Raw genomic sequence first — 55,543 nt, 5'->3', positions numbered from 1 at the left:
ATTCTGCCTACCCAATGTTGTTGCTCGCTGGCGCGCTGATAGGCGCAGCGATGCCTGCCAGTGGCGCGTCCTTCGATTGTAAAAAGGCCTCCACCACGGTGGAAAAGGCCATTTGCGCCAGCCCTGAATTAAGCGAACTCGACACTACGCTGAGCGTTTACTACAGCCAGGCAATGGCCAAACTGGCACCCGACCAGCGCGACGAATTGCGCCGTGGCCAGCGCACGTGGTTGCAGACTCGCAACGCGTGTGCCGGTGCCCCGGAACAATTGCCCGGCTGCCTGCAATCCCAACTGAGCCAGAGAGTGGTCGAGGTGGGAACCATCACCCACAAAGACACCGCAGCCCTTGACGCAATCATTGCCAGTATTCCGTACCATCCGGCCCAGGCAGCTGAAGGGCTTCGGCGCTACCCGATGAACGATCTGGCCGCCTCCTGGCTGGTCTACCTGCAGCGTTTTGAACCTGACAGTGGCGTTACGGAGAATGAGGCCGAGGAGAATCGCAAGCAGGTTCTCATAGCACTCAAGGAAGACAGTTTTCCCTGGTCGATCTGGCAGGACCTGCAGAATGATCCTGCTGTCAGCCGTGACCGGGTGATGTTGACCTTGCTGCGCATGATGATCGAGCGCCAACAGTATGAGATGTACGCCGACCAACGCCCGTATGTGCACTGTTTCGTTTTCAGCCGGCAGGGTGAGGTCGCGTATGAGTCGTTCGGGTCGTTGTACGGCTCCACCCGCGACAGCTTTGCGCCGATTTGTGCCCCTCAGGGTGATCTGTTTGCACAGCCGGCGTGGAAGCGGTTGGACGATTCGTTTACCGAGCCTTTGTCCACTGCATCGCAGAACGAAGGCACCATCCGCTTTGCCAGCTACGCCGACTGGAACACGCTTTCCCTCAAGGCCACCGCGTCGCCTCGGCTGTTTCTCCAGCCAGGCACCGCAGCGCAGGCCCAGGACCCGGAATCAGCCCTGCACAACTGGGGCGCGGATAAACAGTGGCCTGCCAGGCAACGTCAGCAAGCGCTGGCCGCCATTGAGCCCGCACGGCAAGCGACGAGTGACTGGCTGCAACGCGAGCGCGGCTTCTCTGTTGCTGATGCCAGGCAAGCAGCCCGGGAAATCGTTCGGCAGTGGATGAACCTGCGCCTGGACTTTATCGGCGGCCCCAGCGAGAACTAATCGGTCAACTGCCCGATTCTGGCACGGCCTTTTTGCCGGTCTTGGTACCGGGATGCTGGGTCGAGGTGCCTTTATGGCGCGTGCTCTTCACGGTTTTAGACGGTGCAGGTGCTTTCGTTTCAGCGTCCTTGTTGCCACTGCTGTCAGCCCCGGACGGGCTGCTGGGATAGGTGCCGGGCGGCAGTGCCGAGCCAGGAGCGCTGTTGCCGCTCAGGGCGGACGCCTCGGGGGCGGTGTTGTCGCCGAAGGCTGCGTAGGCGGGGGCATACAGAACGAGCGCCAGGCTGGCGACAAGTACGATCCTTTGGGAAATGCTGGTCTTCATGACTCAATCCCTCTTGGCGATGGGGACCGAAGCCCGGAGCACATCCAGGCTTCGGCGACGCCTCAATCAAGACTTCCTGGAGCCTGGGGCGTGGCTATGAGCCCCGCCTTTTTTGCCCGCTTCAGAAGCCTTCTCGCGGTCATTGGCGAAGTTGCCGCCTGAACCCTGGCCGCCGCTTTTACGGTTTGTGTCTTTCTGGTCTTTGTGACCAGCACCTGGGGTAGTTTTTCCACTATTAGCCATTTTGAAAACCCTCAATGATGAGCGAATCAATGGTGTTGCCTAATTGGGAATCCTCCAGCCAATTCAAAGTTTGAAATAGTTTCCAGGCATGCGACGAATGGACATCAAGCCGCCATTGGCTTCGCGCCGGGTGCTTTCTTGTGCGCGGCTTTCATCGCTTCCATCTCCGCGCCCAGCTCTTCCAGCAAGGCCTTGCCCAACAGCTTCCTGGCCTGTGGGAACATCTCGCTTTCCTCTTCCTCGATATGGTGCTCCAACAGTTCCTTGACGACTTTCACCCGGCCGGAAAACTCGGTGGCGGAGGGCGAAGTCTGCTTCAGGTCCGGAAGGACGAGGGAGTCGACAGTGCGATGTTCTTCCTTGGCCTCGTGGTACATGATTTCCTGATCCTTGCCCCCAGCCTTGCGAAAAGCCGGATAGAGGATTTCTTCCTCAAGGCGGGTGTGAAGGCTGATTTCCATTTCCAGTTTCGCCAGTAGCTCGGTGCGCTTTTTGACGCCGCGTTCAGTAGACTCACTCAGCTGGTTCAGGATGGCTTTGACGCGTTCGTGGTCGGCCTTGAGAAGATCAATGGCATTCATGGGTGACACCTCACGGGTAGCGAAAGGGCGGGTCGAATTGCCCGCCTGTGCAGACCTCTACAGCATGAGTTGTACCAAGTTGAACAAAATATTTATCTGCTTATAAAACAATAGATTATGTGTGATAAAAAGCGACTCTGGTCGTGCAGGTTGCACGGTTGAGTGGTGGCTTGCATGCATTAAACCATGCCTAGCCGCCGCTGACTTTCCAGTGCTTGATGTCGTCGGCAAACACGATCTGCTCGACCTCATGGGCAATCCCGTAGGCCAGTGACTCGTGGGCGGCGATGACTTTTTCCTCGGCCGAGAGGCACTTGAAAATATCCAGGTGGGTTTCGGCGCTGGCGGTTTCCAGTTCGTAGATTTTCACGTAGCGCGCCAGGTCGTTGTCCAGGCTCGACAGGTATTCCCGCAGGCGCTGGTGGTCTACCGAGTTCTGGTTGAAGTACCAGTTCATCGGATGGATCAGGAAGCGCGAGTGTGGCGTGGTGATCCGGCGGTTTGCCGCCAGGAACATGATGATGCCCATGGACTCGATGTTGCCTGCATTGATCGCACACAGCGGCACCGGCAGGGACTTGAGGAAGGTGTAGAGGGTAAAGCCGAAATTGGTGCTGCCACCGGTGGTCGACAGGTTCAACAGCAACGAACTGGCGCCTTGCTCGATGGCGTCCAGGCAGCAATCCCGAAAGCGCTCGGTGGTGCCCTGATCGATCTGGCAGTGAAAGTGGATGATGTGCTCGGTCATCCCGGGCCTCCGAGGGGGAAAAGGTAGTGTCCATTTGAGTCTAGAAGGTTACGGCCCGTGTGCCGCAACCGTTGGGCGAGAGCCATCCGTTGCAATTTTAATGAACCCTCGGGCGCGTTGCTTGACCTAACGCATACGACCTCAGGAGGATGAATCATGCAAATCGAATATGTCTGGATTGGCTTGGCGGTGATTCTGGTGCTGCTGGAACTGTGGGCGATCAACAGCGTTCTGCGCAGTGGCAGTGGCTGGGAGACCAAGGGGTTATGGCTGGTGGTACTGATCTTCATGCCGCTGTTGGGGCTGATCCTCTGGGCGCTGTTTGGACCCAAGGGTGTGAACCGGGCGACACATGCCACTGAGCATGGCAAAGGCTAAGACAGAATCGAATAAAAACAGGCGCCCGAGGGCGCCTGTTTGCATTGGCGGGCGTCAAGCCGCCAGTGTCTTGGCAATGGCCTCATTGAACGCCGGCAAGTCGTCGGGCGTGCGCGAGGTAATCAGAGTCCAGCCATTGGCCGGGCATTCCTTCACCTGCGTATCCACCCAGTTTGCTGCGCCGGCATTGACCAGGTCAGTGCGCACGCTTTTGTAGGAGGTGAGGGTCTTGCCGCCGATCACGCCGGCATCAATCAGGGCCCAAGGGCCATGGCAGATGGCGGCTACGGTTTTCCCGGCCTTGACGAAGTCATTGATCAGCCGCAGTGCATCGGCGTCCTGGCGCAGGGTGTCGGCATTGACGGTGCCCCCGGGGATGACCAGTGCATCGAAATCACTGCCGTGCAGGTCCGAGAGCTTGGCGTCGGACTCTACCGTCCTGTCTTTCTCGGTGTCCTTGAGAAAGGTCTGGGTGCTGCCACCTTTGCTGGAACCGTGGGTCACCGTGGCGCCGAAACCACGCAGGGCTTCCAGCGGCTTGAGCAACTCGTCGCGCTCGATACCGGTGTTGGAGGTGATGATCAGAATCTTCTTGCCGTGCAGTTGCGAACTCATGGTCGAGTGTCTCCTGAGTGGGTCAATGATTAATTGGCGTGCTGGGACTGCAACTCCTTGGCCATCTTCAGATGGGTTTCGAGAGTCGGCAGGGTCTTCTCGGCAAAAGCCTTCAGTTCGGCGTTATCCGAGGAGGCGGCTTCTTTTTTGAACAGGGCCACGGTGTCTTCGTGGGCCTTTACCTGGTTGTCGGCGTAAGCCTTGTCAAAGGACTCTTCACGGATTTCCAGGATCATTTTCTTGGCCTTGTCGGTGAGGCTGGCATCGTCGGGCACCTTGATGTCGAGCTTCGTCGCCAAGACCGTCAGCTCCTGGTTGGCCTTGGTGTGGTCGGTGATCATGTGCTGGGCAAACGCCTTGATATCAGCGGCACCGCTCTTTTCCAGCGCCAGTTTGCCGGCTTCTACTTCGGTGATGCCGCCCTGGGCTGCGGCGTCAACGAAGTCATTGGAAGTGGCGGCCATGGCCACACCCATCGAGCCCGCGGCCAGCGCGAAGGTCAGTCCCATTTGTTTCATCAGCAAGTGCTTCATGATGCTTCTCCTGAAGAGTGGCGCGATGCCGTTACCTGACTGTTGAGGGGGGGCAGCGCAAAAGGTTTAAATTAATTTGCCCCATTTTTCGGCGCGTACACCCGAGGCAATTTCCTTGAACTATCGAAAAGCCTTGGGCTCTGCTGCATAACGGCTCCGCGCTGGAGCCTGACCTTTGAACCGCAGGAGAATCTCCATGGGCACTGAAAAAACCGCCGACAAAACCCCTGATGCGATCAGCTCTGAACAGGCGCAGAAAGGTCGCCAGGCTGCCGACCAGGACAGCTCTTTACAGCGTCCCAATCCCAAGACAGAAACCATCGATAAGGTGATCACGCCGACGTCCATCAAGGACACACAACGGCAAACCGAGCAGATCAACGAGCAAGCCGCCAAGGCCGAGCGCAAGCTGGGTCAGTGAAGAACGGAGGCAGTCATGGGTCGATCCATCAGCGCCGGGGAACTGGGTATTGAGCTCAAGCCCGGTGATGACAACGCACTGTTCAAGTGGTTTGTCGCCAGCTTCCTGATGGGCAAGCGCATTCAGGCGCAGATCGCGGCGCAGGCCTATCAGGTGATTGTGGTGAAGCATGGCCGGGACACTCCGCGCAAACTGCAACACTGCACCTCTCGCGAACTGGTGGCCATGCTCGGTGAGGCGCATTACGTGCGTTACGACGAAAGCACCGCGCAACGCCTGCTCGACCTCAGCAGCAAGTTGAATGCGGAGTACGCGGGCAGGATCAGCCATATCCACGATGCCAGTGCCGACCGTGGGGAGTTTGAAAAACGCTTGAATGCGTTCGAGGGCGTCGGGCCGAAGACGGTGGAGATTTTCATGAGGGATGCGGCGTCGGTGTTGTTCTGATGCCGATTTTTCTCGGTTGTGCAGGTTGGAGCCTGCCTCGTGAGCAATGGCCACGGTTTCCCCGGCAGGGCACTCATCTGCGACGTTATGCCGCGTGCTTGAATGCGGTTGAAATCAACAGCTCCTTCTACCGCCCCCATCGCCCGCAGACCTACGCACGATGGGCGCAGTCAGTGCCGTCGGGCTTTGGTTTTTCGGTCAAGGTGCCACGGCACATCACCCATGAATTACGTCTGCGTGACTGCGATACGGCATTGGATGAGTTCCTTGCACAGTGCCTGCAATTGGGCGACCGCCTGGGCTGCCTGCTGGTGCAATTACCGCCTTCTTTAAGCTACGACCCGATCATTGCCGGCGGCTTTTTCACAGCCTTGCGTCAACGCTTCCCTGGCCCTGTGGTGCTGGAGCCGCGACACGCCAGTTGGGCGCAGGCCGGCGGGCTTTTGCAGGATTACCAGATAGGACGGGTCGCCGCCGACCCGCCGGTGATCGCTGATGGGGATGTACCGAAAGGTTGGCAAGGCGTGCGTTATTGGCGCCTGCATGGTTCGCCGCGTATCTATCACAGCGCTTACGAAACCGAGCGTTTGTGCGCGCTGGCCGAGGTATTGAGAGCCTCCCTGGAGGAGGGCATTCCGACCTGGTGTATTTTCGATAATACGGCCAGCGGTCATGCGCTGGTCGATGCGCTTGCCCTTCAAGCGATGCTTGCCCCTCAGGCATCCACTTGCATCACCTCCAGCCCCAGGCATTCATAAGCCTCGACGCTGCCCGGCGGCACGTGCCACTCGGTAATCAGGGTATGAATGCGGCTGCACGGTGCCACTACGAATGGCTCCACGGCGCCCAGTTTGTCGGCCAGGGTGACGGCCACCACGTGGGAGGCGCTGTCGAGCATAGCCTGTTTTACCGCCACTTCCTCGAAGTGCAACGAGCTGATGCCGACCTGTGGATGCAGTGCGCACACACCCGTGAACAGCAGGTCGGCCTTGATGCCCTGGATCAGCCGCAATGCTTCATGCCCGCTGGCGGCCATGGTCACCGGGTTGAGTTGGCCACCGGCAAGGATCACCGTCACATTGGGATGTTCGGACAACGCGATGGCAATCATCGGTGAGTGCGTGACGGCGGTCAGCTTGATGGAATGCGGTAGTGACTGGGCGATTTGCAGGGTGGTGGTACCGGAGTCGAACAGCACGATCTGGCCGTCCTCCACGCGATCGGCGGCGAGTTGCGCCAGGTGGCGTTTGGTCGCGGTGGTTTCGCCAAACCGGGTGAAGAAATCCTTGCCGGTGTCCTTGGGCCGTGGCAGCGCACCTCCATGCACGCGTTGCAGCAGACCGGCGGAGGCGAGTTCGCCAAGGTCGCGGCGAATGGTGTCCTGGGAAACGGCGAAATGCTCCACCAACTCCGAGGCAGTGACTTTACCGTCGCGCTCCAGCAGCAACAGGATTTTCTGTTTGCGCAGGGAGGGCAGGTCGATGGCAGCATGGGTGTTATGCATGTTTTTGCTCGTTGATGCGTGTTTATGCGAGATTAATCAGCATTAGGCGCAAACGCAATGGGTTGGGCTGTCGGTGATGCCCTGCCGAGTGAGCTGAGCACCATGGAAAAACCACACCCGGTCCGGTACCGAACCCCATGTTTCGATTCGCGAGGTGATGCAGGAGATTTTGCTGCCGCGAAGCTTTCCAACAGGGCATTACTGAGCAAAAAAATCGTAAAAAAGTAAAAAGAGTTGTCCACGAAAACCGTGGGTATCTCTGTGGATAACTTCGCTTGAGCCCGGCGGGTATGGCGATTTAACCTGCGGTTAATATTTGATCAGTCACTGTTTATGGCCAGTATGGGCAGGCTTTGCGCCTTGACAGGCACCGGCGAAACCGGTGCCGAAATGCAGATTTACGAGTCGTTTGGGCGCCCGGTGGAGGGCCCGGCAACCTGAGTGGCGCGCTTCGATTGCATCAGGCTGTCCAACGCCTGGCGATAACTGCTGCCGGCCAGTCGCATGCTGTCGTTATGAGTGGCACCGGGTACCAGCAACAGGTGTTTCGGCTGTTGGGCGGCGTCAAACAGTTGCTGGCTGAAGCGCGGTGGCACGAAGGCATCGGCGAGCCCGTGAACCACCAGCAGCGGCATGTGGATATCAGCGATCTTGTCAATGGAATCGAACTTCTGCGACAGCAGCCAGCGCACCGGCAATGACGTATTGGCTACTGCTGTGGCCACATCTGCCAGGGAGGTAAAGGTGGACTCGATGACCAGTCCGCGCACTGGCGGCGGCACCTGATTGTTCGCTGCCTGCTTGCCCAGTTCCACCGCGAGGTCGATGGCCACCGCGCCACCCAGGGAGTGCCCGTAGATGAGGCGCTTGGCAGGATCGGGTTGCAGCACCTGGAAGCGTTCCCAGGCAATGCGCGCGTCTTCGTACACGCTGGTTTCCGACGGCAGGTCGCCTCGACTCTGGCCGAAGCCGCGGTAGTCGATGGCCAGTACGGAAAAGCCCAGGGCCCGCAGCTGTTCGATGCGAAACAGTTGGCCAGTGAGGTTCCAGCGCACGCCGTGCAGGTAGAGAATTGCCGGCGCGTCCTTCTGTGCCGCTGGCCACCACCAGCCATGAATATTCTGCCCTGCCTTGAAACTCGCGGGTTTCAGGTCGAATTCCTGCACATCACGCGGCAACCCGCTGTACCAGCTGGCAGTGCCTGGCTCCACGCGAAACAGCAACTCGCGTTCCTTGTGTTGCAGCACGGCGCAACCCACGGGCAGGCCGATGATCAGGGCGGCCATGCACAGCAGGGGAAACCAGCGCAGGCCGAGACGGGACAGAAAACGTGAAGACATGAAGGTTCCAGGACACAGGCGAAGCACGGGTTTTAACAGATGCCCTGGCCGCGCAGGAAATATTCAGACGGTCGTCACCGGACATTGCTTGCAAAGTATTGCATCGCCTCATCCAGCACAGAAAAGAAGTGACCGGCCAAGGGGGAAGAATTGCTGGTGTTCCAGTTGAGGTAGAGCCCGATGCTGGAGGACGCGGCGGTGAGGGGCACAAACGCCACCTTGTCACGGGGCATCGAACGGGCAATGGACTGCGGCACCAGCGCCACACCAAACCCGCACGCCACCAGGCCAATCAGGGTGGGTAATTGATCGGCTTCCTGGACCACCCTTGGAGAGAAGCCCGCAGCCTCGCATAAAGCGATCAACTGGTGGTGATAGCCACTGCCCAATGCCTGGGGCGTGAACACAAAATCGGCGCCGGCAAAGTCCTTCAGCTCGATAGCGGCGTCATCCGCATTCGGATGGTCTGCGGGCAGCGCCAGCAGGATCGGTTCATCCAGCAGCAGCCGGGATTCGATGTTATCTGCCTGGCCTGGCAGGTAGCGCAAAAAAGCGATATCGGTATCACCACTCAACAAGGCCTTGGCCTGGTTGGCAGAGGGCATGTCCTTGATCACCAACTGAACCCTGGGGAACGCCAGGCGAAACTGCCTGAGGGTATCCAGCAACCACGGATAGCCGGTGATCGACACCGAGGTGATGGTGAGCGTGCCGGCGGTTCCCTGGGACACCTGCCGGGCTTGCTCAATGCCTTGCTGCAATTGCCCGAGGACGGTGTAGGCCGTCTGAAGAAACGCCGCCCCGGCTGGCAGCAGCTTCACGCCACGACGGTCACGCTGCAGCAGGGCAAACCCCAACTTTGCCTCCAGGCGATTGATCGCCTGGCTCAACGCTGGCTGCGCCATATGCAGGCGCTCTGCGGCCTGGTGAAAGTGCAGCGCTTCGGCAACGGCAACGAACTGGCGCAACAGGCGGGTTTCGATCATCTGGGCTGTTCCTTCAGGTAGATGGCGGTGTGGGGCTTGATACGGCGCAGGTATCAATATCGCTGTTTTTCAGTATTAAACAGGACGGCCACGGGTTGTTAGGGTGGAGTGCCTATCAGGAGAACGCGACGATGGACTTTACAGGTAAAACCGCAATCGTGACCGGTGCCGCCCGTGGCTTGGGGTTCAGCTATGCGCGCGAGTTGGCGCGACTCGGCGCGCAGGTGGTAATCAGTGATATCGGTGCCGACACCCTCGGCGATGGGGCTGATCCCCAGGTGGTACAGGCGGCCGCGCTGGCGCTGCAGGGTGAAGGCCTGCGGGTGGTTGGCCACGCGGGTGACCTGTCCGGCGAAGCGGGGTGTCGAGCGCTGATCGAGTGCGCCATCACGCATTTCGGGCAGCTCGATATCCTGATCCACAATGCTGGCTGGGTCGGCTATCAGCCCATCGAGGCCGCCGACGAGGCTTTCATCCGGCGGGCCATGGACGTCAATGTCTATGCACCGATCTGGCTGTGCAAACACGCGTGGCAGCACCTCACGCGATCTGCCGCACCCCGCATTGTGCTGACCACCTCCGACCGTGCGATGTATACGCGCTACGTCCAGCCGGGCCTGGCGGCCTACAGCGCGGGGAAGATGGCGCAACTGGGGATCATGAATGCCTTGAGCGGGGAAGGGGCGGAGGCCGGGATCCTGGTCAATGCCATCTCACCCGTGGCCAAGACCCGCATGTGGGGCGTGACCGGCGAGCCGCACAACCTCAAGCCGGAATGGGTCACGCCTGGGGTGATCTTCCTGGCTTCGGCAGCGTGCCAGGACAGCGGCTATATCCTGCGTGCCAGCAACGGCCAGTTCACCGCCACGCGGTTCGCGGAAAATCCGGGGGTCGAGTATCCGGTTGACCTGGCGCGGGTCAACGCCTCGGACGCTGCGCAAGTCGCCGCGTCATGGCAATCCATCAAGGACTGTTGACGGTCACGCCAGGTAAAGCGTCAGGCCCTGAGCTTCGTAGGGTTGCAGCAGGGCACGCGGCGTACTGGCCAATGCGACGATCGCGCTGACGTGTGTCAGCTCCACCACTTGGTAGGGCGACGCGGTGTTGAGCTTTTCCGAGGTGGCCAGCACGATGGTTTCTGCGGCCGCGTGACACAACGCGCGCTTGACCACTGCCTCTTCATAATCGCCGGTAGACAGGCCGGCATTCGGGTGCACGCTGCACACCCCCATGAAATACAGGTCGGCATTGACCCGGCCGATGGCCTCCAGCGTGGCCGCCCCCACCCCCACCAGTGAGTGGCGAAACAGCCGCCCGCCGAGCATGATCACTTCAATCTGCGGATGATCCACCAGGGCCATGGCAATCGACGGGCTGTGGGTGACCACGGTGGCATTCAGTTCCGCCGGCAAGTGATGGGCCAGTTGCAGGCACGTGGTACCGCCATCGATAAACACCACCTGGCCGGGCTGCACAAGTTGCGCAGCCGTCCGGCCAATGGCGATTTTTTCCTCGGGTACCAAGTGTTCCCGTACCGAAAAATCAGCCATGGCGGGGGATGCCGGCAAGGCGCCGCCGTGCACCCGCAGCAGCAAACCTTCCTTGGCCATTTCCCGCAGGTCACGCCGTATCGTGTCCTCGGAAACCTCCAGTGCCTGGCTCAACTCCTTGGCAATCAGCCGGCCGTCGCGGTGCAGCGTATCCAGCAGGTGTTGTTTACGTTGTTGGGTCAGCATCGGAAGCTTCCTGCACGTTTTTTCTTGACTGTGCACGATTTTGCACGACATGCTGAATAACACAAGACAAAAAGGTCCTGCCATGGAAAACAGTCCCGTCCGCATCCACGCCGAAGAACTGCTCTCGGATAATTGGTATGTGCTGAAAAAGTACACCTTTGACCTGCGCCGCCGCGACGGCAGTTGGCAGTCCCAGACCCGCGAGATCTATGACCGGGGCAATGGCGCGACGATCCTGCTGTACAACCGCGAGCGGCGCACGGTGTTGCTGATTCGCCAGTTCCGCATGCCTACCTACGTTAACGGCTACCACGGTTACCTGATCGAGTCTGCCGCCGGCCTGCTGGACAACGCCAGCCCCGAGGAACGCATTCGCCTGGAGGCGGAAGAAGAGACGGGCTACCGTGTGGGTCATGTAGAAAAGATCTATTCGGCCTTCATGAGCCCGGGCTCGGTGACCGAGCGCATTCACTTTTTCATCGGCGAATATCAGCCTGGCGACCGGGTCAGTGATGGCGGCGGGCTGGAGGATGAAGGTGAGGATATCGAAGTGCTGGAGTTGGGATTCGAGGAGGCCCTGGCCATGGTGGACAGTGCCGAGATCGTCGACGGCAAGACCATCATGTTGTTGCAGTACCTTGAATTGCGGATGTTGAAAGAGGGCTGGTGATGTCGCGTCGGTTATCGCTTGCGCTGGCGGTGTTGCTGGCGGGATACAGTGGTGTGAGCGCTGCGCAAACACCCGTCGGTGATGGTGGTGTTCCCGCGTTCTATACCTGGGCGGACAAGGTGCCCGCGTCACCCGGGCGGATGCTGCGCAGCGAGCCGTTGACCGAAAAGCAAAGCCTGGCCGAGGCGGGGCAGAATATTCGCATCCTGTACACGTCCACCGACGGTCTCGATACCCATAAACGGATTGTCGTTTCCGGTGCGCTGTTCCTGCCCAAGGGCACACCGCCGCCGGGTGGCTGGCCGCTGATGGCGTGGGCCCACGGCACGGTGGGGAGTGCCGATATCTGCGCGCCGTCGTTCGCCGGTCGCAGCCCTCGGGATACGCGCTATCTCAATTATTGGCTGGCTCAGGGCTACGCGATTGTCGCTACCGATTACCAGGGGCTTGGGACGCCTGGCCTGCATCCGTATGGGCTGACCAGCCCGCTGGCCTATGGGGTGCTCGACAGCATTCGCGCGGTAGGGGCGGGTGGTTTCGAACTCTCCAAACGTGTGGTGGTGTTCGGGCAGTCACAGGGTGGCCGTGCTGCGTTTGCCACGGCGGTCTATGCGAAAGACTATGCGCCCGAGTTGGATATCGTGGGGGTGGTGGCGACCGGTACGCCTTACGCGGCCACCCATAAAACGGGAGACAGTGCCGAGTTGGAAAAGGCCCGCAGTTCGGTGGTGCCGACCTTTGCCTATAACTTGCTGCGGCTGAGTACTGTCACGTTGTTTGATCCTGGGTTTGTGGCTGCGGATTACTTGAGCGAGCGTGCATTGCCTGCGTTTGAGAGCAGCCGGCGGGATTGTTTGCATGCCATTGAGCAGCGGGTGATGGCTGATGGGCTCAGCTTCAATGACAGTTTCAAGCGGTCGCCGAAAGAGGCGCTCGACAAGGTTTATCGTGAGTCGGCGTATCCGACGTTGAAGACGGATATTCCGGTTTTTGTCGGTACGGGGGGGCGGGATCAGGATGTGTTTGTGCCTGGGCAAAAGGCGCTGGTCAGGGATGCGTGCAAGGTCGGGGACCGGATTGAATGGCATTTTTATCCTGAGCTGGATCACTCCGCTACGGTCAATGGTTCGCTCGTGGACTCGACGCCGTTTGTGCGTAAGGCGTTTGCGGGGGAGGTGATTGGTGGGAATTGTGGGGGGTAGTTTTTTGGGGGGGTATATCCGTTATTCAGGTAACGGCGACTTATGGTTTCGCTCTTACAGCGAGTCACTTTGCAAAAGCCGGAATGCCGGCCCAGCCCAAAGTAAGTAAAGGGAGCTGCCTCCGCCGCTTTATGTGAGAGCGGGCTTGCTCGCGAAAAACCTGAGAGCGCCACGTTGAATCAGGATACCCAGGTCATCGTTAACGACCTTCGCGAGCAAGCCCGCTCCCACATTTGGACCGTGTCCGCCTTTGATTTTGCGGTTGCTTCACCCCACTCAAGTCGGCTGGTAGGCCGCTGTGAGAGCGCAACCCGATAGCGGCCATAACCGCAGCAACGGATATGCCCCCAACCCCATCACCCCAATTTCACATTCATGATAATCCGCGCGGTAAACACCAATTTCCCCTCCGCATCCAGCATCTCCACCGGCACCACCTTGTCACCCGCCGTTTGCCAGTCGATACCTTCGCCATTGGCCGTCGCCGTCACGCTGCTCTTGGCCTTGGCCAGATACTCCACCGTCATCCCCTTGGGAATCCACCGCGCACCCGCCGGCACGGAAACGTCCGTCATGGTACCCGCCGCCAACTCCGCAGCGTTGCACATGGCAATGGCGTGCACCGTTCCCAGGTGGTTGGTGATGGCCTTGCTGAACGGCACTTCCACCGAGGCAAACCCCGGACGCAACTGGGTCATCAACGGATTGATGGTGCTGAAGTAGGGCGCCATCTGGCACGCCAGTTTGCTGAACGCTTCGGGGCCAACGCTGTTGAACATGCTCAGGGCCTGACTCATGGTGCTGCCTCGCTGATTAAATGAATTTTACGGAATATTGTTCCGTTACAGAATAATGTTCTGTAGCGGAACAGTATTCTGCCCATGGGAAATCTGTCAAGCTGCCCGGGCTTGTTCTTCTTCACTGACTGAGTTCCTGTTCAGCATGCAAACCCCGGATCTGCTTCAGCGTTGCTTCCCTGGCCGAAGGGCCGAATTGAAGCGCGATATCTTCAAGGCAGCCCTGGACCTGTTCAACGAGCAGGGCCTTGAAGCCACCACCATCGAGATGATCCGCGCGCGCTGCGATACCAGCGTCGGCGCCATTTATCATCACTTCGGCAACAAGGAAGGCCTGGTCGCCGCGCTGTTTTTTACCGCGCTGGAGGATCAGGCCGAATTGCGTGGGCGCTATCTTGAATCGGCCAAAACGGCGAAGGAGGGGGTGTACGCACTGGTCCACAGCTATGTCGATTGGGTGGACAGCGAACCGCAGTGGGCGCGCTTCCAGTACCACGCGCATTTCGCGGTGACCAAGGGCCCGTTCGCCGCTGAACTGGAAAGCCGCAACCAGGCGCGCAACGCGTTGCTGAAGGAATGGATGGTGCTGCCTGGACGGGGTGATCAGCTCAGCCAGGTGCCCGCCGAACTCTTGCCATCACTGATCATCGGCCAGGCCGACAGCTACTGCCGTGCCTGGCTGGCCGGGCGCTCGGCCAGCAGCCCTCGGGTGTACCGGGAAACCCTGGCCGAGGCAGCGTGGCGCTCGGTAGGCGGCGCTTAGGGCGTCGCGTGCATCACGCACAGGGTGCGGGCGTTATCGCCACCCGATAGCGCTCGTCAAAATCATCCGCCAACTGTGCCAGCGTCACCTCTCCCAAACGCTGCAGCAGCAACGCCTGGGCATCGTCAAACGCCTGGTTCAGCGCCGCATTGACGGCCTGTTCCACCAGGCATTGCGGATGATCGGTGGACAGGCCGACGGCAAAGATCGACGACGTGCCAAGGGCATTGTGGATGTCCAGCAGGGTGATTTCACTCAGCGGCTTGCCCAGCATCCAGCCGCCCTGATGGCCTTTTTCCGAACGCACATAACCTTTCTCCTTGAGCAGGCCCAGGGTGCGGCGTACCACCACCGCGTTGGTACCAAGCATCTGCGCGATGGTCTCCGAGGTGGCGCGTTCCTCGTGGCGGCCCATGTGGATCAGCACATGGAGCATGCGCGAAAGCCGGGTGTCGTTTCTCATCTGCAAGCCTCTGGAGTTCCTGCCCGAAAGTATCGTTCGTAACGATTGGAGTTGCGAGACGCTTGACGAGGTATTTTTATGTAACTTATGGTGTGTCGTGAGTGCCCGGCAACCGATGCAAGGGCCACCAGAGAGGTCATCTTCATGGTTTACGACGTGATTATCGTGGGCGGCAGCTACGCCGGAATGTCTGCCGGGCTGCAACTGGCGCGGGCTCGGCGCAAGGTGCTGGTGATTGACGCCGGGCAGCGGCGCAACCGGTTTGCGGCCACGTCCCACGGTTTCCTCAGCCAGGATGGCCAGCCGCCGGAGCTGATCGCTGCCGAAGGGCGAGGGCAGTTGATGGAATATCCGACGGTGACCTGGGTGCAGGACACCGCCGTTGAAGCGATTCGAAACCAGGATGGCTTCGTGGTGCAAACCCGTTGCAAGGGTGAGTTCAACGCTAAACGCTTGATTCTCGCTACCGGCGTGGTGGATGAGTTACCCGAGGTCGAGGGGTTGAAGGAGCGCTGGGGCAAGCATGTGTTCCATTGCCCGTATTGCCACGGCTATGAACTGGATCAAGGCCGCATCGGCGTGCTGGCGACGTCGCCACTGGCCATGCATCACGCGATGCTGCTGCCGGACTGGGGCACCACCACGCTCTTTACCAACGGCGCATTTGTGCCGGATGCCGAGCAGCAGGCGCAACTGGATCGGCGCGGGGTCAGCGTCGAAAGCTCGGCGGTGCGGCGGATTGTCGGTGAGCGGGCGGATGTGGAATTGGCAGACGGGCGGATGATCGCGCTGGACGGTATTTTCACCCTGTCCCGTACGCGCATGGCCAGCCCATTGGCCGAGCAGTTGGGCTGTGAGTTTGTCGAAGGGCCGACCGGGCCCTACCTGCTGACCAACGAGACGCGCCAGACCACCGTGCCCGGTGTGTTTGCCTGCGGCGATGCCAACCTGGCCGGCGGCTCGGTGGCGCTGGCGGTCGGCGAGGGTGTGCGCGCCGGGGTGGGCGCGCACTTTTCGATGATCTTCAACTGAGGTCAGCGCACCAGGCACGGCCGCTTGTTATCGAACGTCCAGCCCGGAATCATGAACTGCATCGCCACGCTGTCATTGCGCGCACCCAGGCCCATGCCTTTGTACAGTTCATGGGCGTGGGCCACGGCGTCCATGTCGATGTCCACGCCCAGGCCCGGTTTGGCCGGCACCTTGATGTGGCCGTCGACAATCTTCAGTGGAGCCTTGGTCAACCGCTGGCCGTCCTGCCAGATCCAGTGGGTGTCGATGGCCGTGATTTCCCCCGGCGCGGCGGCGGCCACCTGGGTGAACATCGCCAGGGAAATGTCGAAGTGATTATTGGAGTGCGAGCCCCAGGTCAGGCCCCATTCGTGGCACATCTGCGCCACGCGCACTGAGCCCTGCATGGTCCAGAAGTGCGGGTCGGCCAGGGGAATATCCACGGACTGCAACTGGATCGCATGCCCCATTTCCCGCCAGTCGGTGGCGATCATGTTGGTGGCGGTGGGCAGCCCGGTGGCACGGCGGAATTCGGCCATGACTTCGCGCCCGGAGTAACCGTTTTCCGCGCCGCAAGGGTCTTCGGCATAGGCCAGCACATGATGCTGGTCGCGGCACAGGGCGATGGCTTCTTTCAGTGACCAGGCGCCGTTGGGGTCCAGGGTAATGCGCGCATCGAGGAAGCGTTCGGCCAGTGCAGTCACCGCCTCGATTTCGTCGCCGCCGCGCAGTACGCCGCCTTTGAGCTTGAAGTCATTGAAGCCGTATTGCGCCTTGGCCGCCTCTGCCAGACGCACGATGGCTTCGGGCGTCATGGCCTGTTCATGACGCAGGCGGAACCAGTCTTCGGCATCGTCTTCACTGCGATAGGCCAGGTCGGTTTGCTGGCGATCACCGATGTAGAACAGGTAGCCGAGCATCTTCACCGCGTCGCGCTGCTGGCCTTCGCCGAGAAGGGCCGCCACCGGGACTTCGAGAAATTGGCCGAGCAAATCCAGGAGTGCCGCTTCCATCGCCGTGACGGCATGGATGGTGATGCGCAGGTCAAACGTCTGCAAACCCCGGCCCGCCGAATCCCGCGCGGCGAAGGTCTGGCGCATGGCATTGAGGATGCTCTGGTACTGGCCGATGGGCTTACCGATCACCAGGCTGCGGGCGTCTTCCAGGGTCTCGCGGATGCGTTCGCCGCCGGGTACCTCACCGACGCCGGTACGGCCGGCGCTGTCGGTAAGGATCACGATGTTGCGCGTGAAAAACGGCCCGTGGGCACCGCTGAGGTTGAGCAGCATGCTGTCGTGACCGGCCACCGGGATGACTTGCAGGCCGGTCACGACCGGGGCGCTGTTGGCGTGGTGCTGGTGTTCTGTGTTCATCGTGTAGTCCTTATTTGCTCAAGACGGGTGCGGGTTGCAGCACGCTGCTGGTGGTCGGGCCGGGCAGTGTCCTGGCGAAAAACACCAGGATGGCCGCAAGGATCGAAGTGCCCGCCAGGCCATACAAACCGCCCTGGATCGAGCCGGTGGTCTGTTCCAGGAAACCAAAGGTGGTGGGCGCGACAAACCCGCCGAGGTTGCCGATGGAGTTGATCAATGCGATCACCGCTGCGGCGATGCGTGCATCCAGGTAACCCTGGGGAATCGGCCAGAACAGCGAGGACGCCGACTTGAAGCCGATCGCCGCGAAGCAGATGGCGATAAAGGCAAAGATCGGCCCGCCGGTAGTGGAGAGGAACATGCCCACGGCGGCGATCAACAGTGCCGCAGCGACCCAGGCTTGCTGGAACTTGAATTTGCCCGCCAGTGCCGCGAAGGCGTACATCGCGATGATCGAGATCAACCACGGGATGGAGTTGTAGAAACCCACCTGGATGTCGCTCAGGTCGCCCATCTTTTTAATGATGCTCGGCAACCAGAAAGTGGCGGCATAGATCGTCAGTTGGATGCAGAAATACAGGGCGCAGAACAGCATGATCTGACGGTCCTTGAGCAGCTTGCCCAGGGTCGGCTTGACCGTGGTCGCGGCGTCACGCTCGCGCTGTTCGCGGTCGATCTCGCCCACCAGCGCATCCTTTTCTTCAAGGCTGAGCCACTTGGCGTCGTGGGGCTTGGAGTCCAGCCAGAACCACACGAAAAAGCACAGCAGCACCGACGCCATGCCTTCGATGATGTACATCCACTGCCAGCCATGCAGGCCCAGCCCGGTGATTTGCAGCAGCACGCCGGACAAGGGGCCGGAGATCAGCGAGGCGAGGGCCGAGCCGCTGAGGAAGATTGCAATCGCCTTGCCGCGTTCGACGCCGGGCAACCAGCGAGTGAAGTAGTAGATCACCCCGGGAAAGAAGCCCGCTTCGGCCACGCCCAGCAGAAAGCGCAGGATGTAGAAGTGGGTTTCGTTCTGGATGAAGGCCATCAATGTGGCGGTGATGCCCCAGGTGAACATGATGCGAGTCAGCCAGATGCGCGCGCCGACTTTTTGCAGGAGCATGTTGGACGGCACTTCGAACAGCGCGTAGCCGATGAAAAACAACCCGGCACCGAAGCCGTAGGCGGCCGCACCAATGCCCAGGTCGTGCTCCATATGGGTACGCACAAAGCCGATGTTGACGCGGTCGATGTAGTTGACGATGAACATGATCACGAACAGTGGGAGCACATGGCTCTTCACCTTCTTGATCGCGCGGGCCAGGACCGGGTCGGTGGCAGGCGCAGCTGTCGCAGGGCTGGAAGGGGTCACGGGTCAAACTCCCACTGATTATTGTTGTGCGGGGACGTATTTGGGTTGTCAGAGATGTCTGACAACTTGATAGACATCATACAACTGCATTTTCAGAGATGGCAACCCTTTGTAGGAGCGAGCTTGCTCGCGAAAATCGTCAACGATTACGAGGTTTTGTGCAATGTTTGCGCTGCGACGGGTTTTTCCGCGAGCAGGCTCGCTCCTACAGGAATTTGTTTGTTGTCATACAAGTAAGGGCTTGCAAGAATGCTAGTATTGCCAGGCGCCCCTGAACGGAATTCCTGATGCAAAACCCCAGCTCGGCACCTCATCGCAAGCGCTCCCCGGGCCTTGCCCACGACATCGTCACCGCGTTGACCCAGCAGATTCTCCTGGGACAGATGGCGCCGGGTGAGAAGCTGCCATCCGAGTCCGCTATCGTGGGCGAGTACGGCGTCAGTCGCACGGTGGTGCGCGAAGCGCTTTCCAAATTGCAGGCCGCCGGGCTGGTGGAAACCCGCCACGGTGTCGGCACCTTTGTGCTGGAGCGCGACGAGCGCCACGGCCTGCACCTGACCCACGACACCGCCGCCAGCGTGCGCGGCATTCTTGAACTGCGCATGGGCCTGGAAACCCAGGCAGCCGCCCTGGCAGCCTTGCGCCGTACCGATGAACAACTGCAGCAGATGCGCCAGGCACTGGATGATTACCAGGACTCGCTGGCCAACAACGACAGTGCCGTTGAGCCTGACGTGCGCTTCCATCGCCTGATCGCCCAGGCCACTGGCAATACCTATTTCACCGACGTGATTTATCACCTGGGCCACTCGGTAATCCCACGCACCCGGATCAATGCCGAGGAACGCGGCGACGCGGACCTGATGGAGCTGGGGCGCCTGGCGAACCTTGAGCACGAGGCGATCCTGAAAGCCATCCGCCGCCAGGACCCGGACGCGGCCCGGGCCGCCATGCTGTTGCACTTGAGCAACAGCCTGGAGCGGATGACAGGAGAGTAGGCGGGGCTATTTGCTGTCCAGGAAGTCCAGCAGCGCGGCATTGAACAGCGTCGGGTCCTGCAGGAATGCGAAGTGGCTGGTGTTCGGCAGAATCAGCAGGCCCGCTCCCGGAATGGTCGCCGCGATGTATTCGGTGTGTTCTCGCTTGATCGCCTCATCGTGGTCGCCGTCGACAATCAGGATCGGAGTCTTGATGGACGCCAGTTGCGCGTCGGTCCAGTTGGGTTGGCTGGCCCACATATGGCTGATCTGCTCGACGAAGGCGTCGTACTCTTTTGGCGTCGGCGAGTGCCTGGCGTACTCCTTGCCGGCGCGCTCGATGAAGGCGGCGAAGGTCGGGTTTTTCTCTACGCCATCCTTGACCCCGGAGGTCTGGGTGTTGGCGGCAAAGGCAAACACCTTGCCGATACGGTCGGGATGGCGCAGGGCAAGATCGATACCGATGATTGCGCCGTCGCTCCAGCCGACGATATCGGCGCGGGGGATTTTCAGGCTGTCGAGTACGGCGACCACATCATCGGCCATCAAGTCGTAACCGAAGGGGTTCTCGTCCCGGGAACTGCGCCCGTGGCCACGGCTGTCGAGGCTGATGACCGTGTGTTTGGCGGCCAGCGCCTTGACCTGGTTGCCCCAGTAATCGGAATTGGACAGGCCACCGTGCAGCAGGATGACCGGCGAACCATGCCCGGTCTTGGTGTAGTAGACCTTGATGCCATTGACGGCGGCATAGCCGGTCTTGGCCCCCGCAATCGGCGCCGGGGTGGGCGGAAGGGTTTCCCAGCGTTCCGCGGCCTGAACCCCGGAGAGGGACAGCAACAGGCAGGCAGCTGCCAATAAGCGACGTGACATGGCGATTCCTTTTTTGTGAGCAGGTTGAGGTCATCCGGCCAGATGTGCGCTCGACTCTAGCACCGTGCCTACCTTGGGAAACACGCATTTTTTCCTATCAAAAACGCCCTTTGGAAAGAGAAAAATACAGTTATATCAATGGAATAAATTTGTCTTTTGCAGCGGGTGGGCTAAGGGTTTCAACTGATGGTTTTTTCGGTCATTCCCGGCAGGGGCATTTTCTTCAATACCGTGATCCGTCTTCCCCTTAAGGTTCAGTCCGTACCCGCACAACAAAAAGGAACTGCAATGAGCTTGATCATTTCCATGGCCGCCTTCGCCCTGGCCACGTCCATCACCCCGGGACCGGTGAATGTGGTGGCCCTCAGTTCAGGCGCGCGCTTTGGGTTTGCCGCCAGCCAGAAGCATGTGGCCGGGGCCGCGCTGGGGTTCACCTTGCTGCTGGTGCTGATTGGCCTGGGGCTGCATGAGGTGCTGGTGCGCTGGCCGCTGCTGACGCAGTTGATTCAATGGGGCGGGGTGGCCTTCCTGTTGTACATGGCCTGGAAACTGGCCGTGGACAATGGGCGCCTGGACGCTGAAGGCACGGCCACGGCGCCCTCGATGCTCTACGGCGCGATCATGCAGTGGCTCAACCCCAAGGCCTGGTTGGCGTGTGTGGCGGGCATGGGATTGTTCGTGGCCGACGGCGATGCGCAGCAAGTCTGGCTGTTCGCGGTGCTCTATCTGGTGATTTGCTACCTGTCGGTGGCGTGCTGGGCCTATGCCGGCACATTTTTGCGGCGCTACCTGAATAATCCGCAGGGCGTGCGTCTGTTCAATCGCTCGATGGCGGCGTTGCTGGTGGCCAGCGTGGGATATTTACTGTTCGCCTGAATCAGCCGCGATATTGCCCGGGCGTTGCCGCCAGGTGCTGTTTGAACGTGCGCTGGAAATGCGCCTGATCAGAAAAGCCGGCCGCCAGTGCGACGTCGGCGATCAACTGGCCGCTGCGCAACTGGGTGCGGGCAAACTGAATACGGCGATTGACCAGGAATGCGTGGGGCGTCATGCCGTAATACTGCTTGAACGCACGAATCAGGTACGACGGCGACAGTTCAGCCGCCTGGCAAATGTCTTCGAGCTTCAGGGCCTCGGTGCAATGTTCGCGGATATAGTCGGCGGCCCGCTCCAGCTTGTGATTGACCTCGCGCACCGGGGTCTCCGACGGGTTGAGGCGTTGTTGCACCTCGGTGAAAAAACTCACCACCGCACTCTGCTTGTGCAGGTGTTCGGCGTGGTTGTCCACCAGCACCTCATACAGCTCGTTCAGCCCGCGGTACAGCGCGACATCCGTGGTGTGGGTGGCGGTGAACGGACGAAAGTCCTGGTCCTTGCTGAAACCCAGCTGATGCTGCAGGTCGGTCAGCCAGGCCGTATCGATATACAGCATGTGATAGGACCAGGGCAGATCATCAATGGGGTTGCAGGCGTGGACATCCCCGGGATTCATCAAGACCACGGTGCCGGTGCTGATCTTGAAGGTCGATGCCCCATGGATGTACAGGCTCTGCCCGGCCGTGATCGCGCCGATGGAAAAGTGCTCGTGGGCGTGGCGGGTGTAGCAGACCTTCCGCCCGTCGGCGATGGTGCGAGCCTCAATGAACGGCAGGCGTTCGTCGCGCCAGAAGGACGGGGCAGTCGGTTCGAGGGGCGATCGCATCACTACAAGTCTCACCGGGAAACAATGCAGTGAATGATTACACAGAAATAGGCCTGCAACGTTTCATTTCATGGTTTCGGGTTCCATTCTGCGCAGGAAACCGATCCGCGGATCTACGCCGTTGATGGCGTCTGCCAGGGAAAGGGGTTGCTTCGCCGCCGCTCGCGCCTCATCGGCGCCTACCAGCAAGTGCTGGTCAATCACGATGCTGGCAATGGCCAGGCTGCGTGGCGAGGTGAAGGTGTTGGGTACCACAGGGCCCGGCCCATAGACGGCAGGCAGCTCGGCAAAACGTTGGGCAATGACCGTCGCGTGTTGCTGCCCGTTGGGAATGGTGCCGCGCGCGTACGCTGACCAATCGATCGGCAGCGGGCTGCCTTGGGTATTGCCGGTGCGCAGGGCCTGTTCGAATATTTGCAGGGTCAGGCCCGGTAATGGGGCAACCTTCAGTTGCTTTGGGAGAAATTCGTAGAAGCGCTTGTCGCCGGCGTACCTGCACAACACCAGCACCCCGAATCTCCCGATGCCCGATGTCTGCCCGCCAGCACTGGTGCGTGACGTTTGCAGGCGATGGAATTCCAGGCTGCCATATTCCATGCCTTTACGGCTAAGCAGGGGCAGTTGTGACATCCAATACACGATCGACTGTAGCAGCGCGGCGCGCACCGCCGTGTAGCGCTTCTCGAACTCGGCCGCGAAAGTGGAATGGATTGACCCCAACTCATCGAACCGTGACGCCATGCTGGCGAAATCAACGTCCTTGAGGGGCGAGCGCCATTGCGTTGTGCCTTTGGTCAGCTTGCCTGCCATGTGCAACTGAACCAGGGAAACGGCGGTATTGGCGGCGATATCCGGCTCCGAGCGGTTACCAGTCCTGGCCTGCCATTGTATGACCATTCGCTCCAGATCGGTGCTACCGGCAAACACCCGCTGAAGATCCTGCAAGGCTATCTCATACAGGCTGGTATGCCCGTTCTTCTTCAACTCGGAACTGATCTGCAACTGGTTGAGCTGCTCGTTCAACGCGGCAATGGCGCGATTCTTCTGCGTGGTACTGTGCCCATCAACGTTTTTGGCCAGTACTCCGTTGGCCACGGCCCAGTCGACGATCGGCAGACTGCCTCGGCGAACCCGGCGGGAGGGCATGATGAAGTAGATCACCGCCATGAAGTCGGTGAAGCGCATGGCCCGTGATGCACCCGGTGTTTCAGCTTCGATCAGGTCCACGTATTGCTTGAAATGTACCCAGGTATGGGAACTCATGTACGACACCTCATCAGGGATGTCCCGCACCAGGAATTCCGGGGCGATGCCCGCCAGCAACAGGTGCGCGGCCATGGGTACGGCGCTGGTGCGCAGGACCTTGAACTGGACCATGGCTTCTACGGCGTTACGGACTTCATGGAAGGTCAGGCCCCAGTTGTAGGAATCGGTCAGGTCATAGCCGGCGACAGTGGCCCGCTGCTTACCAGCATTCGCGTCCAGGCTGAGAATCAGTGCGGCAAACAACAGTGCGTTTCTGCTGGCACGGGTGTTTGCAGCGCTGGCGTGTTCACCGTACCAGCCCACGGTTTCCGATAGCCGCGCGGCCAGTGCCTGGGCCGGGGGCGATGCCAATAGTTGGTGCAGCAGCAGATCAGCCTCGGCGCGCACCTGGTCACGGTTTTTTTCGCCGACGATTGTTTCGCTCAGGTAGTCGAACAGTTTTACGTCCTGGTTGGGCAGGAAGGCGGCGACGGTCTGCAGCACCTGTTTGCGTTGCGCCGCCAGCAGTGGCATCACCTGCAATGCCCGCCAGTAGTTGCCGTGGCGTGGCTGTTTGGTTGTCGGGATGCGCAGGATGCGTGCCGTGGCATGGGCTTCGTCACGGGTAGCCGGTAGCGCCATCTGGTAGAGGTTGAGTAACTGGCGCAAGCTGACCTGGCCATTGGTGCTGATGCGCCCGCCGGATTGGCGGGCCAGTTCCAACAGGGGTTCGGCCATCGAGGTCAGGCTTGAAAGCGGTGTGTCCGCACGGGTGAGTACCTTGGGCGCATCGTCCAGCGCGTAACCACTGAGTTCGCCGTCCGCGTTCAGTACATACACCCGGGCAAGGTTAAATTGGCGGGTGGCGCTCACGCGTTGAAAGGCCGATTCCTGGCGCAAACCTGCGAGCAGTTGCGCCCCTTTGTCCACCAGCATGGCAAAGGGCGAGTCAGCCGCCAGGTTGAACGTCATGTCCAGGGTGCTAGTGAGCTGCGTATCGAGGGTGATCGACTTGAGTGCTGCTTGCATGGTGTAACGGTCATTGAGGACCGCGATATGGCGCATGTGTTTGCTGACGGCCACCAACGAGTGGGCGGCCGAGCTGACATAGGGAAACGTCGCTGCGCTGGTGGCGCGCAGTTGTTCCACCAGGACCTGAACGTCCCCTGCACTGGCAGGACGGGGTAGCCGATACGCCGTCATCAGCGCGGCCAGGCTGAGGCTGGCGTCCGGCAATATGTCGGTATGGGCGAGATTGGCCAGGCGCTCCAGCTCATCCCATTGCTGATTCAGCGCTGAGTTGTTGGAGCGATCCAGAGGTGAGGTATTGGCCTCGCGGCCGTCGGTCACGGCGATCACTACTTTTTGGTCGACGGAATAGCGGTAAGTGGAGGCAGCGCCTTGACTGGCAGGGTTGAGGCTCGCGAACTCTTCGCCCTGCGTCACGGCGTAAAGCAGCTGTGCCGCGTACTTTAAGGTGCTCGACAACATTGAGTCCGAGTCCAGCGTGCATCGTTGCAGGTAGAGCTGCAGCCAATCGAAAGGCGGGCTGCCGTTTGTACTTTGTTCCAGGAGCGTCTGCAGCGCATCGGCCAGTTGTTGGTAATCCCGCTGCTCTTCGGTCAAGCGCTTGCGCAGGGTGGATTTGAGCCGCCCGCTTTCATCGACACCGGGCAGCGTGTCGAGGGTATGGATCTCTTCGAGAATCACCTGAGCCTGCAAATGATTGGTCGGTAACGGGTAGCCATAGAAGGGCAATACCAGGTTCAGAGGCAGTGTCCTCGAATGAGGTTCGACGAGGTTTTCCATGAATGGCAAGCCGGCGTTGACCGTATCGATAATCTGCACCACCTCCAGGATCGGATTCGCGACGCGCCACCAATCAGAGTCTTTGTCCAGGGTGAAGGTGTACGGTGTTTTGACCGTGCCTTCCAGGATCGTGGCCTGCAGATCGCCGCCCCGAAACACCAGGCTCGCCAGTTCCAGGTCATGGCGTGAGGCCCACTCACGGAAGGCCGGGCGGCCGATGGCGTCACAGAAGAGCCGCACCCAGCGACCGAGCATGGTATTTTCCGGCACGCTGATCAAGATGGGTTCGGTTGCCGGGGTGGTGCCTTGGGCAACCAGTCTGATCAAACCGGCGATCAGTTCGGCGATCAGCACTTGATCGTCCTTGAGGCGCAATGCCTGGTGCTTGATCAGGTCCAGGGCGGAGGGAGAAATATTCTTCAACAGGTGGGACAGAAAGGGTAAGTCATCCATGGCGTTCAGGCTCTGTGCAAGGTCGCCCACGTGCTATGGGCGACCGGAGCCTGCATCGTCGGATGGGCCGGGCCAGAACAAAAGACGTACCTTCCTGATGGGATGTAGCCCGAGTCGACTGCCGTTGCAAGCGCTACGGCAGTCTGGCGTTTGGGCTCAAAAATCCCAGCGGGTCGCCAATTGCAGGCTGCGCGGCTCACCGTAGAAACCGGTACCGAAGTTGCCCAGGCCGGTGTAGTACTTTTTGTCGAACAGATTCTTCACGTTCAACGTGGTGCTCAGGTGCTCGTTGAAGCGGTAGCGCGCCATGACGTCCACCAGGAAGTAGCTGTCCTGGGTAATGCGTGAGTTGTGTCCGAAATTCACCGGGTCGTTGGGATCGGGCTGGAACACATTGCCGAAGAACTCGCTCTGCCAATTCACGCCGCCACCCACGGTCAGGTTCTCCAGGGCGCCGGGCAGGCGATAGGTGTTGAACAACCGCACCACTTGCTGGGGCGTGGTGGTTTGCAGCACGGAGCCGTAGACGTAATCGCCGTTGGCGTCACGGCTGTGCTGGTAGGTGTAGCCCGCCGAGACGTTCCAGCCGTCCAGCACTTCACCGGCCAGTTCGACTTCAAAGCCCTTGGTGGTGGCGCCGGCAATCGGGCGATACACCGAGTCGGTCTCAAACCCGGAAACGTACTGCGCAACGTTGTCCTGTTCGATGCGGAATGCGGCGAAGCTGGCGTTCAGGCGGCCGTCGAAGAAAGCGGCCTTGAGCCCGGCTTCGTAGGTGTCGCCTTCAATCGGATCGAGCAACTGGCGGTCGGCGTCCTTGCTGTTTTGCGGTTTGTAGATCTTGGTGTAGCTGGTGTACACCGACCAGATGTCATTCAGGTCGTAGACGATACCGGCATAGGGCGTGACGACGCCGGTCTGGCGGTAGGTGAAACGGTTGTCGGCCTTGGTCGGGTCGTAGAAGTCGGTGTTGTCGGTGCCGCTGAAGTTGCTGACGCGGGTGCCAAGGATCACCGACAGGTCATCGGTGGGTCTCAAGCGCGTGGCCAGGTACGCGCCGGTCTGGCGTTGCACGATGTCGTTCTGGCCGCTGCGGGGAATGTCAGGCTTCGGGTATTCGCCGCGCCAGTCGTAAATGCTGCCGCCCACGGGCGGGTAGATCGAGCCGTACACCGGCACGTCCTGTTTCGAGCGGGTAGCCATGAAGCCCATGATCAACTCATGCTCGCGCCCGAACAGGCTGAAGGGGCCATTGAGGTTGATGTCCAGGGTGTTTTGCACCTGGTCACCCTTGTATTTGCCCATGAACATGTACATCCCGTTGCCCGTGACCGGGTCCGGGTTGCCGCCGCTGGCGGAGGCGAGCAGGGTGTCGTGTTGGCTGCGCTTGCGGTCGAGGCTGACTTTCAGCGACCAGTCGTTGGCCAGCTTTTGTTGCACCGAGGCAAACAGGGTCTGGTTCTGGAAGTCGCGGCGGCTCCAGTCGGCGGCCGGGTTGAAGGACCGCGAGAAGTCGGTGCGTGAACCGTTGCTGAAGTACATCGGGAAACCGGTCCAGCTGGCCCCACGGGAGCGGGTGTCCTGCTGGTCGATGCCGAAGGTCAGCAGGGTGTCCGGCGTCAGGTCCGCTTCGAGGATGCCGTAGGCGATATCCTTGGTGTTCTGGTAGTGGTCCAGGTACGACTGACGATCCTGATACACGCCGACGAAGCGCCCGCGCACGTTGCCGGAGTCGGTCAAAGGCCCGGAAATATCGCCTTCGGTGCGGTAGTTGTCCCACGAGCCGAAGGTCTGCGTGACCGAGGCCTTGAAATCCCGGGTGGGCTTTTTGCGAATCAGGTTGACCGTGGCCGAAGGATCGCCGGAGCCGGACATCAGGCCGGCTGAGCCCTTGATGATTTCCAGGCGGTCATACACCGCCATGTCGGTGCTGGTGGTGCCGTAGTCATACACGCCGTCGTAGGTGGAGTTGACCCCGTCGTACTGGAAGTTGGTGATCGGCAGGCCGCGGCTGGAAAACTCCCAGCGTTCGCTGTCGTAGTTCTGCACGCTCACACCGGGCGCACGGCGCAGGGTGTCGGCGATGCTGGTGGAGCCCTGGTCGTCCATTTGTTGGCGGGTGATCACTGTTACCGACTGCGGCGTCTCGCGCATCGACAGCGCCAGGCCGGTGGCCGAAGCCATGGCGCCGGTGGTGTAGGAGTGCGTATCTTCGGTGGTGGCGCCCAGGCCTTCGCCGGAGATGGTGGTGGCGCCCAGTTCCAGGGCGCCGGTGTTGGCCGGGACCAACTCCAGCACGTAGCCGTTGTTGCCCTGGGGCACGGCCTGCAAGCCGCTGCCTTGCAACAGCCGTTGCAAACCGCTGGCCGGGGTGTAGCTGCCGTTGAGGCCCGGGCTGGTTTTGCCGCTGGCCAGGCTGTTGTGGCCGGCGAAAAAGATCCCGGACTGCTCGGCGAAGCTGTTCAGCACGTTGACCAACGAACCCGCGGCGATGGTGTAGTGGCGGGCCGTTTCCTGAGTCGACGGTGACTCGGCGGCTTGCGCGTCGAGCGCGCCCAGGCACAACAAGGTAGCAGTAACGGCCAGCGCCAGCGGGCGCAAAGTGAAGCGAACGGGTTGCGACATGAACATTCCCTTTGGATCAAATCGATCGGCGAATTGAAAGCATCTGCAGGGTTTACCGAACGAGTTTTGGAAAAGGGAACTGACGGCTGAAAGTTTTTATGCGCCTGGGTGTTTGGGCCTGACCGTGACCCACCACGGCATGAGCGTGTCGACCTGAATCGGCAGCGCGGCCTGTAGCAGGCGCAGTGCGTGGTCGCTGTCTTTGAGGGGGAACGAACCCATTACCGGCAATTGCGCCACGGCTGGATCACAACCCAGGTGGCCGGGGCGAAAACGATTGAGTTCGGCGACCAGTTGGCCAAGCGGCAGGTTGTCGGCCAGCAGTACGCCACGGCTCCAGGCCTCACGGGTGGCGGATGCGGGTGAATGGAGATTGAACCCATCGCGGGTGAAGGCCACTTGTTGCCCGGCCTCGATGATTCGTTGTTGCCGGCTGGCGGCGGTGCGCACTTCAACCCTGCCTTCAAACACATTGAGCAAAGTGCTGTCGCCGTCCTGCAACACGCTGAAGCGGGTGCCGAGTGCCCGCAGGCGACCCTGCTCAGTCTCCACCAGAAACGGGCGGTTCGGGTCCTTTGCGGTCTCGATCAGCACTTCGCCGAAACGCAGGTGCAGCAAGCGCTGGACCCGGTCAAAACGTACATCCAGGGCGCTCAAGGCGTTCAGCCACAGGCGGCTGCCATCGTCCAGCAGCGCTTCGCGGGTTTCACCGCCGGCGGTTGCGTAATCCGCACTCCAGCCTCCCACCAACCGGGGCAGGGCGGTGTTGCGCCAGGTGCCCCAGGCCAGCGTTGAACCGGCACACAGCACCAGCAGGGTCTTGAGCGTCTGGCGCCGAGAGCTGCGCAACGCACGGCTGGCGCTGTGGGATTGCTCGGCCAACGGCGCAAAGCGTTGGCTGACCCGTTCTACATAGCCCCAGGCGGCCTGGTGTTCCGGACTTTGCCCGAGCCATGCCTGCCAGTGCTGGGCAGCCTCTGGCTGATCCTGCAGGCGTACGTACCATTGGGCCGCTTGCTCAAGGCTGGCATGGCTGAGCTTTCCGGGGCTGTTCACTCCACGAGCATCCCGTCCAGTTCGGCTTCCAGCACCGCACAATGCAGCAGCGCCTGGGCCAGGTATTTTTTCACCATCCGTTCGCCTACCCCGAGCTGTTCGCCGATCTGCTTGTAGGGCGTACCGTGCAACTGCGCCAGCAGGAATGCCTCGCGGACTTTGTGGGGCAGCCGCGCGAGCATGGCGTCCACTTCGTACAGGGTTTCGACAATGATTGCCCGCTGCTCCGGCGACGGTTGCAGGGCTTGGGGCCGGTCCGCGAGGCTTTGCAGCCACGCTTGTTCCAGTTGGCGCCGGCGCCAGTGATCAATGCACAACCTCCGGGCGATGGTGGCCAGGTAGGAGCGCTCCCGCGTCTCATCGGCGTCGGCCGGCGGGCGCTTGAGTACCCGGATGAAGGTGTCATGGGCCAGGTCCGCCGCATCCCAGCGATTGCTCAGGCGCCGGCGCAGCAGCCCCAGCAGCCAGGAATGGTGATTGCCGTAGAGGTCGCTGAACGAGGTGGACGGGGTCGACACAGTATCCATGTGGCGCAGAAGCCTTGGCGTAAATAAGAATTGGTCGCGATTAAACCAAAGGGCCGGGCACTGCGCAAATGATATTGGTTTGCTTTTGCGGCGTTATCAGAGCCCACGCTTTTCGGCAATCCATGCGGTGGCCAGGTCGATAAAGGCCCGCAGTTTCGGTTGGCTCTGGGTTCGGGCGGGGAAATACAGGTACAGCCCGCTGCTTGGCGGTACGAAAGATTGCAACACGGGCTCCAGTGCGCCTGAAGCCAGGTCCTCCATGACCTCGAAATCACTCACGTACGCCAGGCCCTGGCCGGCCCGCGCGGCGGCGATCATCAGGTTGCGGTCATTGACGATCAACCCGCCTTGAACGCCGACCGTAAATTCCCGGCCCGCCCGCTCGAATTCCCAGCGGTGTGCCATGCCCGAGGTCAGGAAGCGATAACCGATGGTTTGATGGGCCGTGAGCGCTTCCGGTGTTGTCGGCTTGCCGGCCTTGGCAAAGTAGGCGGGAGAGCCCACCACCGACCAGTTCAGGTCCGGGGTCAGGCGCACGGCAACCATGTCTTTGTCGATGGATTCCCCCAGGCGAATACCGGCGTCGAAGCCCTCGGTCACCAGGTCCACCGTGGCATCGTCGAGGGAAATATCCAGCACCACATCGGGGAAGGCCTCGCGAAAACGCGGGATCAACGGCTCGATCAGCAACTTGCCCGACAACCTTGGCACCGTCAGCCGCAGGGTGCCCATGGGCCGGTCGCGGTAGCCACTGAGGGCCGCCAGCGCTTCGTCAATCTCCCCGGCGGCGGGGCGCAGGCGGCTGTAAAGCGTCATGCCGGCCTCGGTCAGCGCCACCCGGCGCGTGGTGCGCTGGAACAGCACCACACCCGTGCGCTTCTCCAGGGTCTTCACCGCATGGCTGACCGCCGTCGGTGTTACGCCGAGGCGCGCAGCGGCCTGGGTGAAGCTCTTCAGTTCGGCCACGGCGAGAAATTCGGTCAAGCCATTGAAGGGATCAAGGTTCATCGGTCAGCCATTATGAAATTCTGTTTCAGAGTGCTTGTAGCACGAGACGGTTTTTCAGGCTAATGCCTCAGCGTACCTTGGCTTCACATTCACTCCATCAGGTACGGATCATGACAACGGCACATTCCTTCAAGCGTGTTTGGCTGGTAACCGGGGCTTCCCGGGGCATCGGCGCGAAAATCGTCGCGGCAGCACTGGCCCACGGTGATGCGGTGGTGGCGACGGCCCGCAACGCCCATACCGTCACCGAACGCTTCGGCGAGCAACCCGGGCTGCTGGCGGTGCAGCTGGACGTGACCGACGAATCCCAGGCTGCCGACGTTGCCCGTGCCGCCATTGAGCACTTCGGGCGCATTGATGTGTTGGTCAATAATGCCGGTTTTGGCCTGCTGGGCGCGGTGGAGGAGGCGTCTGCCGATGAGGTTCGCCGCTTGTATGAAACCAACGTGTTCGGGCTGCTCAATGTCACTCGCGGTGTATTGCCGTTCATGCGCCAGGCGCGCAGCGGGCACGTGATCAATATTTCGTCGGTGGGCGGCTTCCGGTCCGGGCCAGGGTTTGGCACGTACTGCTCGACCAAGTTTGCCGTTGAAGGGTTGAGCGAGGCGCTGCACGCAGAGCTGGCACCCTTGGGCGTCAAGGTGACGGTGGTGGAGCCGGGTTATTTCCGTACCGACTTCCTGGATGGCAACTCCCTGGTGGAGTCGCCCCTGATCATCGACGACTACGCCGCCACGTCCGGCGAGGTGCGCAAGCTGGCCAAGGTCTACAACCAGCAGCAACCGGGTAACCCGGAGCTGCTGGCAGTGGCCATGATCAAGCTGGTGGACGCGCCGCATCCGCCGATGCGCCTGGCCCTGGGCACCGACACGTTGCAGGCGATCGAGGACAAGCTGGCCTACGTCAAGGAAGAGACCGCCGCCTGGCGTGAACTGTCGGCCTCTACCGATTTCTGACACCCAATGGCGTAGCAGCTGTCGAGCCGCAGCCTCGCTGGGGCTCGACAGCTGCTACGGTGGTTCTACTGCTAGGGGCCGGGCACCAAAAACGCCGCCTCCAGCAGTTGCCGGGTGTAGGCATGCTGGGGGTTGGCGAAGATCGCGGGTGCATCTCCCTGTTCAACCGCCTGCCCGTGTTTTACTACCATCAGTTGGTGACTCAAGGCCTTGACCACCGCCAGGTCGTGGCTGATGAACAGGTAGGTCAGGTTGTACTTGGCCTGCAGGTTGCGCAGCAGATCCACCACCTGGCGCTGCACGGTACGGTCGAGGGCCGAGGTCGGCTCGTCCAGCAGAATCAGCCGGGGCTTGAGCACCAGGGCGCGGGCAATAGCGATGCGCTGGCGTTGGCCGCCGGAAAATTCGTGGGGGTAGCGATTGCGGGTTTCCGGGTCCAGGCCCACTTCCTTCAGCGCGGCGATAATCGCCGCTTCCTGCTCGGCGGCAGTGCCCATCTTGTGGATACGCAGGCCTTCGCCGACGATCTCGCTCACGCACATGCGCGGGCTCAGGCTGCCGAACGGGTCCTGGAACACCACCTGCATTTCCCGGCGCAGTGGGCGCACCTGTTGCTGGCTGAGCTTGTCCATCTGATGGCCTTCGAAGCGAATGCCACCCTTGCTCGCAATCAGCCGCAAAATTGCCAGGCCCAGGGTGGATTTGCCCGAGCCGCTTTCACCGACGATGCCCAGCGTCTGGCCCTGGGGCAGGCTGAAGTTGATGCCATCCACCGCCTTGACGTAATCGACGGTATTGCGCAGGAAGCCTTTCTTGATCGGGAACCAGACCTTCAGGTCATCGACTTCCAGCAACGGTGGGCCGACTTCATTGGTGGCGGGGCCGCCGCTGGGTTCCGCTGCCAGCAGCTCCTGGGTGTAAGGGTGCTGCGGCGCCTGGAACAGGCTTTCGCATTCGGCCTGCTCGACGATGCAGCCTTTTTGCATCACGCATACCCGGTGGGCAATGCGCCTTACCAGGTTCAAGTCGTGGCTGATCAACAGCAAGGCCATGCCCAGGCGCGCCTGCAATTCCTTGAGCAGATCCAGGATCTTCAGCTGCACGGTGACGTCGAGTGCCGTGGTCGGTTCGTCGGCGATCAGCAGTTCCGGCTCATTGGCCAGGGCCATGGCGATCATCACCCGCTGGCGTTGGCCGCCGGACAGCTCGTGGGGCAGGGCCTTGAGGCGTTTATGGGGCTCGGGGATGCCCACCAGTTCCAGCAACTCCAGGGTGCGTTTGGTGGCCACCTTGCCGGTAAGCCCCTTGTGCAGGCCGAGCACTTCGTTGATCTGCTTCTCGATGGAGTGCAGCGGGTTCAACGAGGTCATCGGCTCCTGGAAAATCATCGCAATCCGGTTGCCGCGGATATGCCGGATGGTCTTTTCCTTCAGGGTCAGCAAATCGTGGTTGGCGTACTGGATCGTGCCCGACGGGTGACGTGCCAGCGGGTAGGGCAGCAGGCGCAATATCGAGTGCGCCGTGACCGACTTGCCCGAGCCGCTTTCGCCCACCAGTGCCAGGGTTTCGCCGCGCTTGATATCGAAGCTGACGTTGTTCACCACCCGCTGGTGGCTGTTGCCTACGACGAACTCGACGGAGAGGTCGCGGACTTCGATCAGATTGTCCTGATTCATCTCATTTCCTCGGGTCGAAGGCATCGCGAGCGGACTCGCCGATAAACACCAGCAGACTCAACATGATCGCCAGCACGGCAAACGCACTCATGCCCAGCCACGGCGCCTGCAGGTTGGATTTGCCCTGGGCCACCAGTTCACCCAGGGACGGCGAGCCGGCCGGCAGGCCGAAACCCAGGAAGTCCAGCGCGGTGAGGGTGCCGATCGCGCCGGTCAGGATGAACGGCATGAAGGTCATGGTGGAGACCATGGCGTTGGGCAGGATATGGCGGAACATGATCGCGCCGTTCTGCATCCCCAGCGCCCGCGCCGCCCGCACATATTCCAGGTTACGCCCGCGCAGGAACTCGGCGCGCACCACGTCCACCAGGCTCATCCAGGAAAACAGCAGCATGATCCCCAGCAGCCACCAGAAGTTGGGTTGCACGAAGCTGGCGAGGATGATCAGCAGATACAGCACCGGCAAGCCCGACCAGATCTCCAGGAAGCGCTGCCCGGCCAGGTCGACCCAACCGCCGTAGAAACCCTGCAAGGCCCCGGCGATCACGCCGATGATCGAACTGAGTACGGTCAGCGTCAGGGCAAACAGCACGGAAATCCTGAAGCCGTAGATCACCCGCGCCAGCACATCGCGGCCCTGGTCATCGGTGCCCAGCAGGTTGTCCCGTGACGGCGGGGCGGGGGCCGGAACTTTCAGGTCGTAGTTGATGCTCTGGTAGCTGTACGGAATCGGCGCCCACAACGTCCACGCGTCCTTGGCCTTGAGCAGCTCCTGGATATACGGGCTCTTGTAGTTGGCTTCCAGCGGGAATTCGCCGCCGAAGGTGGTCTCGGGGTAGCGCTTGAGCGCCGGGAAGTACCAGTCGCCGTCGTAGTGCACCGCCAGCGGCTTGTCGTTGGCGATCAACTCGGCGCCCAGGCTCAGGCCGAACAGGATCAAAAACAGCCACAGCGACCACCAGCCACGCTTGTTGGCCTTGAAACGCTCGAACCGGCGACGATTGAGGGGGGATAGATTCATCTCAATGCTCCCGGCTGGCGAAGTCGATGCGCGGATCGACCAGGGTGTAGGTGAGGTCGCCGATCAGCTTCACCACCAATCCCAGCAGGGTGAAGATAAACAGGGTGCCGAACACCACCGGGTAGTCGCGGTTGATCGCCGCTTCAAAGCTCATCAGGCCCAGGCCGTCGAGGGAGAAGATCACTTCCACCAGCAACGAGCCGGTGAAGAAGATGCCGATAAAGGCCGACGGGAAGCCGGCAATCACCAGCAGCATCGCGTTGCGAAACACATGGCCGTACAGCACGCGGTGGTTGGTCAGGCCCTTGGCCTTGGCGGTGACCACGTACTGCTTGTTGATCTCGTCGAGGAAGCTGTTTTTGGTCAGCAGCGTCATGGTGGCGAAGTTGCCGATCACCAGGGCGGTCACCGGCAGGGCAAGGTGCCAGAAGTAATCGAGGACCTTGCCGCCCCAGCTCAACTCATCAAAGTTGTTGGATGTGAGCCCGCGTAACGGAAACCAGTCGAAGTAACTGCCGCCGGCGAACACCACGATCAGCAGGATCGCAAACAGGAACGCCGGGATCGCGTAGCCGACGATGATCGCCGAGCTGGTCCACACGTCGAAGTGGCTGCCGTGCCGCGTAGCCTTGGCGATCCCCAGGGGGATCGACACCAGGTACATGATCAGGGTGCTCCATAATCCGAGGGAGATGGACACCGGCATCTTTTCCTTGATCAGGTCGATGACCTTCGCATCGCGAAAGAAGCTGTCGCCAAAATCCAGCCGGGCGTAGTTCTTGACCATGATCCACAAGCGTTCCGGCGCCGACTTGTCGAAGCCGTACATCTTCTCGATTTCCTTCACCAGCGCCGGGTCCAGGCCCTGGGCGCCGCGGTAGCTGGAACCGGCCACCGAGACTTCGGCACCGCCCCCGGCAATCCGGCTGGTGGCGCCTTCAAAGCCTTCGAGCTTGGCGATCATCTGCTCCACCGGGCCACCCGGGGCGGCCTGGATGATCACAAAGTTGATCAGCAAAATGCCGAACAGGGTCGGGATGATCAGCAGCAGTCGACGAACAATATAGGCCAGCATCTCAGTCGCCCCCGCTCGCCGGATCGGCGCTCTGGTTGGTGTCCACGGTTATCGCAGGTTTCACGTCGGGTTTGCTCCACCAGGTGGCGGTGCCGACGTCATACCGTGGCGAGACCTTCGGATGGCCGAGGTGGTCCCAATACGCCACGCGGAAGGTCTTGATGTGCCAGTTGGGGATCACGTAGTAGCCGAACTGCAGCACGCGGTCCAGGGCCTTGGCGTGGGCCACCAGGCTCTTGCGCGAGTCGGAGTCGATGAGTTCTTCCACCAACTGGTCGATGGCCGGATCTTTCAGGCCGATGTAGTTGCGGCTGCCGGGCTTGTCGGCGCTGGATGACTTCCAGTACTCGCGCTGCTCGTTACCGGGCGATGAGGATTGCGGGAAGCTGCCCACCACCATGTCGAAGTCCCGGGAACGGATGCGGTTGATGTACTGCGAGATGTCGACCCGGCGAATCACCAGGTCGATCCCCAGGTCTGCCAGGTTACGCTTGAACGGCAACAGGATGCGTTCGAACTCGGTCTGTGCCAGCAGGAACTCGATGGTCACTGGCTTGCCGGTGGTGTCGACCATCTTGTCGTCGACGATCTTCCAGCCGGCCTCTTGCAGCAGTTGATAGGCCTCGCGCTGCTGGGTGCGGATCATGCCGCTGGCATCGGTCTTCGACGGCTCGAAGGCTTCGGTAAACACCTGGGGCGGGATCTTGTCCCGCAGCGGTTCAAGAATCGCCAGCTCATCCGGGCCGGGCAGGCCGGTGGCGGCCATCTCGGAGTTTTCGAAATAGCTGCGGCTGCGGGTGTAGGCGCCGTTGAACAGTTGCTTGTTGCTCCATTCAAAGTCCAGCAACAGGCTGATGGCCTTGCGCACTCGCACGTCCTGGAACATCGGCTTGCGGGTGTTGAACACGAAGCCCTGCATGCCGGTGGGGTTGCCGTTGGGAATTTCTTCCTTGATCAGGCGGCCCTGGGTGACGGCGGGGGTGTTGTAGGCATTGGCCCAGTTTTTCGCGCTGATTTCCAGCCAGTAATCGAACTGCCCGGCCTTGAGGGCTTCGAGGGCCACGGTGTTGTCGCGGTAGTAATCGGTGACCCGGTTATCGAAGTTGTAGAAGCCCTTGTTGATCGGCAGGTCCTTGGCCCAGTAGTCCTTGACCCGCTCGTAGCGGATCGAACGCCCGGCCTTGACCTCGGCCACCTTGTACGGGCCGCTGCCCAGCGGAATCTCCAGGTTGCCCTTGGAGAAGTCGCGGCCCTCCCAGTAATGCTTGGGCAACACTGTCAGTTGCCCAAGGATCAGCGGCAGTTCGCGGTTGTTGGTGCGCTTGAACTTGAACAGCACCCGCAGCGGGTCTTCGGCGATCACTTCGTCGACATCGGCGTAGTAGGTCTTGAAGATCGGCGAGCCGTCCTTCATCAGTGTCTGGAAGCTGAACACCACGTCTTCGGCACGGATCGGGTGGCCGTCGTGGAAGCGCGCTTCGGGGCGGATGTAGAAGCGCACCCAGCTGTTGTCCGGGGCCTTTTCGATCTTGCCGGCTACCAGGCCGTATTCGGTGATGGGTTCGTCCAGGCTTTGCTGGGCGAGGGTGTCGTAGATCAGGCCGATATCATCTGCCGGCACGCCCTTGCTGATGAATGGGTTGAGGCTGTCGAAGCTGCCCATGCTGGATACGCGGAAGGTACCACCCTTGGGGGCATCCGGATTTACGTAGTCGACGTGTTTGAAATCGGCGGGGTACTTGGGCGGTTCGTTGTAGAGGGTCAGGGCATGTTGCGGGGCCGCATTGGCCGCGGCGCAAAACAGCAGGCTGCCAAGGATCGCAGTACGCAAAGGTATCATTGGGCTTTCTCCGAAGCTTTCAGCCACCATGCGCTCAGGCCCAGGCTGTAGGGCGGCGTGGTGACGAAGGCGAACCGGTTGCGGTACGCCAGGCGATGATAGTTGAGGTACCAGTTGGGAATACTGTAGTGCTGCCACAGCAGGACGCGGTCCAGCGCCCGGCCTGCGGCCAACTGTTCTTCACGGGTTTGCGCCGCCAGCAGTTGGTCCAGCAGGTGGTCGACCACCGGGTTGGCGATGCCTGCGTAATTCTTGCTGCCCTTGATCCCCGCCTGGCTGGAGTGGAAATACTGCCACTGCTCAAGGCCGGGGCTGAGGGTCTGGTTGAGGGTCATCAGAATCATGTCGAAGTCGAACTGATCGAGGCGTTGTTTGTACTGTGCGCGGTCTACCGTGCGCAAGCGGGCATCGACGCCGATGCTTGTCAGATTCTCGACATAGGGCTGCAGGATGCGCTCCAGGTTCGGGTTCACCAGCAGAATCTCCAGCCTCAGCGGCTGCCCGTCACTGTTGAGCAAGCGTTGCCCGGACAGCTTCCAGCCGGCGTCCGCCAACAATGCGAGGGCGCGGCGCATCGTGTCGCGAGGAATGCCACGACCGTCGGTCTGGGGCAGGCTGAAGGGCTGGGTAAACAGGTTGGCCGGCAGTTGGTCGCGATAGGGCGACAGCATCAGCCACTCATGGCCGGTCGGCACGCCGGTGGCGGAGAACTCGCTGTTGGGGTAATAGCTGAGGCTGCGTTTATAGGCGCCGCTGAACAGGGTGCGGTTGGTCCACTCGAAATCGAACATCAGCCCCAACGCTTCGCGGACCTTGGCCTGGCTGAAGGCCGGGCGCCGGCTGTTCATGAACAGGCCCTGGCTCTGGGTCGGTATCTGGTGGGCGATCTGTGCCTTGATCACATCACCCCGGTTGACCGCCGGGAAGTTGTAGCCGTTGGCCCAGTTCTTCGCCTGGTGCTCGATATAGATATCGAACTCGCCGGCCTTGAACGCTTCGAAGGCCACGTCGCTGTCGCGGTAGAACTCCACCTCGACCTTGTCGTAGTTATAGAAACCCCGGTTGACCGCCAGGTCCTTGCCCCAGTAATCCTTGACCCGCTCGAACACCAGTTGTCGCCCGGGGCTGACCTTGCTGATGCGGTAAGGCCCGCTGCCCAGCGGCGGTTCGAACGTGGTGGCCTTGAAGTCGCGGTTTTTCCAGTAATGCTGGGGCAATACCGGTAGCTCGCCCAGGCGCAGGATCAGCAACGGGTTGCCGGCGCGCTTGAACACAAAACGAATGCGATGCCGGTTAAGAATGTCGACCCGGGCCACTTCCTGCAGGTTGGTGCGGTACTGCGGGTGACCTTCGGTCAGCAGCGTGCGATAGGAAAACGCCACGTCGTAGGCGGTGATCGGCTTGCCATCGTGAAACCGCGCTTCAGGGCGCAGGTTGAACACTACCCAGCTGCGGTCCTCGCTGTATTCCACCGATTGGGCAATCAGGCCGTAGCTGGAGGTGGGTTCATCGCCGGAAGGGGCATATTGGCCGGTGCCGACCATCAACGGCTCATTGAGCTCGTTGACGCCATATTGCAGGAAATTGGCGGTGGAAACCGGGCTGGAACCCTTGAAGGTATAAGGGTTGAGGGTGTCGAACGTGCCAAACGCCATGACCCGCAAGGTGCCGCCCTTGGGCGCTGCGGGGTTTACCCAGTCGAAGTGGGTGAATTTGGCCGGGTACTTGAGCGTGCCGAACTGCGCATAACCGTGGCTCTCGGTAATGGTCGCGTTCGCGGAAAAGCTCAAGGCCAGACTTATTAGTAGAAGGAGGGGACGCTTCAAGTCAGGGATCCGATCCAGGCGGCTTGGGCTTTATGAACCGTACAGTAACAGCTTGTTCCGATTGGAAAAAGGCTGGCGCCGCAGGAGGGAGACTACAGGCTTGGATGGGGGTTGGCAGGGTGAAGAACAAAGGGGGAGCTGTTGCCAGTTCCCCCTCGTGTTTGCTGCTTAGCGCGGCCCGGAAACCACCAGCATCTGCCCAGGTTTCAGCGCCTGGCCAGTGCGTGGGTTCCAGCGCTTGAGATGTTGCATCTCGACGTTGAAGCGCTTGGCGACGATGTACAGCGAATCGCCTTTCTTGACCTTGTACTGCACCGGCTTCTTGCTGTCGGCCTTGGCCACCAGCTTGCGGGTGTCCTGCATCACCAGCGTCTGGCCGACCTTGAGCGCCTGCCCGTTGAGCTTGTTCCAGCGCTGCAGGTCATGTACATCGACCTTGTTGGCCTTGGCGATCAGCGTCAGGTTGTCGCCGCTGCGCACCTTGTAGTTGCGGGTGCGACCGGCAATGGCCTTGTGCTCAACGTCGTCGAACACCGGCTTTTTCGGGCGCATGCTCAGCAATTCTTCCGGCTTCATCGCCGAAAGGCTGCTGGCCAGCAGCTGCGCCTTGGACGTCGGCACCAGCAAATGCTGCGGGCCGTCCAGGGTGGTGCGCTGTTTCAAGGCAGGGTTGAGCTGGAACAGTTCGTCTTCGTCGATCTCGGCCAGCGCGGCGACCCGTGACAGGTCCATGCTGGTCTTGATTTCTACCACTTCGAAGTACGGCGTGTTGGCGATCGGGCTCAAGTTGACGCCATACGCCTCGGGGGCCAGCACCACCTGGGACAGCGCCAGGAACTTGGGCACGTAGTCCTTGGTTTCCTGGGGCAGTGGCAGGTTCCAGTAGTCCGTCGGCAAACCGAGCTTCTCGTTACGCTCGATGGCCCGGCTGACCGTGCCCTCACCGGCGTTGTAAGCCGCCAGGGCCAGCAACCAGTCGCCGTTGAACATGTCATGCAGGCGAGTCAGGTAGTCGAGGGCAGCGGTGGTGGAGGCGGTGATGTCGCGGCGGCCGTCGTAGGCGCGGGTCTGGCGCAGGTTGAAATAGCGCCCGGTGGCGGGAACGAACTGCCACAGGCCGACCGCATCGCTGCGGGAATAGGCCATTGGGTTGTAGGCACTTTCAATCACTGGCAGCAGCGCCAGCTCCAGCGGCATGTTGCGTTCTTCAAGGCGTTCGACGATGTAATGAATGTAGAGGCTGCCGCGTTCGCCGGCGTTCTCGAGGAAGGATGGGTTGCTGGCAAACCACAATCGTTGCTGTTCAATGCGCGGGTTGACGCCTAACCCGTCCTGCAATTGAAAGCCCCGACGCATGCGTTCCCAGACATCCTGGGGCACTTCCGGGCTTGGCTTCTCTGATAGCCAAAGGGGTTTTTGCTTGATCTTGGCGGTAAGGTTTGGCTTGGGTTGCACGGTGGATTGTGCGGCAAAATGGGTCGATTGGCAGCCCGCCAGAGTAGCGGACACAGCCACCGCCACGGCTTGAGCCAGGCGGGTCAATGCGTCTGAATGGTTGGTTTTACGAATAGATGACGACATTGGCTGGAAGTAAGTTCCGGGCAAAAATGTCGGGCGATTCTAGAAAGCGCGTGGGTTGCGGTCAACCATTCAGAAATTACGTACTAAATTCCGCGCGCTTAGAACGTATCTTTCCACGACCTCAAGCTAGCAAACACCTCACTCCCGGCCCGGTTATCGCGGCCATTCCGTTCGTCCGCTTTTTCTTTAACGGATGTTTCAGAGGTCCGCAGAAAAGGGTTGGTGCGTTTTTCCAGGGCCAAAGTCGAAGGCAATGTTATCTGGCCGTTCGCCCGCAGTTGCCGCACGTTCTCCACCCGTTCGGCGATATCCGCGTTATGCGGTTCCACGGCCTGGGCGAATTTCAGGTTACTTTGTGTGTATTCGTGGGTGCAGTACACCAGCGTGTTGGCCGGCAAGGCCGCCAGGCGCTCCAGTGAGGTGTGCATTTGCTGCGGGGTGCCTTCGAACAGGCGGCCACAACCGGCGGCAAAGAGGGTGTCGCCACAGAACAGCACGCCCTCGTGATAAAAGGCGATGTGCCCCAGGGTATGGCCGGGTACGGCAAACACCTCGAAGTCCCAACCCAGCACGTTGATGCGGTCGTTATCCTGGAGTGCCACGTCCCGCGCCGGGATCTTTTCATTTGCCGGGCCGTAGACCGTGGCGCCTGAAACACTTTTAAGTTGCTCGACGCCGCCGACATGATCATGGTGATGGTGAGTCACCAGGATGTCGCTGAGGGTCCACTCGGGATGCTGCTGGAGCCAGGCCAGCACGGGCGCGGCATCACCGGGATCGACCACCGCGCAGCGCTTGTTCGGCTGATCCTGTAACAACCAGATGTAGTTATCGGTGAAGGCGGGCAGGGCACTGATCTGTATCATTCTTTGATTCGCCAAGCTGAACACATTGGTGCATCTTAGAGCTTCTTGGCGCGTTGGAGAATGCAATGACTGATAAAGCGTTCGCCCAGGCCGATCCCGAGTGGCTGGCACTGATCGGTGCCGCCCGTGAATGGCTGTCCGGGCCTGTCGGGCAATTTTTACTGGATGAAGAACGGCGCATGCTCGAAGACGAGCTGGGTCGGTTCTTTGGTGGTTACCTGGTGCATTACGGGCCGTCGGCACAAACCCCACCGTCGGCACCCCAGGTGCAACGCAATGTGCGCCTGGGGGCGCCGCTGCCTGGGGTTGAAATCGTCTGCGAGGAGCAGGCCTGGCCGTTGAGCGAGCATGCGGCCGATGTGGTGGTGATGCAGCATGGCCTGGATTTCTGCCTGTCGCCCCACGGTTTGCTGCGCGAAGCGGCCAGCAGCGTGCGCCCTGGTGGCCATTTGCTGATCATTGGCATCAACCCCTGGAGCAGTTGGGGCTTGCGCCATGTGTTCGCCCATGACGGGCTGCGCCAGGCGCGCTGCATCTCGCCGTCGCGAGTCGGCGACTGGTTGAACCTGCTGGGCTTTGCGCTGGAGAAACGCCGCTTCGGGTGCTATCGTCCGCCGCTTGCGTCTGCCAAGTGGCAAGGCCGGCTGGCCGGCTGGGAACGCAGGGCCGGTGCCTGGCAATTGTCCGGCGGGGGTTTCTACCTGTTGGTGGCGCGCAAGATCGTCGTTGGCCTGCGCCCGGTGCGCCAGGTGCGTCGCGAGCCGATGGGCAAGCTGGTGCCGATGCCGATGGCCAAGGTCAATCGCAAGCAGAGCGAACAGTAAACATACCTTTTTGATTTCAGGTCGAGCCTCTCGACCTCGGGCACTTGTCGGTCGATTATCGGCAACCCGCTTTGATGGATCCCGCTTTAATGGACAGTGAAATGACCGATACCGTAGAACTCTTCACCGATGGCGCCTGCAAGGGCAACCCCGGCCCCGGCGGATGGGGCGCCTTGCTGGTGTGCAAGGGCGTGGAGAAGGAACTGTGGGGCGGTGAAGCCAACACCACCAACAACCGCATGGAACTGATGGGCGCGATCCGTGGCCTGGAAGAGCTCAAGCGCCGTTGCGACGTATTGCTGGTGACCGATTCCCAGTACGTGATGAAGGGCATCAACGAGTGGATGGTCAACTGGAAGAAGCGCGGCTGGAAGACTGCGGCCAAGGAGCCGGTGAAAAACGCCGACCTGTGGCAATTGCTCGATGAGCAATGCAATCGCCACAACATCACCTGGAAATGGGTGCGCGGGCACATCGGCCATCCCGGCAACGAGCGGGCCGACCAACTGGCCAACCGCGGTGTGGATGAAGTGCGCGGCTACAAACAGAGCTGATGCCGGTTGACGTGTTAAGATCCCGCCCTTTGAAATGTACCAAACCGTTGAGAGCTGAACCCTGATGGCCATCCGATCTGTTGTACTCGATACCGAAACCACCGGCATGCCGGTGACCGACGGCCACCGGATCATTGAAATCGGCTGTGTCGAACTGATGGGCCGCCGCCTCACCGGCCGGCACTTCCACGTCTACCTGCAACCGGATCGGGAGAGTGACGAAGGCGCCATCGGCGTCCACGGCATCACCAACGAATTCCTGGTGGGCAAGCCACGGTTTGCTGAAGTGGCGGATGAGTTCTTTGAGTTCATCAACGGCGCGCAACTGATCATCCATAACGCGGCGTTCGACGTTGGCTTCATCAACAACGAATTCGCGCTGATGGGGCAGACCGATCGGGCCGATATCACCCGGCACTGCTCGATCCTCGACACCTTGATGATGGCGCGTGAGCGTCACCCGGGCCAGCGCAACAGCCTCGACGCATTGTGCAAACGCTATGGCGTCGACAACTCCGGCCGTGAACTCCACGGCGCGTTGCTCGACTCCGAGATTCTCGCTGACGTCTACCTGACCATGACCGGTGGCCAGACCAGCCTGTCCCTGGCCGGTAATGCCTCGGACGGCAATGGTTCGGCGGAAGGCTCGGGCAATCGCCCTTCGGAAATCCGCCGCCTGCCGGCGGATCGCCAGCCCACTACGATCATTCGTGCCAGCGAGCAGGACATGGCCGAGCATGCAGCGCGCCTCGAGGCGATCGCCAAGTCTGCCGGCGCACCCGCGCTATGGACCCAATTGACCCAGCAATAACCGTCACCCCAGCGCCAGCCCCTGGCTGGCCCTGATCAGGTCATATGCCTTGCGCGCAATCGGGTTCGCCGTGTTCGGACGGATCCACAGGTAGTACGTGACCTCCGGCATCCTCGGCAATCCATCGTTTTCCCCCAATACCCGCATATCCGGCCCTAGCATCTCCATGCTCCGTGGGGTTACGCCCAGCCCTGCGCGGGTTGCCGCCTTGATGCCGATCAGGTTCGATGCCAGGTACGCCTGGCGCCACGGGATATTCGCCCGTTCCAGCGCCTCAAGGGCGTAGCGCCGATAAATGCTCGGCTCATCCACCAGAATCAATGGCAGCGGCTCGCTTGGCGAGTGAATGTATTGCGCCGAACAAATCCACCACACCGGCGAGGTCCGCAGCGCAAAGCCCTCCAGGTTGGCATCGGCGCGGGTGGAAATCACCATGTCGACCTTGCCCCGGTGCAGGTCATCCATCAGGAACGGGCTGCGCCCGACGTCGATCTCCAGGCGCAGGCGCGGTGCCGAGCGGGCGATGTGGCTGAGGATCGGCGGCAGGATGGTGTCGGCGATGTCGTGGGGCGAGCCGATACGCAGTACGCCGCTGAGGCTGCTTTCCCGCAAGGAATTGAGTGCATCGTCATTCAGCGAGAGCATCTGCCGCGCATGCCGCAACAGCTGCATCCCGGGTTCTGTCAGTTGTTTTTGCCGGCCACGTTTTTCAAACAGGCTGACGCCCACTTGTTGTTCCAGACGCTGCATATGCTGGGTGACGGAAGATTGTGTGCGTGCCAGGTGAGTGCCGGCTTCGGCAAAGCTGTGGTGGTCGACCACGGCGATAAAGGTGCGGAGCAGTTCAAGATCGAGGGTCGACATGGCCATTCCAGGGCATTTTTATATCAAGGGTGCAAAGATAAACATTACAGATGTTTATGTTTTATCGCGCCGGGTTTTTACGAGGGCTAATGAATTCGAGTATATGGCCAAAAGTCAGCGCGTCCATATACGGGAAGTTATAACGATATTAGATATTTGAATTTCCGTTAGCCCGGCACTCTCCCTAGCATGCCCCCACATCAGATCGGGGTACGCCGATCGCTAATGAGGGGAGTTCCATGGGGTTTGTGCGCGCGGCGGTAAAACGAAGGTTGCCTGTGGTCCTGGGCGCGCTGATCGCCCTGGGCGGCAGCGCGGTGGCTCAGGCCGATGCGACCCTGGACAAGATCCAGCAGCGCCATGTGCTGGTGGTCGGCGTGCTGCTGTCTGGCGGGCCGTTTGGCGGCATCGACCCCACCACCCAGAAGCCCAGGGGCTTGAACGTCGACCTGGCCAACGAGCTGGGCCGTCAGTTAGGCGCCGAGGTGCAGCTGGTGCCGGTATTGCCGGCCAACCGTGTGCAGTTCCTGCAACAGGGCAAGGTCGACCTGCTGATCGCCAATATGGAATGGACCGCCGAGCGTGGCGAGATCCTCGGGTTCGTGCCGACGCCGTTCTACAAGATCGGCGGCACCGCTGCCGTACTCAAGGACAGCAAGATCACCCGCTGGGAAGATCTCAAGGACCAGCCGGTGTGCACCTCCCAGGGCAGCAGCTACGTCAAGCCGCTGACCGAACTGGGCGCGCAGATCAAGGCCTTCAAGAGCTCTTCGGAATCCCTGCTGGCCCTGCGCGGCAACAACTGCGTCGCTGCGGTGCATGACTCCACCCTGGTCAACCCGCTGATCAACGACAGCGCCGAATGGAAGGATTATCGCACCCTCAGTCCCGAGTTGAACCCTGCGCCATCGGTGATTTGGACCCGCCGTGGCGAGAGCGACACCCAGGCCAAACTCGACCCCATCGTCAAGGAACTGCACCGCAGCGGCTGGCTGATCGAAGCCCAGACCCGCAACCACATCACCCCGGCGTCCCCGGCGCTGGTGGAGTTGCAGAAACAGTTCAAGGGCGCCTGACACATGACATTGAGAACCCTGACTGCCTTGGGCCTGGCACTGTGCGCCAGCCTGGTCCACGCCGACGCCACCCTCGACAAGATCCAGCAACGCCACGCCATCAGCGTCGGCGTGATCCTCAGCGGTCCGCCGTTCGGCACCATCGACCCCAAGACCGGCGAACACCTGGGCTACAACGTCGAACTGGCCAAGGGCCTGGGCCAGGCGCTGGGTGTGGAGACCAGGACCGTTTCGGTACTGGCGCCCAACCGCGTGCAGTTCCTGCAACAGGGCAAGGTCGACGTGCTGATCGCCAACATGCAGTACACCGACGAACGCGCCGAGATTCTCGACTACGTGCCCACGCCCTATGAAGAGGTCGGCGGCGCGGCGTTGATCCGCAAAGGCGCCGGCATCACCCAGTGGGCCGACCTCAAGGACAAGCCGGTGTGCGTGTCCCAGGGCAGCAACTTCATCAAGCCGTTGCAGGAAACCTACGGCGCGCAGATCAAGGCGTTCCGCAGCCAGTCCGAATCCCTGCTGTCGTTGCGCGGCAATGGCTGTGTGGCGGCGGTGCACGTCAGCCCGACCATGCACGCGCTGCTCGGCGATGCCGAATGGTCCGGCTACGAGATCCCGTTGCCGGGGGATTTGATCCCGTCCAAATCCGTGATCTGGATCCGCAAAGGCGAACACGACACCCAGGCCAGGCTCGACGCCATCGTGCGCGACTGGCATCGCAGCGGCTGGTTGATCGCCCTCGGCGAACGTACCGGCATGGCTCCGTCCCAAGCCCTGCGTGATCTGCACGAGCAGTACAGCCATGAGTGAAGCGCTATTCGCCACCCTGCAACAACTGCTCGGCGCCGCCCATGTGCAGCGCAGCGAAGACGCCGCCCAGTACCTGACCGACAAACAGGGCCGCTACACCGGCCGGGTGATCGCCGTGGTGCACCCGGCCAACACCGAGGAAGTGGCCGCCGTGGTGCGTGCGTGTGTCGCCCTGGAAGCGCCCATCGTGGTCCAGGGCGGCAACACCGGCCTGATGGCGGGTGCCACACCGGATGCCAGCGGCCGCGCGGTATTGTTGCTGCTCGACCGCATGAACCGGGTGCGCGTGATCGATACCGACAACGACACCCTGACCGTCGAAGCCGGCTGCATCCTGCAAAACATCCAGGACGTGGCCCGTGAAGCCGGTCGCCTGTTTCCATTGAGTCTGGGCGCCGAAGGCAGTTGCACCATCGGCGGCAACCTTGGCACCAATGCAGGCGGCACCGCCGTGCTGCGTTATGGCAACACCCGCGAGTTGACCCTGGGCCTGGAAGTGGTGACCGCCGAAGGCGAAATCTGGAATGGCCTGCGAGGGTTGCGCAAGGACAACACCGGCTACGACCTGCGGGATTTGTATGTGGGCAGCGAAGGTACCCTCGGGATTATCACCGCCGCGACCCTGAAGCTGTTCCCGCTGCCCAAGGCCCAGGCGACAGCGCTGCTGGCCTTTGACGAGTTGGCCCAGGCGGTGGCGTTCCTGTCCCATGCCCGCGCCGGTTTTGGTGCAAACCTCACTGCATTCGAATTGCTCAGCGCCGGTTGCCTGACGTTGTTGCGCGAGCAATTTCCCGAGGGCCCGCAACCGTTTCTCAACGCCAGCCAACCCTGGTTTGCCTTGCTGGAGCTGTCGGATAACCACGGTGAAACCCACGCCCGCGAAGCCTTCGAAACGGTCCTCTGTGAAGCCTTCGAACAGTCACTGCTGGCCGACGCACTGATCGCCGAAAGCCTGGCGCAAAGCGAAGCGCTATGGCTGCTGCGGGAGAACATGAGCGAAGCGCAGAAGCGTGCCGGACGCAATATGAAGCACGATATCTCGGTGCCCATTTCGCAAATCGTCGCCTTCGTCGCCCATACCAATGCGCTGTTGCAGACGCATTTCCCCGGTGTTCGCAACTTCACGTTCGGGCACCTGGGGGACGGCAACCTGCATTACAACGTGGCCCATCCGCTGGATTCAACGGTTGACGAGCACATGCGCAACTACGCCGAATTGAGCTTGCTGGTACACGACAGCGCCCATGCCCACGGCGGCTCCATAAGCGCCGAACACGGGATTGGCCAGCGCAAGGTCGGCCTGCTGGGCCGCTACAAAAGCCCGGTGGAACTGGACCTGATGCGCCGCATCAAGCGGGCCCTCGACCCGAAAAACCTGCTCAATCCCGGCAAAGTCATTGAGGTGCAGCCATGACCGTTCGCCTGTCCAAGCGGGTGCAGCGCGTGTCGCTGTCGGCCAATGCGGCGGCCAAATCCCGCGCCACGGAACTGCGTGACGCCGGCCGCGACATCCTGGACCTGACCACCGGCGAGCCGGATTTCGATACCCCGGAGCACATCAAGCAAGCCGCCTGCGCAGCCATTGCTGCGGGCGCCACCAAGTACACGCCGACACCCGGGGTAAAATCCTTGCGCGTGGCCGTGCAGCGAAAACTGGCCGAAGAAAACCACCTGGACTATTCGCTGCCGAATATCGTGATCGCCAACGGCGCGAAACAAATCATCTTCAACGCCTTCGCCGCAACCCTCGACGACGGCGATCAAGTGCTGGTGCCGACGCCTTACTGGCCGTCGTTCCCCGACAGCGTGCGCTTCAACGGTGGCGAGCCGGTTTTTATCGAGTGCGGGCTGGAGCAGGGTTGCAAGCTGCTGCCCGCCCAGCTGGAGCAACACATCAATCAACGCACCCGCTGGCTGATCCTTAACGGCCCGGGCAACCCGAGCGGTGCGGTGTATAGCGAGGCTGAACTGCACGCGCTGGCTGAGGTGCTGCGTCGCCATCCCCAGGTGCTGGTGCTGCTGGATGAACTCTACGAACACATCCGCTTCGACGGGCGCCCGGCCCAGAGCCTGCTGAACGTCGCGCCGGATTTGCAGGACCGTTGCCTGCTGGTGGGCGGCGTGTCCAAGACCTACGCCATGACGGGCTGGCGCATCGGTTTCGGCGCCGGGCCGCAGGCCTTGACCCATGCAATGGCGGTTGTTCAGTCGCAATCCACCTCCGGTGCTTCCTCCGTGGGCCAGGCCGCTGCATTGGCTGCATTCACCGGCGGGCTGGGCTTTTTGGCCGAGCAGGTAGCGGCCTATCAACTGCGCCGGGACCTGTTGATGATGGCCCTCGGCACCGTCGAGGGCCTGGAAGTACTCGAACCCCAGGGCGGCTTTTTCGTGTTCGTGCGTTGCGCCGGGTTGCTTGGTCGCTATCGCCCGGACGGTCAGCGCCTGAACGATGACGGCGATGTCGTCGCGTACTTGCTGGAGGAAGGCGTCGCCGGAGTAGCGGGCAGTGCCTACGGCCTGTCACCGTGGTTTCGCCTGTCCATCGCCACGGCGACCGACAGCGTGGCCGAGGCCGGCCGCCGTATCGCTGTCGCCTGCGGCAAGCTGCGGGGCGTCGAATGAGTCATTGGCTGGAGCTTTTTGTGCACTGGGCCGCCGGTATCGGCCTCAACTACAGCTTCCTGCTGGATGCCTATCAGCGCGGCACCCTGGAGCAGGGCGCGCTGACCACCGTGCTGTTGTGCCTGTTCACCATCGTCGGCAGCCTGCTGGCCGGGATCAGCCTGGCAGCGCTGCTGACTTCCGGCAACCCGTGGCTGGCCAAACCGGCGCGGGTGTTTATCGAAGTCACCCGCAACACGCCGACCCTGGTGCAGCTGTACTGCGCATTCCTGGTGTTGAACATGCTGCTGACCCAGGCCGTCGGCGCGGCCAACCCGCTGACGCCGTTTGCCTGGGTGGTGATCGTGATTTCGCTGCACAAGGGCGCGTTCCACGCCGAAGCCCTGCGCGCCGGCATCGAGGCGGTGCCCGCCGTGACCCTGGAAGCCGCCAGCTCCCTGGCCTTCAGCAGCCGGCAATTGCTGTGGAATGTGCAGTTGCCGTTGGCCCTGCGTTTCGCGCTGCCGTCGCTGATCAACAACCTGATCGACCTGGTGAAAATGACCGCCGTGGCCTCGGCCATCGCCGTGGGCGATATCACCTACGCCTCGATCATGATCTGGACCCAGAGCGACAACGTGCTGGAGCTGATGATTCTGATCCTGAGCTTTTTCGGCTTGCTGAGTTTTACCGTCAATTGTGTGGGGCGCTGGCTGGAAGCGCGCCTGAGGATGCCCGGCTATGGCCATTGATTCATTCCCGGTGCTGTCGGCGTTGCTGCAATGGTCGCCGGCGCTGGTGACTGGTTTCGGCCAGAACATCCTGATCAGCCTGGTGGCGATTGGTCTCGGCTCGCTGCTGGGCCTGATGGTGGGCGCGTTGGCCCTGTCGCCGTTGCGCCTGCTGCGGTTGCCCGCGCGGATCTGGGTGCAGGTTTTCCGCAATGCACCGTGGCTGGTGCTGATCTATTTCACCACCTACGTGTTCCCGTTCGAGATCCATATCGGCAGCAGCTACGTGTCGTTCCCGGACTGGGTCAAGGTGACGATTGGCCTGGCATTGCCGGCCAGCGCCAACGTGGCGGAGATCTTTCGCGGCGCCATCGGCTCGATCCCCAGCACCCAATGGGAAGCGGCGCGCTCGCTGGCATTTACCCGCGGCCAGATATTCAGCTCGATCATTCTGCCCCAGTGCTTCAAGCGCATGTTGCCGCCGTGGATGAACCTCTACGCGGTGGTCACCATGGGCACCGCCCTGGCGTCGCTGGTGGGCGTGCACGACGTGATCGATACCGCACAGATCGCCAGCAACACCGTGAACATGACCGGCTTTACCGTGGTGATCTACCTCAGCCTGTTGGTCCTGTTCTTCGCCTACTGCTACCCGATTTCCCGTTTGACCCAACGCCTGGAGCGCCGTTATGCCTTCTATTGAACCCCTGGTCAGCCTGCGGGATTTGCAGCTGTCGTTCGGTGACAACCGGGTGCTCAAGGGCATCGACCTCGACGTGCATCGCGGCCAGGCGGTGTCGATCATCGGCCCGTCGGGCTCGGGCAAGTCGACCATCCTGCGTTGCATCACCGGCCTGTTGCAGCCTCAGCGCGGCACCATTCGCGTGGGCGAAACCCGGGTCGATACGCTGACCCAGGAAGCCCAGCGCATCGAGTTGCGCAAGCGTGTGGGTTTTGTATTCCAGCAATACAACCTGTTCCCGCATTTGTCCGTGCTGGAAAACCTGGTGATCGCCCCGCGCAAGGTGCTCGGTCGCAACCGTGCCGATGCCGAGAAAGATGCCCGGGCGTTGTTGGCCAAGGTGCGCATGGAGCACAAGGCCGATGCCTATCCGGGCCAATTGTCCGGCGGCCAACAGCAGCGGGTGGCGATTGCCCGGGCGTTGGCGATGCGCCCCGAGCTGATCCTGTTCGATGAAGTGACCTCGGCCCTGGACCCGGAAACCGTCGGTGAAGTACTGACGGTGATTCGCGAGCTGACCGAAGAAGGCATGACCTGCGTGCTGGTGACCCACGAAATGCGCTTTGCCGAAGAGATCAGCGACATCGTCTATTTCACCGAAAACGGCGTGATCGTCGAGCACGGCAGCGCCGAGCAGATCTTCCAGCGCCCCACCAGTGAACGGACCCAGGAATTCCTGCGCCATGCCTTGGGCGATCCCGGCCGTCGGCCGCCGATCGCCAACGATCCGTACCTGTTGACCAACCTGAGCCGCTACACCCTGTCCGTCTAACAAGAGGAACCTCGTCATGAGTACCGCAAACCGTGCCGCCGTTATCGAAAACTTCCTGCAGCAGATCCGCGTCATCAACCAGCGTGGCGTAGACCGCGCGGCCTTGGTGGAAATCGTCGGGCTGCTGGAAACCCTGGCCGAGCGCCGGGACCTGTTCAACTTCAGCGAATTCCCCGCGCCGGTGCCGGGCCAGGGCAGTACCGCGTTCCGCTATCGCCTGAACGACGACGGCGACACGCCCACCCTGTACCTGAACTCGTTGCTGCCGGGCAAAAGCACCCTCCCGCACAACCACGAAACCTGGGCGATCATCAGTGCCGTTGAAGGCCAGGAAATCAACTACGTGTATGGCCGCAACGATGAAGGGCGTGAGGAAGGCTTCACCACCCTGACCCTTGAGAAAGAAGTCGTCGTGCAGCCGGGCACCTCTATCTCGTTCCTCGGTGAAGACCTGCACGGGATTCGCGTTGAGGGTGAGCAGGCGACCTTGCATTTCCACCTGTACGGCTTGCCGCTGGAATCCCTCAACGGCCGTTATGGCGTTGAAGCAGACGGCCGGATCCTCAACTACAACGCCTCGCAGATGGCGCCTTCAATCCGGGCCTATTCCTGAGCACAACACACATCAAATGTGGGAGCGGGCTTGCTCGCGAATGCGATGGGGCAGAAACCCATCCATTGACTGACACACCGCATTCGCGAGCAAGCCCGCTCCCACAATTGGATCAGCGTTCATCCAGGGTTTTTTATGATTGATCTGTATTACTGACCTACGGGCAACGGCCTGAAAGTCGGCATCCTGCTGGAAGAGCTGGAGGCGGAGTACCGCCTGATTCCGGTCAACATCCGCGAAGGCGCGCAGAAGCAGGAAAGCTTCCAGCGCATCAGTGCGAATGGGCGGATTCCGGCGATTGTCGACCACCGCCTTGAAGCACCCCTGAGCCTGTTCGAGTCCGGGGCGATCCTGAACTACCTGGCGGACAAGGCCGGGCGCTTCCTGCCGCCCGCCGGTACCGCCGAGCGCCAGAAGGTCCAGGAATGGCTGTTCTGGCAGGTAGGGCATATCACCCCGTACCTGAGCCAGTTGCAGCTGTTCAAGGAGAAGGCCCCGGAACCGATTCCCTTTGCCCTGGACCTGCTGAACGCCGAAGCCACGCGCCTGTATCGGGTGCTGGAGCAGCGCCTGGCGGAGGTGCCGTATGTGGCGGGCGAATACTCGGTGGGCGACATGGCGATCTTCCCGTGGATCCAGCCCCTGCGCCAAGGCCAGGACCTGGCGGACTACCCGAACATCCAGGCCTGGCGTCTGCGCATCAAGGCGCGCCCGGCAGTCCAGCGGGCCTATGCCAAGGGCCGTGAAGTGGCCGCCGGCGAGCGTTCGCTGGCCTTGCAGTAACCCATCTATTTTTTGCGGGACTTCCATGAGCCAGACCATCACACCCGGGCAATTGCAACAATGGCTGTTTGACGGCCAGGAAATCGCCCTGTTCGACGTACGCGAGCACGGCCAATACGGCGAGGCCCACCTGTTTCACGGGGTGAACCTGCCCTATAGCCGCCTGGAACTGGAGGTGCAGCGCCTGGCACCGAATCCCCGGGTGCGCCTGGTGATCTACGACCAGGACGGCGGCGATGTGGCTGCGCGCACGGCACTGCGTTTACAAGCGCTGGGCTACCGCCATGTGCATGTGCTGGAAGGTGGTGCGAACGCTTGGCAGGCGGCGGGTTTGCAGTTGTTCGCCGGGGTGCATGTGCCGTCGAAAGCCTTTGGCGAATTGGTGGAAGAGGCCAGCCACACGCCCCACGTCACCGCGCAGCAACTGGCGGACTGGCAGGCCACGGGCGAGCCGCTGGTGGTGCTGGACGGTCGGCCGTTCGATGAATACCGCAAGATGACCATTCCCGGTTCCATCTGCTGCCCCAATGGTGAGCTGGGCTACCGCGTGCACGACCTGGTGCCGGATGAAACCACGCCGATCGTGGTCAACTGCGCCGGGCGTACCCGCAGCATTATCGGTGCCCAGACGTTGATCAATCTGGGTGTGAAGAACCCGGTTTATGCATTGGAAAACGGTACCCAGGGTTGGTACCTGGCGGATTTCAAGCTGGAGCACGGCAGCACCCGGCGTTATGCCGATCAGGTCTCGACGGATCTGGCCCGACAGCGCGCGGCTGCCCGGCAATTGGCGGAGCGGGCAGGGGTAGTCAGTGTCAAGGCGGAGCAGGTTCGCCAATGGGCAACGGACCCGGCCCGTAGCCTGTTCCTGTGCGATGTGCGTACCGCTGAAGAATTTGCCGCCGGCAGTTTGCCGGGGGCGCAACACACGCCGGGCGGGCAATTGATCCAGTCCACCGACCTGTACATCGGCGTGCGTCAGGCGCGGGTGGTGCTGTTGGACAGTGATGGTGTGCGTGCGCCGATTGTCGCCAGTTGGCTGCGGCAGTTGGGGCATGAGGCGTATGTGCTCGAGGGTGGCGTCCACGGTGGATTGGCGCTGGAGGTCAAGGAGGCCGTGCCCTTTGACGCGCTGCCGCTGATCTCGGTGCAGGCGCTGGCCGATGCGCTGAAGGACGACACCGTGGACCTGGTGGACCTGCGCCCGAGCATGATCCATCGCAAGGGCCGGATTGTCGGTTCGCGCTGGTCGATTCGTTCGCGGTTGACCGCGGGTGGGCGTCCACTGGTGCTGTTGGCTGATGATCCGGCACTGGCCGCTTTTGCTGCGTTGGGCTTGGGCGGCGATGTGCGTTTGCTCGACGGCGGCTATGCCGCGTGGGTTGCGGCCGGTTTGCCGGTGATCGAGGATGCGCAAACGCCTCCGGACAACCAGTGCATCGACTTCCTGTTCTTCACCCACGACCGCCACAGCGGCAACAAGGACGCTGCCCGCCAATATCTCGCCTGGGAAATTGGCCTGCTGGCACAGATGAGCGAAGCGGAAATCGCCAGTCTCAAGCCGTTGTTGCCCGCGTCACGGGTGCGTACCCGGCTGATTCACGCGGCGCGTACCGAAGGCGGCAATGGTGGTCGGGCGGTGAACGTACCGATCACCCGCCTGAGCACCGTGCTGTTCGACAACCTGGCCCAGATGCGTGACGCACGCTCCCGACGCGACAGTGAGCGGGTCCTGAGTTACGGCGCACGCGGCAATCCCACCGCTTTTGCCCTTGAAGACCTGGTCACCGAACTTGAGGGTGGCTATCGCACACGGCTGTATGGCACCGGGCTCGCCGCCGCGGCGCAGACGTTCCTGGCCTACCTGCGGCCCGGCGACCATGTGTTGATCACCGACGCCGTCTATTCGCCGGTGCGCAAACTGGCCCGGGAGTTCCTCCAGCCATTCGGCATCGAAGTCAGCTATTTCGCCCCGGACGGCAGCGGCCTGGAAGCGCAACTGCAGGCCAACACCAAAATGGTCTACGCCGAAGTGCCGGGTTCGCTGCTGTATGAGCTGTGTGACCTGCCCGCGCTAGCCGCACTGTGCAAGCCGCGGGGCATTCTGTTGGCGGTGGACAACACCTGGGGCTCGGCGTACCTGTACCGCCCGCTGGCGCTGGGTGCCGACATCTCGATCATGGCCTTGACCAAGTACCTTGGCGGCCACAGTGACGTGATGATGGGCAGCGTCTGCACCACCGAAGCGGCATGGCCGGCCCTGGCGAAAATGAGCGATACCTTTGGCAATACAGTGAGTGCCGACGATGCCTACCTGATCCTGCGTGGCGCACGCACCCTGGCTTCCCGGCTGGACGTGCACGAGCGCCAGGCGTTGAAGATTGCCCAGTGGTTGCAGGCGCAGCCGCAGGTCAGGCGGGTGTTTCATCCGGCACTGGCGGAGCATCCTGGCCACGTGCTGTGGAAGCGTGACTTCAGCGGGAGCAACGGTTTGCTGTCCTTCGAACTCGACCGCGCGGATGTCGGCTACGTCGAACGGTTTATCGACGGCCTGCAGCTGTTTGGCCTG

General features: G+C 61.3%; 54 protein-coding genes and 1 pseudogene (2 of these 55 cut by a window edge). 26 read left to right on the top strand and 29 right to left on the bottom strand.

Annotated features, from left to right (window positions below; genetic code table 11):
* Positions 1–1,184, top strand: the 3' portion of a protein-coding gene (locus HX805_RS16555) for a lysozyme inhibitor LprI family protein (RefSeq protein WP_177081462.1). The gene continues 16 nt to the left of window position 1, outside the view; the window shows 1,184 of its 1,200 coding nt (coding positions 17–1,200); its start codon lies off the left edge, out of view; it ends in the stop codon at positions 1,182–1,184.
* Positions 1,185–1,188: 4 nt separating this feature from the next.
* Here the strand turns inward: HX805_RS16555 and HX805_RS16550 are convergent, their stop codons facing one another.
* The 4 genes and pseudogenes from HX805_RS16550 to HX805_RS16535 all read right to left on the bottom strand — a co-directional run bounded on the left by HX805_RS16550 (position 1,189) and on the right by HX805_RS16535 (position 3,081).
* Complete coding sequence (locus tag HX805_RS16550) at positions 1,189–1,509, bottom strand: hypothetical protein (RefSeq protein WP_177081463.1); 321 nt, start codon at positions 1,507–1,509, stop codon at positions 1,189–1,191.
* 66 nt (positions 1,510–1,575) lie between these two features.
* Positions 1,576–1,689, bottom strand: a pseudogene (locus HX805_RS32395) (general stress protein); the annotation flags it as partial.
* A gap of 167 nt (positions 1,690–1,856) precedes the next feature.
* Positions 1,857–2,333, bottom strand: a complete 477-nt coding sequence (locus tag HX805_RS16540) for a hemerythrin domain-containing protein (RefSeq protein WP_177081464.1) — start codon at positions 2,331–2,333, stop codon at positions 1,857–1,859.
* A 190-nt stretch (positions 2,334–2,523) separates the two neighbouring features.
* A complete protein-coding gene (locus tag HX805_RS16535) occupies positions 2,524–3,081 on the bottom strand; it encodes an ATP-dependent Clp protease proteolytic subunit (protein ID WP_102368860.1) in 558 nt (185 codons plus the stop codon).
* Positions 3,082–3,237: 156 nt separating this feature from the next.
* Here HX805_RS16535 and HX805_RS16530 point away from each other — a divergent pair, with 156 nt between their 5' ends.
* Entirely contained in the window at positions 3,238–3,459 is a 222-nt protein-coding gene (locus HX805_RS16530) for a PLD nuclease N-terminal domain-containing protein (protein WP_003207401.1), read from the top strand.
* Between the two features lie 54 nt (positions 3,460–3,513).
* Here the strand turns inward: HX805_RS16530 and HX805_RS16525 are convergent, their stop codons facing one another.
* Both HX805_RS16525 and HX805_RS16520 read right to left on the bottom strand, forming a co-directional pair.
* The gene (locus tag HX805_RS16525; protein WP_003207402.1) at positions 3,514–4,074 is read right to left on the bottom strand and encodes a type 1 glutamine amidotransferase domain-containing protein; all 561 of its coding nucleotides are present in this window, start codon (positions 4,072–4,074) and stop codon (positions 3,514–3,516) included.
* Between the two features lie 29 nt (positions 4,075–4,103).
* On the bottom strand, positions 4,104–4,607 hold the full coding sequence (locus tag HX805_RS16520; RefSeq protein ID WP_177081465.1) for a DUF4142 domain-containing protein: 504 nt from the start codon (positions 4,605–4,607) through the stop codon (positions 4,104–4,106).
* 196 nt (positions 4,608–4,803) lie between these two features.
* Here HX805_RS16520 and HX805_RS16515 point away from each other — a divergent pair, with 196 nt between their 5' ends.
* From HX805_RS16515 to HX805_RS16505, 3 genes are read left to right on the top strand one after another with little or no spacing between them, the layout of a single operon-like run.
* Positions 4,804–5,028, top strand: coding sequence for a hypothetical protein (locus tag HX805_RS16515; RefSeq protein ID WP_003207405.1), 225 nt, complete (start codon positions 4,804–4,806; stop codon positions 5,026–5,028).
* A gap of 15 nt (positions 5,029–5,043) precedes the next feature.
* A complete protein-coding gene (locus HX805_RS16510) occupies positions 5,044–5,475 on the top strand; it encodes a hypothetical protein (protein WP_003207407.1) in 432 nt (143 codons plus the stop codon).
* Positions 5,475–6,233 carry a DUF72 domain-containing protein gene (locus HX805_RS16505; protein WP_177117108.1) on the top strand — a complete coding sequence of 253 codons (759 nt, stop codon included), beginning with the start codon at positions 5,475–5,477 and terminating at the stop codon, positions 6,231–6,233. Before HX805_RS16510 ends, HX805_RS16505 begins: the two co-directional genes overlap by 1 nt.
* Here the strand turns inward: HX805_RS16505 and HX805_RS16500 are convergent.
* The 3 genes from HX805_RS16500 to HX805_RS16490 all read right to left on the bottom strand — a co-directional run bounded on the left by HX805_RS16500 (position 6,191) and on the right by HX805_RS16490 (position 9,305).
* Positions 6,191–6,979, bottom strand: coding sequence for a DeoR/GlpR family DNA-binding transcription regulator (locus tag HX805_RS16500; RefSeq protein WP_003207411.1), 789 nt, complete (start codon positions 6,977–6,979; stop codon positions 6,191–6,193). The genes HX805_RS16505 and HX805_RS16500 overlap by 43 nt on opposite strands.
* A gap of 398 nt (positions 6,980–7,377) precedes the next feature.
* A complete protein-coding gene (locus tag HX805_RS16495) occupies positions 7,378–8,319 on the bottom strand; it encodes an alpha/beta hydrolase (RefSeq protein WP_003207412.1) in 942 nt (313 codons plus the stop codon).
* A gap of 74 nt (positions 8,320–8,393) precedes the next feature.
* Positions 8,394–9,305 (bottom strand): LysR family transcriptional regulator, encoded by a 912-nt coding sequence (locus tag HX805_RS16490; RefSeq protein WP_177117107.1) that lies wholly within the window; start codon positions 9,303–9,305, stop codon positions 8,394–8,396.
* 131 nt (positions 9,306–9,436) lie between these two features.
* Between HX805_RS16490 and HX805_RS16485 the strand changes: the two genes are divergently transcribed.
* Positions 9,437–10,282: an SDR family NAD(P)-dependent oxidoreductase gene (locus tag HX805_RS16485; protein ID WP_177117106.1), complete on the top strand. Its 846-nt coding sequence runs from the start codon at positions 9,437–9,439 to the stop codon at positions 10,280–10,282.
* Between the two features lie 3 nt (positions 10,283–10,285).
* Here the strand turns inward: HX805_RS16485 and HX805_RS16480 are convergent, their stop codons facing one another.
* The gene (locus HX805_RS16480) at positions 10,286–11,041 is read right to left on the bottom strand and encodes a DeoR/GlpR family DNA-binding transcription regulator (protein ID WP_087692407.1); all 756 of its coding nucleotides are present in this window, start codon (positions 11,039–11,041) and stop codon (positions 10,286–10,288) included.
* Positions 11,042–11,123: 82 nt separating this feature from the next.
* On the opposite strand from HX805_RS16480, the gene nudK reads away from it, so the two are divergent.
* Together nudK and HX805_RS16470 are read left to right on the top strand one after the other, a co-directional pair.
* Positions 11,124–11,711, top strand: a complete 588-nt coding sequence (nudK, locus tag HX805_RS16475) for a GDP-mannose pyrophosphatase NudK (RefSeq protein ID WP_087692406.1) — start codon at positions 11,124–11,126, stop codon at positions 11,709–11,711.
* Entirely contained in the window at positions 11,711–12,913 is a 1,203-nt protein-coding gene (locus tag HX805_RS16470) for a lipase family protein (protein WP_218167365.1), read from the top strand. The genes nudK and HX805_RS16470 overlap by 1 nt, the downstream gene beginning before the upstream one ends.
* 356 nt (positions 12,914–13,269) lie before the next feature.
* On the opposite strand, the gene HX805_RS16465 is transcribed toward HX805_RS16470, so the two are convergent.
* Positions 13,270–13,710 (bottom strand): hotdog fold domain-containing protein, encoded by a 441-nt coding sequence (locus HX805_RS16465; RefSeq protein WP_008435232.1) that lies wholly within the window; start codon positions 13,708–13,710, stop codon positions 13,270–13,272.
* Between the two features lie 145 nt (positions 13,711–13,855).
* Here HX805_RS16465 and HX805_RS16460 point away from each other — a divergent pair, with 145 nt between their 5' ends.
* Complete coding sequence (locus HX805_RS16460) at positions 13,856–14,473, top strand: TetR/AcrR family transcriptional regulator (RefSeq protein WP_032899370.1); 618 nt, start codon at positions 13,856–13,858, stop codon at positions 14,471–14,473.
* A gap of 13 nt (positions 14,474–14,486) precedes the next feature.
* Here the strand turns inward: HX805_RS16460 and HX805_RS16455 are convergent, their stop codons facing one another.
* The gene (locus HX805_RS16455; RefSeq protein WP_008435227.1) at positions 14,487–14,936 is read right to left on the bottom strand and encodes an Rrf2 family transcriptional regulator; all 450 of its coding nucleotides are present in this window, start codon (positions 14,934–14,936) and stop codon (positions 14,487–14,489) included.
* 144 nt (positions 14,937–15,080) lie between these two features.
* On the opposite strand from HX805_RS16455, the gene HX805_RS16450 reads away from it, so the two are divergent.
* A complete protein-coding gene (locus tag HX805_RS16450) occupies positions 15,081–15,968 on the top strand; it encodes an NAD(P)/FAD-dependent oxidoreductase (RefSeq protein WP_177117105.1) in 888 nt (295 codons plus the stop codon).
* 2 nt (positions 15,969–15,970) lie between these two features.
* Here HX805_RS16450 and gudD read toward each other — a convergent pair whose 3' ends face one another.
* Entirely contained in the window at positions 15,971–17,320 is a 1,350-nt protein-coding gene (gudD, locus tag HX805_RS16445) for a glucarate dehydratase (protein ID WP_177117104.1), read from the bottom strand.
* A gap of 10 nt (positions 17,321–17,330) precedes the next feature.
* Positions 17,331–18,680, bottom strand: a complete 1,350-nt coding sequence (locus HX805_RS16440) for an MFS transporter (protein WP_008435222.1) — start codon at positions 18,678–18,680, stop codon at positions 17,331–17,333.
* Positions 18,681–18,967: 287 nt separating this feature from the next.
* Between HX805_RS16440 and HX805_RS16435 the strand changes: the two genes are divergently transcribed.
* Positions 18,968–19,678, top strand: coding sequence for a FadR/GntR family transcriptional regulator (locus HX805_RS16435; protein WP_008435219.1), 711 nt, complete (start codon positions 18,968–18,970; stop codon positions 19,676–19,678).
* Positions 19,679–19,684: 6 nt separating this feature from the next.
* On the opposite strand, the gene HX805_RS16430 is transcribed toward HX805_RS16435, so the two are convergent.
* Positions 19,685–20,527 (bottom strand): alpha/beta fold hydrolase, encoded by an 843-nt coding sequence (locus HX805_RS16430; protein ID WP_003207440.1) that lies wholly within the window; start codon positions 20,525–20,527, stop codon positions 19,685–19,687.
* A gap of 288 nt (positions 20,528–20,815) precedes the next feature.
* Here HX805_RS16430 and HX805_RS16425 point away from each other — a divergent pair, with 288 nt between their 5' ends.
* Positions 20,816–21,403: a LysE family translocator gene (locus tag HX805_RS16425; RefSeq protein WP_177117103.1), complete on the top strand. Its 588-nt coding sequence runs from the start codon at positions 20,816–20,818 to the stop codon at positions 21,401–21,403.
* A gap of 1 nt (position 21,404) precedes the next feature.
* Here HX805_RS16425 and HX805_RS16420 read toward each other — a convergent pair whose 3' ends face one another.
* From HX805_RS16420 to HX805_RS16395, 6 genes are all read right to left on the bottom strand, one after another.
* Entirely contained in the window at positions 21,405–22,229 is an 825-nt protein-coding gene (locus tag HX805_RS16420; protein WP_003207444.1) for an AraC family transcriptional regulator, read from the bottom strand.
* A 63-nt stretch (positions 22,230–22,292) separates the two neighbouring features.
* Entirely contained in the window at positions 22,293–25,736 is a 3,444-nt protein-coding gene (locus HX805_RS16415; protein ID WP_177117102.1) for a hypothetical protein, read from the bottom strand.
* A gap of 156 nt (positions 25,737–25,892) precedes the next feature.
* Complete coding sequence (locus HX805_RS16410; protein WP_371317076.1) at positions 25,893–28,361, bottom strand: TonB-dependent siderophore receptor; 2,469 nt, start codon at positions 28,359–28,361, stop codon at positions 25,893–25,895.
* Between the two features lie 96 nt (positions 28,362–28,457).
* Positions 28,458–29,417 (bottom strand): FecR domain-containing protein, encoded by a 960-nt coding sequence (locus tag HX805_RS16405; protein ID WP_177117100.1) that lies wholly within the window; start codon positions 29,415–29,417, stop codon positions 28,458–28,460.
* The gene (locus tag HX805_RS16400; RefSeq protein WP_177117099.1) at positions 29,414–29,944 is read right to left on the bottom strand and encodes a sigma-70 family RNA polymerase sigma factor; all 531 of its coding nucleotides are present in this window, start codon (positions 29,942–29,944) and stop codon (positions 29,414–29,416) included. The genes HX805_RS16405 and HX805_RS16400 overlap by 4 nt, the downstream gene beginning before the upstream one ends.
* A 96-nt stretch (positions 29,945–30,040) precedes the next feature.
* Positions 30,041–30,952, bottom strand: coding sequence for a LysR family transcriptional regulator (locus tag HX805_RS16395; RefSeq protein WP_177008576.1), 912 nt, complete (start codon positions 30,950–30,952; stop codon positions 30,041–30,043).
* Positions 30,953–31,062: 110 nt separating this feature from the next.
* Between HX805_RS16395 and HX805_RS16390 the strand changes: the two genes are divergently transcribed.
* A complete protein-coding gene (locus HX805_RS16390) occupies positions 31,063–31,908 on the top strand; it encodes an oxidoreductase (RefSeq protein ID WP_177117098.1) in 846 nt (281 codons plus the stop codon).
* A 71-nt stretch (positions 31,909–31,979) separates the two neighbouring features.
* On the opposite strand, the gene HX805_RS16385 is transcribed toward HX805_RS16390, so the two are convergent.
* The 7 genes from HX805_RS16385 to gloB all read right to left on the bottom strand — a co-directional run bounded on the left by HX805_RS16385 (position 31,980) and on the right by gloB (position 41,793).
* Entirely contained in the window at positions 31,980–33,584 is a 1,605-nt protein-coding gene (locus HX805_RS16385) for an ABC transporter ATP-binding protein (protein ID WP_177117097.1), read from the bottom strand.
* Position 33,585: 1 nt separating this feature from the next.
* Complete coding sequence (locus tag HX805_RS16380) at positions 33,586–34,605, bottom strand: ABC transporter permease (protein ID WP_008435209.1); 1,020 nt, start codon at positions 34,603–34,605, stop codon at positions 33,586–33,588.
* A 1-nt stretch (position 34,606) separates the two neighbouring features.
* Positions 34,607–35,680 carry a microcin C ABC transporter permease YejB gene (locus HX805_RS16375; protein ID WP_003207463.1) on the bottom strand — a complete coding sequence of 358 codons (1,074 nt, stop codon included), beginning with the start codon at positions 35,678–35,680 and terminating at the stop codon, positions 34,607–34,609.
* Between the two features lies 1 nt (position 35,681).
* Positions 35,682–37,520, bottom strand: coding sequence for an extracellular solute-binding protein (locus tag HX805_RS16370; RefSeq protein ID WP_134326414.1), 1,839 nt, complete (start codon positions 37,518–37,520; stop codon positions 35,682–35,684).
* Positions 37,517–39,346, bottom strand: coding sequence for an extracellular solute-binding protein (locus HX805_RS16365; protein ID WP_177019986.1), 1,830 nt, complete (start codon positions 39,344–39,346; stop codon positions 37,517–37,519). Before HX805_RS16365 ends, HX805_RS16370 begins: the two co-directional genes overlap by 4 nt.
* A 168-nt stretch (positions 39,347–39,514) precedes the next feature.
* Complete coding sequence (locus tag HX805_RS16360; RefSeq protein WP_177117096.1) at positions 39,515–40,927, bottom strand: lytic transglycosylase domain-containing protein; 1,413 nt, start codon at positions 40,925–40,927, stop codon at positions 39,515–39,517.
* Between the two features lie 98 nt (positions 40,928–41,025).
* The gene (gloB, locus tag HX805_RS16355) at positions 41,026–41,793 is read right to left on the bottom strand and encodes a hydroxyacylglutathione hydrolase (protein ID WP_003207471.1); all 768 of its coding nucleotides are present in this window, start codon (positions 41,791–41,793) and stop codon (positions 41,026–41,028) included.
* 65 nt (positions 41,794–41,858) lie between these two features.
* Here gloB and HX805_RS16350 point away from each other — a divergent pair, with 65 nt between their 5' ends.
* The 3 genes from HX805_RS16350 to dnaQ all read left to right on the top strand — a co-directional run bounded on the left by HX805_RS16350 (position 41,859) and on the right by dnaQ (position 43,982).
* A complete protein-coding gene (locus tag HX805_RS16350; RefSeq protein WP_008435200.1) occupies positions 41,859–42,617 on the top strand; it encodes a class I SAM-dependent methyltransferase in 759 nt (252 codons plus the stop codon).
* 101 nt (positions 42,618–42,718) lie between these two features.
* Positions 42,719–43,171 carry a ribonuclease HI gene (rnhA, locus tag HX805_RS16345; RefSeq protein ID WP_003207474.1) on the top strand — a complete coding sequence of 151 codons (453 nt, stop codon included), beginning with the start codon at positions 42,719–42,721 and terminating at the stop codon, positions 43,169–43,171.
* A 70-nt stretch (positions 43,172–43,241) separates the two neighbouring features.
* Complete coding sequence (gene dnaQ, locus HX805_RS16340; protein WP_162835175.1) at positions 43,242–43,982, top strand: DNA polymerase III subunit epsilon; 741 nt, start codon at positions 43,242–43,244, stop codon at positions 43,980–43,982.
* Between the two features lie 3 nt (positions 43,983–43,985).
* On the opposite strand, the gene HX805_RS16335 is transcribed toward dnaQ, so the two are convergent.
* Positions 43,986–44,846, bottom strand: a complete 861-nt coding sequence (locus tag HX805_RS16335) for a LysR substrate-binding domain-containing protein (RefSeq protein WP_003207477.1) — start codon at positions 44,844–44,846, stop codon at positions 43,986–43,988.
* Between the two features lie 239 nt (positions 44,847–45,085).
* Between HX805_RS16335 and HX805_RS16330 the strand changes: the two genes are divergently transcribed.
* The 10 genes from HX805_RS16330 to metC form a co-directional block, all read left to right on the top strand.
* Complete coding sequence (locus HX805_RS16330; RefSeq protein WP_177117095.1) at positions 45,086–45,922, top strand: transporter substrate-binding domain-containing protein; 837 nt, start codon at positions 45,086–45,088, stop codon at positions 45,920–45,922.
* Between the two features lie 3 nt (positions 45,923–45,925).
* Entirely contained in the window at positions 45,926–46,732 is an 807-nt protein-coding gene (locus tag HX805_RS16325) for a transporter substrate-binding domain-containing protein (protein WP_177117094.1), read from the top strand.
* A complete protein-coding gene (locus HX805_RS16320; protein WP_177117093.1) occupies positions 46,725–48,146 on the top strand; it encodes an FAD-binding oxidoreductase in 1,422 nt (473 codons plus the stop codon). The genes HX805_RS16325 and HX805_RS16320 overlap by 8 nt, the downstream gene beginning before the upstream one ends.
* Complete coding sequence (locus HX805_RS16315; protein ID WP_177117092.1) at positions 48,143–49,354, top strand: aminotransferase class I/II-fold pyridoxal phosphate-dependent enzyme; 1,212 nt, start codon at positions 48,143–48,145, stop codon at positions 49,352–49,354. Before HX805_RS16320 ends, HX805_RS16315 begins: the two co-directional genes overlap by 4 nt.
* On the top strand, positions 49,351–50,085 hold the full coding sequence (locus HX805_RS16310) for an amino acid ABC transporter permease (protein ID WP_003207485.1): 735 nt from the start codon (positions 49,351–49,353) through the stop codon (positions 50,083–50,085). Before HX805_RS16315 ends, HX805_RS16310 begins: the two co-directional genes overlap by 4 nt.
* Positions 50,075–50,767 (top strand): amino acid ABC transporter permease, encoded by a 693-nt coding sequence (locus HX805_RS16305; RefSeq protein ID WP_003207487.1) that lies wholly within the window; start codon positions 50,075–50,077, stop codon positions 50,765–50,767. The genes HX805_RS16310 and HX805_RS16305 overlap by 11 nt, the downstream gene beginning before the upstream one ends.
* The gene (locus HX805_RS16300) at positions 50,754–51,578 is read left to right on the top strand and encodes an amino acid ABC transporter ATP-binding protein (RefSeq protein ID WP_003207489.1); all 825 of its coding nucleotides are present in this window, start codon (positions 50,754–50,756) and stop codon (positions 51,576–51,578) included. Before HX805_RS16305 ends, HX805_RS16300 begins: the two co-directional genes overlap by 14 nt.
* A 16-nt stretch (positions 51,579–51,594) precedes the next feature.
* Complete coding sequence (locus tag HX805_RS16295; RefSeq protein WP_177117091.1) at positions 51,595–52,191, top strand: cysteine dioxygenase; 597 nt, start codon at positions 51,595–51,597, stop codon at positions 52,189–52,191.
* 171 nt (positions 52,192–52,362) lie between these two features.
* The gene (locus HX805_RS16290) at positions 52,363–52,974 is read left to right on the top strand and encodes a glutathione S-transferase N-terminal domain-containing protein (protein WP_256348178.1); all 612 of its coding nucleotides are present in this window, start codon (positions 52,363–52,365) and stop codon (positions 52,972–52,974) included.
* A gap of 25 nt (positions 52,975–52,999) precedes the next feature.
* Positions 53,000–55,543 carry the 5' portion of a cystathionine beta-lyase gene (gene metC / locus HX805_RS16285; RefSeq protein ID WP_177117090.1) on the top strand. The gene runs 171 nt beyond the window's last position, so 2,544 of the gene's 2,715 nt are visible here — the first part of the coding sequence; its start codon is at positions 53,000–53,002; the stop codon falls past the right edge of the window.

Origin of the sequence: Pseudomonas sp. G5001 (genome assembly GCF_013385475.1) — a bacterium.
GTDB lineage: Bacteria > Pseudomonadota > Gammaproteobacteria > Pseudomonadales > Pseudomonadaceae > Aquipseudomonas.
The sequence above is the reverse complement of the archived record's forward strand: the minus strand, read 5'-3'. Positions and strand labels throughout refer to the sequence as shown.

What these genes read in the sequence shown, in the direction of transcription:
- HX805_RS16550 (WP_177081463.1), bottom strand. Translation starts at nt 1,509, where the DNA reads ATGAAGACCAGCATTTCCCAAAGGATCGTACTTGTCGCCAGCCTGGCG.
- HX805_RS16540 (WP_177081464.1), bottom strand. Translation starts at nt 2,333, where the DNA reads ATGAATGCCATTGATCTTCTCAAGGCCGACCACGAACGCGTCAAAGCC.
- HX805_RS16535 (WP_102368860.1), bottom strand. Translation starts at nt 3,081, where the DNA reads ATGACCGAGCACATCATCCACTTTCACTGCCAGATCGATCAGGGCACC.
- HX805_RS16530 (WP_003207401.1), top strand. Translation starts at nt 3,238, where the DNA reads ATGCAAATCGAATATGTCTGGATTGGCTTGGCGGTGATTCTGGTGCTG.
- HX805_RS16525 (WP_003207402.1), bottom strand. Translation starts at nt 4,074, where the DNA reads ATGAGTTCGCAACTGCACGGCAAGAAGATTCTGATCATCACCTCCAAC.
- HX805_RS16520 (WP_177081465.1), bottom strand. Translation starts at nt 4,607, where the DNA reads ATGAAGCACTTGCTGATGAAACAAATGGGACTGACCTTCGCGCTGGCC.
- HX805_RS16515 (WP_003207405.1), top strand. Translation starts at nt 4,804, where the DNA reads ATGGGCACTGAAAAAACCGCCGACAAAACCCCTGATGCGATCAGCTCT.
- HX805_RS16510 (WP_003207407.1), top strand. Translation starts at nt 5,044, where the DNA reads ATGGGTCGATCCATCAGCGCCGGGGAACTGGGTATTGAGCTCAAGCCC.
- HX805_RS16505 (WP_177117108.1), top strand. Translation starts at nt 5,475, where the DNA reads ATGCCGATTTTTCTCGGTTGTGCAGGTTGGAGCCTGCCTCGTGAGCAA.
- HX805_RS16500 (WP_003207411.1), bottom strand. Translation starts at nt 6,979, where the DNA reads ATGCATAACACCCATGCTGCCATCGACCTGCCCTCCCTGCGCAAACAG.
- HX805_RS16495 (WP_003207412.1), bottom strand. Translation starts at nt 8,319, where the DNA reads ATGTCTTCACGTTTTCTGTCCCGTCTCGGCCTGCGCTGGTTTCCCCTG.
- HX805_RS16490 (WP_177117107.1), bottom strand. Translation starts at nt 9,305, where the DNA reads ATGATCGAAACCCGCCTGTTGCGCCAGTTCGTTGCCGTTGCCGAAGCG.
- HX805_RS16485 (WP_177117106.1), top strand. Translation starts at nt 9,437, where the DNA reads ATGGACTTTACAGGTAAAACCGCAATCGTGACCGGTGCCGCCCGTGGC.
- HX805_RS16480 (WP_087692407.1), bottom strand. Translation starts at nt 11,041, where the DNA reads ATGCTGACCCAACAACGTAAACAACACCTGCTGGATACGCTGCACCGC.
- nudK (WP_087692406.1), top strand. Translation starts at nt 11,124, where the DNA reads ATGGAAAACAGTCCCGTCCGCATCCACGCCGAAGAACTGCTCTCGGAT.
- HX805_RS16470 (WP_218167365.1), top strand. Translation starts at nt 11,711, where the DNA reads ATGTCGCGTCGGTTATCGCTTGCGCTGGCGGTGTTGCTGGCGGGATAC.
- HX805_RS16465 (WP_008435232.1), bottom strand. Translation starts at nt 13,710, where the DNA reads ATGAGTCAGGCCCTGAGCATGTTCAACAGCGTTGGCCCCGAAGCGTTC.
- HX805_RS16460 (WP_032899370.1), top strand. Translation starts at nt 13,856, where the DNA reads ATGCAAACCCCGGATCTGCTTCAGCGTTGCTTCCCTGGCCGAAGGGCC.
- HX805_RS16455 (WP_008435227.1), bottom strand. Translation starts at nt 14,936, where the DNA reads ATGAGAAACGACACCCGGCTTTCGCGCATGCTCCATGTGCTGATCCAC.
- HX805_RS16450 (WP_177117105.1), top strand. Translation starts at nt 15,081, where the DNA reads ATGGTTTACGACGTGATTATCGTGGGCGGCAGCTACGCCGGAATGTCT.
- gudD (WP_177117104.1), bottom strand. Translation starts at nt 17,320, where the DNA reads ATGAACACAGAACACCAGCACCACGCCAACAGCGCCCCGGTCGTGACC.
- HX805_RS16435 (WP_008435219.1), top strand. Translation starts at nt 18,968, where the DNA reads ATGCAAAACCCCAGCTCGGCACCTCATCGCAAGCGCTCCCCGGGCCTT.
- HX805_RS16430 (WP_003207440.1), bottom strand. Translation starts at nt 20,527, where the DNA reads ATGTCACGTCGCTTATTGGCAGCTGCCTGCCTGTTGCTGTCCCTCTCC.
- HX805_RS16425 (WP_177117103.1), top strand. Translation starts at nt 20,816, where the DNA reads ATGAGCTTGATCATTTCCATGGCCGCCTTCGCCCTGGCCACGTCCATC.
- HX805_RS16420 (WP_003207444.1), bottom strand. Translation starts at nt 22,229, where the DNA reads ATGCGATCGCCCCTCGAACCGACTGCCCCGTCCTTCTGGCGCGACGAA.
- HX805_RS16415 (WP_177117102.1), bottom strand. Translation starts at nt 25,736, where the DNA reads ATGGATGACTTACCCTTTCTGTCCCACCTGTTGAAGAATATTTCTCCC.
- HX805_RS16410 (WP_371317076.1), bottom strand. Translation starts at nt 28,361, where the DNA reads ATGTCGCAACCCGTTCGCTTCACTTTGCGCCCGCTGGCGCTGGCCGTT.
- HX805_RS16400 (WP_177117099.1), bottom strand. Translation starts at nt 29,944, where the DNA reads ATGGATACTGTGTCGACCCCGTCCACCTCGTTCAGCGACCTCTACGGC.
- HX805_RS16395 (WP_177008576.1), bottom strand. Translation starts at nt 30,952, where the DNA reads ATGAACCTTGATCCCTTCAATGGCTTGACCGAATTTCTCGCCGTGGCC.
- HX805_RS16390 (WP_177117098.1), top strand. Translation starts at nt 31,063, where the DNA reads ATGACAACGGCACATTCCTTCAAGCGTGTTTGGCTGGTAACCGGGGCT.
- HX805_RS16385 (WP_177117097.1), bottom strand. Translation starts at nt 33,584, where the DNA reads ATGAATCAGGACAATCTGATCGAAGTCCGCGACCTCTCCGTCGAGTTC.
- HX805_RS16380 (WP_008435209.1), bottom strand. Translation starts at nt 34,605, where the DNA reads ATGAATCTATCCCCCCTCAATCGTCGCCGGTTCGAGCGTTTCAAGGCC.
- HX805_RS16375 (WP_003207463.1), bottom strand. Translation starts at nt 35,680, where the DNA reads ATGCTGGCCTATATTGTTCGTCGACTGCTGCTGATCATCCCGACCCTG.
- HX805_RS16370 (WP_134326414.1), bottom strand. Translation starts at nt 37,520, where the DNA reads ATGATACCTTTGCGTACTGCGATCCTTGGCAGCCTGCTGTTTTGCGCC.
- HX805_RS16360 (WP_177117096.1), bottom strand. Translation starts at nt 40,927, where the DNA reads ATGTCGTCATCTATTCGTAAAACCAACCATTCAGACGCATTGACCCGC.
- gloB (WP_003207471.1), bottom strand. Translation starts at nt 41,793, where the DNA reads ATGATACAGATCAGTGCCCTGCCCGCCTTCACCGATAACTACATCTGG.
- HX805_RS16350 (WP_008435200.1), top strand. Translation starts at nt 41,859, where the DNA reads ATGACTGATAAAGCGTTCGCCCAGGCCGATCCCGAGTGGCTGGCACTG.
- rnhA (WP_003207474.1), top strand. Translation starts at nt 42,719, where the DNA reads ATGACCGATACCGTAGAACTCTTCACCGATGGCGCCTGCAAGGGCAAC.
- HX805_RS16335 (WP_003207477.1), bottom strand. Translation starts at nt 44,846, where the DNA reads ATGTCGACCCTCGATCTTGAACTGCTCCGCACCTTTATCGCCGTGGTC.
- HX805_RS16330 (WP_177117095.1), top strand. Translation starts at nt 45,086, where the DNA reads ATGGGGTTTGTGCGCGCGGCGGTAAAACGAAGGTTGCCTGTGGTCCTG.
- HX805_RS16325 (WP_177117094.1), top strand. Translation starts at nt 45,926, where the DNA reads ATGACATTGAGAACCCTGACTGCCTTGGGCCTGGCACTGTGCGCCAGC.
- HX805_RS16320 (WP_177117093.1), top strand. Translation starts at nt 46,725, where the DNA reads ATGAGTGAAGCGCTATTCGCCACCCTGCAACAACTGCTCGGCGCCGCC.
- HX805_RS16315 (WP_177117092.1), top strand. Translation starts at nt 48,143, where the DNA reads ATGACCGTTCGCCTGTCCAAGCGGGTGCAGCGCGTGTCGCTGTCGGCC.
- HX805_RS16310 (WP_003207485.1), top strand. Translation starts at nt 49,351, where the DNA reads ATGAGTCATTGGCTGGAGCTTTTTGTGCACTGGGCCGCCGGTATCGGC.
- HX805_RS16305 (WP_003207487.1), top strand. Translation starts at nt 50,075, where the DNA reads ATGGCCATTGATTCATTCCCGGTGCTGTCGGCGTTGCTGCAATGGTCG.
- HX805_RS16300 (WP_003207489.1), top strand. Translation starts at nt 50,754, where the DNA reads ATGCCTTCTATTGAACCCCTGGTCAGCCTGCGGGATTTGCAGCTGTCG.
- HX805_RS16295 (WP_177117091.1), top strand. Translation starts at nt 51,595, where the DNA reads ATGAGTACCGCAAACCGTGCCGCCGTTATCGAAAACTTCCTGCAGCAG.